General features: G+C 42.0%; 48 protein-coding genes and 1 tRNA gene (2 of these 49 only partly in view). 26 read left to right on the top strand and 23 right to left on the bottom strand.

Features of this window, described 5'->3' with window-relative positions; all coding sequences use genetic code 11:
- The 3 genes from proS to rpsT form a co-directional block, all read left to right on the top strand.
- Positions 1-1,102: the 3' portion of a proline--tRNA ligase gene (gene proS / locus POV26_RS07360; RefSeq protein ID WP_272855819.1), read on the top strand. The gene continues 374 nt to the left of window position 1, outside the view; 1,102 of the gene's 1,476 nt are visible here — the last part of the coding sequence; its start codon lies off the left edge, out of view; its stop codon occupies positions 1,100-1,102.
- Positions 1,103-1,183: 81 nt separating this feature from the next.
- Positions 1,184-1,255, top strand: a tRNA-Glu gene (locus POV26_RS07355).
- A gap of 27 nt (positions 1,256-1,282) precedes the next feature.
- The gene (gene rpsT, locus POV26_RS07350) at positions 1,283-1,534 is read left to right on the top strand and encodes a 30S ribosomal protein S20 (RefSeq protein ID WP_272855818.1); all 252 of its coding nucleotides are present in this window, start codon (positions 1,283-1,285) and stop codon (positions 1,532-1,534) included.
- Positions 1,535-1,586: 52 nt separating this feature from the next.
- Here the strand turns inward: rpsT and POV26_RS07345 are convergent, their stop codons facing one another.
- The 4 genes from POV26_RS07345 to surE all read right to left on the bottom strand — a co-directional run bounded on the left by POV26_RS07345 (position 1,587) and on the right by surE (position 4,445).
- Entirely contained in the window at positions 1,587-2,681 is a 1,095-nt protein-coding gene (locus POV26_RS07345) for a hypothetical protein (RefSeq protein ID WP_272855817.1), read from the bottom strand.
- A 71-nt stretch (positions 2,682-2,752) separates the two neighbouring features.
- Positions 2,753-3,190 (bottom strand): pantetheine-phosphate adenylyltransferase, encoded by a 438-nt coding sequence (coaD, locus tag POV26_RS07340; RefSeq protein WP_272855816.1) that lies wholly within the window; start codon positions 3,188-3,190, stop codon positions 2,753-2,755.
- Positions 3,191-3,246: 56 nt separating this feature from the next.
- Entirely contained in the window at positions 3,247-3,534 is a 288-nt protein-coding gene (locus POV26_RS07335) for a hypothetical protein (RefSeq protein WP_272855815.1), read from the bottom strand.
- A gap of 134 nt (positions 3,535-3,668) precedes the next feature.
- Positions 3,669-4,445, bottom strand: coding sequence for a 5'/3'-nucleotidase SurE (gene surE, locus POV26_RS07330; protein ID WP_272855814.1), 777 nt, complete (start codon positions 4,443-4,445; stop codon positions 3,669-3,671).
- 179 nt (positions 4,446-4,624) lie between these two features.
- On the opposite strand from surE, the gene POV26_RS07325 reads away from it, so the two are divergent.
- From POV26_RS07325 to POV26_RS07315, 3 genes are all read left to right on the top strand, one after another.
- Positions 4,625-6,835 (top strand): carboxy terminal-processing peptidase, encoded by a 2,211-nt coding sequence (locus POV26_RS07325; protein WP_272855813.1) that lies wholly within the window; start codon positions 4,625-4,627, stop codon positions 6,833-6,835.
- 62 nt (positions 6,836-6,897) lie between these two features.
- Positions 6,898-8,004, top strand: coding sequence for an ABC transporter permease (locus POV26_RS07320; protein ID WP_272855812.1), 1,107 nt, complete (start codon positions 6,898-6,900; stop codon positions 8,002-8,004).
- Positions 8,005-8,014: 10 nt separating this feature from the next.
- Positions 8,015-8,830 carry a DNA/RNA non-specific endonuclease gene (locus POV26_RS07315; protein ID WP_272855811.1) on the top strand — a complete coding sequence of 272 codons (816 nt, stop codon included), beginning with the start codon at positions 8,015-8,017 and terminating at the stop codon, positions 8,828-8,830.
- Between the two features lie 94 nt (positions 8,831-8,924).
- Here the strand turns inward: POV26_RS07315 and rodA are convergent, their stop codons facing one another.
- The 6 genes from rodA to purH form a co-directional block, all read right to left on the bottom strand.
- A complete protein-coding gene (rodA, locus tag POV26_RS07310) occupies positions 8,925-10,181 on the bottom strand; it encodes a rod shape-determining protein RodA (RefSeq protein ID WP_272855810.1) in 1,257 nt (418 codons plus the stop codon).
- Entirely contained in the window at positions 10,181-12,043 is a 1,863-nt protein-coding gene (gene mrdA / locus POV26_RS07305; RefSeq protein WP_272855809.1) for a penicillin-binding protein 2, read from the bottom strand. Before mrdA ends, rodA begins: the two co-directional genes overlap by 1 nt.
- The gene (locus tag POV26_RS07300; protein WP_062622406.1) at positions 12,043-12,549 is read right to left on the bottom strand and encodes a hypothetical protein; all 507 of its coding nucleotides are present in this window, start codon (positions 12,547-12,549) and stop codon (positions 12,043-12,045) included. Before POV26_RS07300 ends, mrdA begins: the two co-directional genes overlap by 1 nt.
- Positions 12,536-13,366, bottom strand: a complete 831-nt coding sequence (gene mreC, locus POV26_RS07295) for a rod shape-determining protein MreC (protein WP_272855808.1) — start codon at positions 13,364-13,366, stop codon at positions 12,536-12,538. Before mreC ends, POV26_RS07300 begins: the two co-directional genes overlap by 14 nt.
- A 100-nt stretch (positions 13,367-13,466) precedes the next feature.
- Positions 13,467-14,495 (bottom strand): rod shape-determining protein, encoded by a 1,029-nt coding sequence (locus POV26_RS07290; RefSeq protein ID WP_045080783.1) that lies wholly within the window; start codon positions 14,493-14,495, stop codon positions 13,467-13,469.
- A 64-nt stretch (positions 14,496-14,559) separates the two neighbouring features.
- Positions 14,560-16,092 carry a bifunctional phosphoribosylaminoimidazolecarboxamide formyltransferase/IMP cyclohydrolase gene (gene purH, locus POV26_RS07285; RefSeq protein ID WP_045080782.1) on the bottom strand — a complete coding sequence of 511 codons (1,533 nt, stop codon included), beginning with the start codon at positions 16,090-16,092 and terminating at the stop codon, positions 14,560-14,562.
- A gap of 171 nt (positions 16,093-16,263) precedes the next feature.
- Here purH and POV26_RS07280 point away from each other — a divergent pair, with 171 nt between their 5' ends.
- Positions 16,264-17,520 carry an ABC transporter permease gene (locus tag POV26_RS07280; protein ID WP_272855807.1) on the top strand — a complete coding sequence of 419 codons (1,257 nt, stop codon included), beginning with the start codon at positions 16,264-16,266 and terminating at the stop codon, positions 17,518-17,520.
- A 131-nt stretch (positions 17,521-17,651) separates the two neighbouring features.
- On the opposite strand, the gene POV26_RS07275 is transcribed toward POV26_RS07280, so the two are convergent.
- Entirely contained in the window at positions 17,652-18,113 is a 462-nt protein-coding gene (locus tag POV26_RS07275; RefSeq protein WP_272855806.1) for a GAF domain-containing protein, read from the bottom strand.
- Between the two features lie 169 nt (positions 18,114-18,282).
- On the opposite strand from POV26_RS07275, the gene xrtF reads away from it, so the two are divergent.
- From xrtF to POV26_RS07195, 16 genes are all read left to right on the top strand, one after another.
- Complete coding sequence (gene xrtF, locus POV26_RS07270) at positions 18,283-18,831, top strand: exosortase family protein XrtF (protein ID WP_272855805.1); 549 nt, start codon at positions 18,283-18,285, stop codon at positions 18,829-18,831.
- Positions 18,824-19,258 (top strand): exosortase F system-associated membrane protein, encoded by a 435-nt coding sequence (locus POV26_RS07265; RefSeq protein ID WP_272855804.1) that lies wholly within the window; start codon positions 18,824-18,826, stop codon positions 19,256-19,258. The genes xrtF and POV26_RS07265 overlap by 8 nt, the downstream gene beginning before the upstream one ends.
- Before the next feature lie 38 nt (positions 19,259-19,296).
- A complete protein-coding gene (locus tag POV26_RS07260; protein ID WP_272855803.1) occupies positions 19,297-19,845 on the top strand; it encodes a DUF3347 domain-containing protein in 549 nt (182 codons plus the stop codon).
- A gap of 157 nt (positions 19,846-20,002) precedes the next feature.
- Complete coding sequence (locus tag POV26_RS07255; RefSeq protein ID WP_272855802.1) at positions 20,003-20,422, top strand: HYC_CC_PP family protein; 420 nt, start codon at positions 20,003-20,005, stop codon at positions 20,420-20,422.
- Positions 20,423-20,602: 180 nt separating this feature from the next.
- A complete protein-coding gene (locus POV26_RS07250; RefSeq protein ID WP_272855801.1) occupies positions 20,603-22,345 on the top strand; it encodes an efflux RND transporter periplasmic adaptor subunit in 1,743 nt (580 codons plus the stop codon).
- A 6-nt stretch (positions 22,346-22,351) separates the two neighbouring features.
- Complete coding sequence (locus POV26_RS07245; protein ID WP_272855800.1) at positions 22,352-26,173, top strand: efflux RND transporter permease subunit; 3,822 nt, start codon at positions 22,352-22,354, stop codon at positions 26,171-26,173.
- Between the two features lie 2 nt (positions 26,174-26,175).
- Complete coding sequence (locus tag POV26_RS07240) at positions 26,176-27,405, top strand: TolC family protein (RefSeq protein WP_272855799.1); 1,230 nt, start codon at positions 26,176-26,178, stop codon at positions 27,403-27,405.
- A 31-nt stretch (positions 27,406-27,436) separates the two neighbouring features.
- Positions 27,437-28,057: a DUF3347 domain-containing protein gene (locus POV26_RS07235; RefSeq protein WP_272855798.1), complete on the top strand. Its 621-nt coding sequence runs from the start codon at positions 27,437-27,439 to the stop codon at positions 28,055-28,057.
- Positions 28,058-28,124: 67 nt separating this feature from the next.
- A complete protein-coding gene (locus tag POV26_RS07230) occupies positions 28,125-28,583 on the top strand; it encodes a heme-binding domain-containing protein (RefSeq protein WP_272855797.1) in 459 nt (152 codons plus the stop codon).
- A gap of 60 nt (positions 28,584-28,643) precedes the next feature.
- Entirely contained in the window at positions 28,644-29,867 is a 1,224-nt protein-coding gene (locus POV26_RS07225) for a permease (RefSeq protein ID WP_272855796.1), read from the top strand.
- 132 nt (positions 29,868-29,999) lie between these two features.
- Positions 30,000-32,789 carry a heavy metal translocating P-type ATPase gene (locus tag POV26_RS07220; protein WP_272855795.1) on the top strand — a complete coding sequence of 930 codons (2,790 nt, stop codon included), beginning with the start codon at positions 30,000-30,002 and terminating at the stop codon, positions 32,787-32,789.
- A gap of 130 nt (positions 32,790-32,919) precedes the next feature.
- Positions 32,920-35,154 carry a TonB-dependent receptor gene (locus POV26_RS07215; protein WP_272855794.1) on the top strand — a complete coding sequence of 745 codons (2,235 nt, stop codon included), beginning with the start codon at positions 32,920-32,922 and terminating at the stop codon, positions 35,152-35,154.
- Between the two features lie 157 nt (positions 35,155-35,311).
- Entirely contained in the window at positions 35,312-35,671 is a 360-nt protein-coding gene (locus POV26_RS07210) for a heavy-metal-associated domain-containing protein (RefSeq protein WP_272855793.1), read from the top strand.
- 427 nt (positions 35,672-36,098) lie between these two features.
- Positions 36,099-36,632 (top strand): hypothetical protein, encoded by a 534-nt coding sequence (locus tag POV26_RS07205; protein WP_272855792.1) that lies wholly within the window; start codon positions 36,099-36,101, stop codon positions 36,630-36,632.
- A 408-nt stretch (positions 36,633-37,040) separates the two neighbouring features.
- Complete coding sequence (locus POV26_RS07200) at positions 37,041-40,253, top strand: SusC/RagA family TonB-linked outer membrane protein (protein WP_272855791.1); 3,213 nt, start codon at positions 37,041-37,043, stop codon at positions 40,251-40,253.
- 11 nt (positions 40,254-40,264) lie between these two features.
- Positions 40,265-41,989: a SusD/RagB family nutrient-binding outer membrane lipoprotein gene (locus POV26_RS07195; protein WP_272855790.1), complete on the top strand. Its 1,725-nt coding sequence runs from the start codon at positions 40,265-40,267 to the stop codon at positions 41,987-41,989.
- 550 nt (positions 41,990-42,539) lie between these two features.
- On the opposite strand, the gene POV26_RS07190 is transcribed toward POV26_RS07195, so the two are convergent.
- Positions 42,540-43,277 (bottom strand): hypothetical protein, encoded by a 738-nt coding sequence (locus tag POV26_RS07190; protein ID WP_272855789.1) that lies wholly within the window; start codon positions 43,275-43,277, stop codon positions 42,540-42,542.
- A gap of 261 nt (positions 43,278-43,538) precedes the next feature.
- Between POV26_RS07190 and POV26_RS07185 the strand changes: the two genes are divergently transcribed.
- Positions 43,539-44,375, top strand: coding sequence for a zinc-dependent peptidase (locus POV26_RS07185; RefSeq protein ID WP_272855788.1), 837 nt, complete (start codon positions 43,539-43,541; stop codon positions 44,373-44,375).
- Here POV26_RS07185 and POV26_RS07180 read toward each other — a convergent pair.
- The 9 genes from POV26_RS07180 to rpsO all read right to left on the bottom strand — a co-directional run bounded on the left by POV26_RS07180 (position 44,356) and on the right by rpsO (position 54,599).
- Positions 44,356-45,354 carry a YpdA family putative bacillithiol disulfide reductase gene (locus POV26_RS07180; protein WP_272855787.1) on the bottom strand — a complete coding sequence of 333 codons (999 nt, stop codon included), beginning with the start codon at positions 45,352-45,354 and terminating at the stop codon, positions 44,356-44,358. The genes POV26_RS07185 and POV26_RS07180 overlap by 20 nt on opposite strands.
- A gap of 9 nt (positions 45,355-45,363) precedes the next feature.
- On the bottom strand, positions 45,364-46,023 hold the full coding sequence (gene rpe / locus POV26_RS07175) for a ribulose-phosphate 3-epimerase (RefSeq protein WP_272855786.1): 660 nt from the start codon (positions 46,021-46,023) through the stop codon (positions 45,364-45,366).
- A 278-nt stretch (positions 46,024-46,301) separates the two neighbouring features.
- Complete coding sequence (locus POV26_RS07170) at positions 46,302-47,165, bottom strand: sigma-70 family RNA polymerase sigma factor (RefSeq protein WP_068761200.1); 864 nt, start codon at positions 47,163-47,165, stop codon at positions 46,302-46,304.
- A 128-nt stretch (positions 47,166-47,293) separates the two neighbouring features.
- A complete protein-coding gene (locus POV26_RS07165; RefSeq protein WP_272855785.1) occupies positions 47,294-47,965 on the bottom strand; it encodes a hypothetical protein in 672 nt (223 codons plus the stop codon).
- A 2-nt stretch (positions 47,966-47,967) separates the two neighbouring features.
- A complete protein-coding gene (locus POV26_RS07160) occupies positions 47,968-48,513 on the bottom strand; it encodes an RNA polymerase sigma factor (RefSeq protein WP_272855784.1) in 546 nt (181 codons plus the stop codon).
- A gap of 16 nt (positions 48,514-48,529) precedes the next feature.
- A complete protein-coding gene (locus POV26_RS07155) occupies positions 48,530-49,567 on the bottom strand; it encodes a hypothetical protein (protein WP_272855783.1) in 1,038 nt (345 codons plus the stop codon).
- Positions 49,568-49,781: 214 nt separating this feature from the next.
- A complete protein-coding gene (locus POV26_RS07150) occupies positions 49,782-51,620 on the bottom strand; it encodes an adenylate/guanylate cyclase domain-containing protein (RefSeq protein WP_272855782.1) in 1,839 nt (612 codons plus the stop codon).
- 259 nt (positions 51,621-51,879) lie between these two features.
- The gene (locus POV26_RS07145; RefSeq protein ID WP_272855781.1) at positions 51,880-54,114 is read right to left on the bottom strand and encodes a polyribonucleotide nucleotidyltransferase; all 2,235 of its coding nucleotides are present in this window, start codon (positions 54,112-54,114) and stop codon (positions 51,880-51,882) included.
- 215 nt (positions 54,115-54,329) lie between these two features.
- The gene (rpsO, locus tag POV26_RS07140; RefSeq protein WP_272855780.1) at positions 54,330-54,599 is read right to left on the bottom strand and encodes a 30S ribosomal protein S15; all 270 of its coding nucleotides are present in this window, start codon (positions 54,597-54,599) and stop codon (positions 54,330-54,332) included.
- A 172-nt stretch (positions 54,600-54,771) separates the two neighbouring features.
- Here rpsO and POV26_RS07135 point away from each other — a divergent pair, with 172 nt between their 5' ends.
- On the top strand, positions 54,772-55,605 hold the full coding sequence (locus POV26_RS07135) for a hypothetical protein (RefSeq protein ID WP_272855779.1): 834 nt from the start codon (positions 54,772-54,774) through the stop codon (positions 55,603-55,605).
- A 113-nt stretch (positions 55,606-55,718) separates the two neighbouring features.
- On the top strand, positions 55,719-56,549 hold the full coding sequence (locus POV26_RS07130; RefSeq protein ID WP_272855778.1) for a hypothetical protein: 831 nt from the start codon (positions 55,719-55,721) through the stop codon (positions 56,547-56,549).
- Between the two features lie 45 nt (positions 56,550-56,594).
- On the opposite strand, the gene accD is transcribed toward POV26_RS07130, so the two are convergent.
- Entirely contained in the window at positions 56,595-57,461 is an 867-nt protein-coding gene (gene accD / locus POV26_RS07125; RefSeq protein WP_272855777.1) for an acetyl-CoA carboxylase, carboxyltransferase subunit beta, read from the bottom strand.
- 137 nt (positions 57,462-57,598) lie between these two features.
- Positions 57,599-57,671, bottom strand: the 3' portion of a protein-coding gene (gene fbaA / locus POV26_RS07120; protein ID WP_272855776.1) for a class II fructose-bisphosphate aldolase. 1,001 nt of this gene lie beyond the right edge of the window; 73 of the gene's 1,074 nt are visible here — the last part of the coding sequence; its start codon lies beyond the right edge, outside the window; the stop codon is at positions 57,599-57,601.

Genomic DNA, 57,671 nt, shown 5'->3' with positions numbered 1-57,671 from the left:
AACCATTATTTGGGATACTTATAGAAAATGGATCCAATCTTATCGCGATCTGCCGCTGTTGATAAACCAATGGGCAAATGTGGTGCGCTGGGAAATGCGCACGCGCTTGTTTTTGCGCACTGCGGAATTTTTATGGCAAGAAGGCCACACGGCCCACGCCACGAAAGACGAAGCAATAGCCGAGGCGGAACAAATGATGAACGTGTATGCGGATTTTGCTGAAAATTATATGGCCATTCCGGTAATTAAGGGAACAAAAACTGCCAGCGAACGTTTTGCCGGTGCTTTGGAAACCTATTGTATCGAGGCTTTAATGCAGGATGGAAAGGCGCTTCAAGCAGGAACATCGCATTTTTTGGGGCAGAATTTTGCAAAGGCGTTTGATGTTAAATTTACTTCAAAAGAAGGGGTGCTCGATTACGTTTGGGCAACTTCTTGGGGGGTTTCCACACGTTTGATGGGCGCCTTGGTAATGACGCACAGCGATGACAACGGCTTGGTTCTCCCGCCCAATTTGGCGCCAGATCAAGTGGTGATTGTTCCCATTTATAGAAAAGAGGAAGAGTTTGAAGCCGTAAATAAAGTTGCCTTGGATTTAATGAAGAGGCTTCGTTCCAAAGGAATCCGAGTGAAGTATGACAACCGCGATACCCAAAAGCCAGGCTGGAAGTTCAATGAATATGAATTGAAAGGCGTCCCGGTGCGTATAGCTATCGGCCCCAAAGATGTTGAAAAAGGGACCGTGGAATTGGCACGGAGGGATACGCTTCAAAAAGAATTCATTGGCAATGAAAATGTAGTTGAAAAAGTAGTTTCGTTGATGGACGAAATTCAGGAGAACCTTTATAGGAAAGCAGTTTCGCACCGAACTGAAAATACTACGGAAGTTGCTTCATATGAGGAATTTAAGAAAGTTTTGGATGATAAAGGCGGCTTTATTTTGGCCCATTGGGACGGAACGGCGGCAACCGAGGAAAAAATTAAAAATGAAACAAAAGCTACCATAAGATGTATTCCTTTAGATGGAAATAACGAGGCGGGAATCTGTATGGTTACTGGAAATCCTTCGGCCGGAAAAGTGCTATTTGCAAGGGCGTATTAATTTTTTTTGAAAAAAGTAATTTAGGATTTGCGCCATTCAAAAATAGTTGTATTTTTGCATCCGCATTTAAAAACAAAAAATGGTCCGTTCGTCTAGGGGTTAGGACGCCAGGTTTTCATCCTGGTAACAGGGGTTCGATTCCCCTACGGACTACAAAAACAAGCATTTAATAAAAACAAAATGGCAAATCACAAGTCAGCATTAAAGAGAATAAGAAGCAACGAGGCAAAGCGCTTGCGTAACCGTTACCAGCACAAAACTGCCCGTAACGCCATGAAGAAGTTCCAAGAACTTACTGACAAGAAAGAGGCTGAAACTATGTTTCCGACTGTTGTTTCTATGATAGACAAATTAGCGAAGAAAAACATTATTCACTCGAATAAGGCTTCCAATTTAAAATCGAACATGGCCAAGCACGTAGCCGCGCTATAATTCCTTTTAAGAAAAGTATTTAAAACCCTTTCAGGCAACTGAGAGGGTTTCTTTATTTAAGGATCTTGAAAGACTCAAATGATTTTTTAAGACTGTCCCAGGCAAAATGCGCACCTTCAATTTGTGGAGACCATTGTGCGGAGCAGAAGTAGATGTAATCATCGTTTTTCAAAAGCCTGTAAAGCCTGTAAATACTAAAATTTTTGCAGGGTTGCCCATCAACCATCACATTTTTCAATTTATTGGTAGTAGTCCATAAAATGGAATTTTCTTCGGTATTGAGGGAATCTATGGGTTCTTTGTTGAACATTCCAAAATTTAAGAACAAGTTTGGCAGGCTATTGTTCATGAGCGGAATATCCATATCGTTTTTATCCATTACGATTATTTTGAAATCTACGGCAAAGCCAATTTTTGATATACTATCGGTTTGGTTCAGTTTTATACGTGCCTCCTTTATCTCTTCTTCCTTTACTTCCGTACCTTCTTTTTTGAACTTTTCAACCATATTTTCCAAATAATCCTCTATGGCCTCTGTAGAAGTGTTTTCGTCCATTTCTATAATTTCTGTCTCACCGAACACGACATTGACTATTTTGGCATTGAAAAAAAGCTTCCCGTACGGTGAGTTTGCCGTAATCAATTCTTCTAATTTATCATCTGACAACATTGAAAAATAGGTGCTACGGACAAAGTCGGCATATTTTATAAACTTTGGGTCTTGCCATCCATCACCTACTGGTTTTTTAAAGGAAAACTGCAGCATATTGTCAGTAAATGTATTTGCGCCTTTTTCCAGTTCTCTGGTTTTACTTTTTTCGGGATCAACGGATATTTCCATGGTATCTACCTTAACTGTTTGCTGCACTTTTTGAAGTTCTGTGGTAGCCTTTATTTTTTCGATATCAGATTTTCGGTGCTGCAACCTATCCACGAATAGTGCGGCCAAAACTGCCAATGCCAAAAGGAGCATCAAAATAGGATAGAGTGTAAAAATGGGTTCCGAAGCGGGAGTGAGGGTCATAGCGAGCAATAAGATGGCTTCCATAACCAATACTATTAACGCTACGAGTTTAATCCAATTGCTAACGGAGTCTAAGATGGTCGATCTTTTTTCCTTTTCCTGAGTAGTGTTTTCCTGCCCCATAACTTGAAAACTTTATTTGGTTAAAATTAGTTCTCATAAAGATATGAATTATTCGCAGGAAATTTATCTTTTTAAGGTATTAACTCCTGATAATCACCGCCATGCCTTGCAATATCGCGAACAATTGATGAGGAAATATGCGAATATTCCGGACTGCTGATAAGGAACACGCTATCTACGCCGTTTACCTTTGCATTGGCTTGGGCAATGGGTTGTTCATAAGCAAAGTCGATGCTGTTGCGAAGGCCGCGAACGATAAATTGTGCATTTTCCCCTTTACAGAAATTGGCCGTAAGCCCCGAGTAGCTCTTAACTGTTATTCCCGGTTCGTTTTCAAAAGCTTTCTCAATAAATTGGATTCTTTCCTCTAATGAAAACATCGTCTTTTTGTCGGCGTTTATTCCAATGCCAATAATTATTTCATCAAAAAGCGGCAGCGCACGTTTTACAATATCTACGTGCCCAAGGGTTATGGGGTCAAAAGTTCCGGGAAAAACTGCGCGTCTCATTATTTTAATTTATTGGGTTACTAAGTTAATGAGTTCTTGTTAGAACTTTCTTTTTTTCAGAAAAATTTCGAGATCAAAATTGCCAGGGCAGCGATTACAGTGGCCAAAACCACCCCCCGGGCGCGGTAAAATTGGTTCTTTTTTAAAAGAATAAAAAATACGATCAGGTTTAAAATGGCGCCCAAGGCAATCAAACTTCCCAGAAAATCATTTTCCAGCGCTGCCTGTAATGTTGATTCCAAGCTAAGTTTTGAAAAAAAGAATATATACAAATAGGTGCCGGCCATATTTGCTGCCAGACCTATCAACAAACCAATCAATATTTCCTTTACGTGCGGTTTCATCCGTTATCTGTTTCAGTTTATTTTTTTATTTGGTATCTGTTACCCTTTATCCAGCACCCAGCACCCAGCACCCAGCACCCAGCACCCAGCACCCAGCATCCGTCACCGGTCATCCAGCATCCGTCATCCCGCATCTAAAAATCCCAAGTATTTAGTTCCTTCATTGCGTGATGCGCGGTTAAGTCGAACTGCACCGGCACCACAGATACAAAGCCGTTGTGTAGTGCCCACTCATCGGTATCCTCGCCTTTGTCTTCATTTACGAATTCGCCGGTAAGCCAGTAATAATCACGCCCCAGCGGATTGGTTCTTTTGTCAAATTTTTCTTCCCAATGCGCATTGGCCTGTCGGCAAACCTTAATGCCTTTTATTTCGGAAGCGCCCAATTTGGGAATATTCACATTTAGTACAACACCTTTTGGAAGTCCGTTTTTAAGAACCTGCTCGGTGATGGATTTTACAAACTTTTTTGAAGGCTTAAAATCGGCTTCCAACGAATAGTCCAAAAGTGAAAACCCGATTGAAGGCACGCCGAGCGTTCCGGCTTCCACCGCCGCACTCATCGTTCCGCTGTAGATTACATTGATGGACGAGTTGCTGCCGTGGTTTATGCCGCTCACGCAAAGATCGGGCTTGCGTTTCAAAATCTCGTTCACCGCTATTTTTACACAATCCACGGGCGTACCACTGCAGCTGTATTCTTTGTGGGGGTCTCCGTTTATCACCTTTATACTATTGCAGTACAAAGCATCGTTAATGGTTATGGCGTGGCCCATTCCACTTTGCGGAGAGTCTGGGGCAACTACGCAAACATCGCCCAGGGTGTTCATTACTTCAATTAAGGTCCGAATGCCAGGAGCGTTGATGCCATCGTCATTGGTTACTAAAATGAGGGGTCGTTTTTTAGACATGGGTTACATAAAATATTAAGGAGACAAAAATACATTTATTAATTCTGTCCCGACAGCCATCAGGACCAGAATTCAGAACTGAAAAACTGTTTAACAAAAAATTAGTACCCAAATCCTTTAATGGCACAGTTTTTTATATAATTTAGGCACTCTTAAAATATATTACCACTATGCGCATAATGAAGAAGAATTTTAAAGTTTTATTTCTTGCTGTTTTTGTTGCTGTAGCTTCCTGCAGTTTTACGACCAAGGAATTTAACGATCCCGATAAAGACAAACTACTTTTAGACCTTATAACCTACGTACTCCAAAAAGGGCACTATGACCCGAAGGACATTAACGATGCGTTTTCGGCCGATGTCTATGAGAATTTCATTAAAGGGTTAGACCCTTTAAAAAGATATTTCCTGGCTTCTGATATTGCCGAATTCAGCAAATACAAAACCGAAATTGACGACCAGATAAAGAACAAGGACCTCTCGTTTTTTGATTTGGTTTACGGTCGTTTTCAGGAACGTATGGAAGATGTGAAAAAAATCTATCCCGAAGTTTTGAGCAAACCTTTTGACTTTAATGAAAAGGAAATCATCAATGTAGATTATGATAAGCTGGCCTATGCCGAATCCAAAAAAGAGCTGAAGGCACGTTGGAAACAACAATTAAAGTTTACCACCCTTTCGGGCTATTATGATTTGGTAGAAGATCAAAAAAACAAAGAGAAGGGCATTACTTCATCTGAAGAAACTACCGATAAAGAGGACGATATAGATTTATCTGAAGCTGGCAAAAAAGCCAAGACCAATGCCGATGAACCATTTGAGCCAAAATCTTTGGCAGAACTTGAACAAAAAGCCCGTGAAACCACAAAAACCTCCTTGGATGAATATTTTGATTTCACCAAAGATTTGGAGCGTAAAGACTATTTCGCAATCTACTTAAACACTATAGTTGAAGAGTACGACCCGCACAGCAACTATTTTGCGCCACCCGACAAAGACCGTTTCGATCTGCAGATGTCCGGGAAACTGGAAGGAATAGGAGCGAGGCTTCAAAAGAAAAATGATTATATCACCGTTATTGAAATAATAAGTGGCGGCCCAGCTTGGCGAAGTGAAAAAATTGAAGTGGGCGATGCCATTCTAAAAGTAAAACAAGAAGACGAAAAGGACCCCGTGAGTATCGTGGGAATGCGCATTGATGATGCCGTAAAACTCATAAAGGGCCCAAAAGGCACTAAAGTTACCTTGACCATTAAAAATGTGGACGGAACAATCTCAGACAAGACCATCACGCGCGATGTGGTTGAGCTGGAAGAAACCTACGCCAAGTCCTCACTTATTGAAAAAGGAGACCGCAAATTTGGATTGATAAACCTTCCGCAGTTCTATTTTGATATGGAAAATTACAAAGAAAGAAATGCGGCCACAGATGTTAAAAAGGAAATCATCCGTCTTAAAGAAGAGGGTATGGAAGGGCTTGTTCTGGACCTTCGCGATAACGGCGGCGGTTCATTGCGCACTGCGGTTGATATAGCGGGACTTTTTATCAAAAAAGGACCTGTGGTGCAAGTGGCTTCCACTGGCAACAAAGAAGTGCTTGAGGACAAGGACAGCGAGATTGTATGGGATGGTCCCTTGGTAATTTTGGTAAACGAGCTTTCTGCTTCCGCTTCCGAAATTCTTGCGGCCGCCATGCAGGATTACAAACGTGCCATTATCTTGGGAAGCAAGCAGACCTACGGAAAGGGCACGGTCCAAAATGTGATTGACCTTAACCAGTGGCTCCGCAAAAATGACATGGGCGACTTAGGCGCTTTAAAGATAACATCCCAAAAATTCTATCGCGTAAATGGTGGTTCAACGCAGTTGGAAGGCGTAAAAAGCGATGTGGTGATGCCAGATCGTTACAGTTATATTGATGTAGGTGAAAGAGATTACCCAAATCCGCTGCCCTATGATAAAATTGATGCGGCAAAATATACCGTTTGGGACGGTTATATAGATTATGACGAAACCATAGAGAAAAGCAAAGCGCGAATGGCCCAAAATGATCAGTTGAAGCTGATAGACGACAATGCGCGCTGGATTAAGGAGCGTCGGGACGAAAAGGAAGTGAATTTGAATTTTGATAAATACAGCGCTGAAATAGAGCAGCGCAAAAAGGAAACCGAGCGTTTCGATGCCATCAATGAATACGACAATCACCTTACTTTTGAATCCTTGCCGTATGAAACCGCGCTAATGAAGCAGGACACCACCCTTTCAGAAAAGCGCAAAAGATGGCATAAAAATCTAAGCAAGGATATGTATGTAGAAGAAGCGGTCCACGTATTGGAAGACTTAAAACTCAATAATATCAAGGCCAAAAAAGTTGCCGATATTAAAAACTAATTATAGCAAAACCGAATACGGGTTTCTGAATGAAACACGCTAAATTTTACTAAATTTGAAGTGTGAAAAACTCCACTTCATTAACCCAGATAGCGCTCCAAAAGTTCAAAAAAAACTTTTGGGGCGTTTTCAGTTTGGGCTTTTTAACGCTCTGTGTTTTGGTCGCAATATTTGCGTACGCCCTTGCGCCAGACAATTCGCAGAACGCCAATCAAATGCATCTTTCCATACATTCCAAAAACCCGGGATTTTCGGTGCAAATGCTCACGATTCCCACAGCCGTTGAAAAGCAAAACCCTTTGTCCGTTTTTTTCTTTGGAAAAAAGAATGCCGATACCGAGATTCCTGTTTCAAAATACGTTTTAAAGAAAAATACCATTGAAATAACCGAATACACGCCGGACGGAACCGAAGGTTTGCAAAAGGAATACGCACTTTCACTTTTCCCAGATGCTTCTTCCGTAGAAGAAATTCCGCAGAAATACATTTCCGAAAAAAAGTTCCTCCTTGGTACTGATAAATACGGCCGCGATTTGTTGAGCCGAATGCTCATCGGGATTCGCATTTCATTGGCAATTGGCTTTGTTGCGGTCTTCATTTCCTTGGTCATCGGCATCGCCATGGGTGCCATTGCGGGTTATTTTGGCGGCAAGGTAGATGCGGCCATTATGTGGCTCATCAATGTTACCTGGTCCATTCCAACCCTGCTTTTGGTAATTGCTATTACCTTAGCCCTGGGGAAGGGTTTTTGGCAGGTTTTTATCGCCGTCGGGCTTACGATGTGGGTAGAAGTGGCGCGTGTGGTCCGCGGGCAGGTAATGGGCGTAAAACAGATGCAATATGTTACCGCTGCCCGAGCTTTGGGGTTTAACGATTTCAGAATAATCGTAAAGCATATTTTGCCCAATAGTATGGCGCCTGTGATAATTATTTCGGCGGCCAATTTTGCGGGTGCAATTCTCATTGAAAGCGGCCTGTCGTTCTTGGGTATCGGCGCCCAACCACCCATGCCCAGTTGGGGCGGCATCATAAAAGACCATTATGCCTATATTATTTTGGGAAAACCCTACCTTGCCCTTATTCCCGGACTGGCCATTATGAGCCTTGTAACAGCTTTTATGCTAATAGGAAATGCCCTGCGCGATGCGATGGATGTGCGGAACGCTTAAAAAAATTTTAATGAACCGAAAATACATATACCCCATAGTCATTATAATCGTAACAGTTGTACTTTATTATGCTGACGAGTTATTCGAAAAGGATGATACTTCAGTTGCTGACACTTCTGTGGTAAAGCAGGATAATTCAAATGAATTTGACGACACTTTCCTTCCCGCCTCAACTACCGGAGCCATCGTAAAACACAACTATTTTACCCTATCCTATTCCGAAGAAAATGAACAGGCGGAGTGGGTGGCTTATGAATTGAAGCAAAGTGATTTGTCCAAAAATGAATTTGAGCGCCCCTATTTTATTGAAGACAAAAAGGTGGAAACAAAATCTGCGGATTGGCGCAATTATAAGAATTCGGGGTATGATCGCGGCCATTTGGTTCCCGCTGGCGACAGAAGGATGTCTTTTGATGCCTATAACGAAACGTTTTTGACCAGTAACATAAGTCCGCAAGACCATGATTTTAATGCTGGCATCTGGAACCGTCTGGAACAAAAAGTTCGCTATTGGGCCGAAATATATGACGGCGTGTATGTAGTAACCGGGGGTGTTTTAACAGGAAACATGAAATCCATCGGCGAGGAAAACGTTTCGGTTCCCAACGAATTTTATAAAATAGTCGTTGATTTTTCCAATGGTAAATATAAGGCCGTTGCCTTTTTAATTCCGAATAAGCCTTCCAGCGAATCTTTTTATGAATACGTCGTTTCCATAGACGAAGTGGAAGCCAAAACAGGAATTGATTTTTTCCCACAACTGCCGGATTCCATAGAGAATAATTTGGAGTCGATGATAGACCTGACAGCTTGGGGGCGGAGATAGTTTTTTAGTCGCAGTCTCAGTTTCAGTCTCAGTCTCAGTCGCAGTTTGCTGTAGTGATACAGTTTGGATTTCTGCTTTCGATTTCGTTTTCGATTTAAGAATAGTGATAATTCGCCCCGTCCAACTTCACAAAAATAAACAGCAAAATAGTAAAGCCCCAAAGTGCGGAGCCGCCGTAACTAAAGAACGGCAGCGGAATCCCCACGGTTGGGAAAATACCTAACACCATTCCCACATTCACGAAAAAGTGAAAAAATAAAATAGCGGCAACACTGTAGCCATATACCCTTCCGAACTGCGATTTCTGTTTTTCTGCCCTAAAGATGATACGCAGAATGAGCCCGACAAAAAGCAGGATTACCACCATACTTCCCACAAAACCCCATTCTTCGCCCACGGTACTGAAAATATAATCGGTGTGCTGTTCGGGAACGAAATTCCCTTTTGTCTGCGTTCCCTGCGTCCAGCCCTTGCCAAGCCACCCACCATTGCTGATGGCGATTTCACTTTGGTGCGTATTGTAACCGATGCCCCGGGAATCAACTTCCTTTCCCAAAACAATATTAAAACGGTCGCGGTGGTGCTGCTTAAAAACATTATTAAAAATGTAGCTTACGGAAAAAGCGAAGGCAATGCAGCCCAAAACAACGAAAATATACTTTATGATATTTGGGCGTTTTTTTCTATTTCTATAAAAGAGAATTCCCGCCAATATTACCACGCCAATCGCCACCCAAATTGCACCAAAGGCGAGCGTAGAAACAAAAAGCATCACGGCAAACAGGCCCAAGAGTAGATAAACCCCGTGCAGCCCTTCCCGATAGAGCGGAAAAACAAAGGCGGCATAAATGAGCGCGCTCCCGGGGTCGGGCTGGAGGATAATCAGCACAGCCGGCAGGGCGAGAATCATCAAGGCACCTATTTGATTTTTAAGGTCCTTCATATTCGTTTGGATATCGCTCACATATTTTGCGAGTGCCAATGCGGTAGCAGCCTTAACAAATTCACTGGGCTGAATGCTTACCCCTCCGAAATCGTACCAAGAGGTGGAGCCGGAAATCGTTTTTCCGAGCACAAAAAGCCCTACAAGTGATAAAAGGGACGCAATATAAATAAGCGTGGCAAAACGTTCATAAAACTTAGATTCTATGGCGAGCACAAAGATGATGAGAATAATACTCAGGCCTATCCAGATAATCTGCTTGCCATAAATTTGGTCAAAATCCCAAAACCCTTTTGCAGTGTCGCTTAAAGAGGCAGAGTAAATGTTTATCCACCCCATAATTACGAGGGCGATGTACATAAAAATCATCAGCCAATCAAAGCGTACGTACGTTCTGCTTCCCGCCATTATCGATTTATTGAGAAAGGTTGGCCACTGTAAGGTTTGGCGTATTCTGCTTCCAGACTGCCTTCCAATACATATTTTTCCATGTCGGTTCGGGTTATTTCGCCCTTTAGGTATTTTTCAATCATAAGGCCTGCAATGCGTCCCGCCCATCGCGAACCCCAATATCCGTTTTCCACAAATACGGCAATCGCGATTTTTGGGTTGTCCTTGGGGGCAAAGGCCACAAAGATGGAATGGTCCGTAAGTTGGACGCGTTTGCCGTCAATTCTGGTGAAATTTTCAGCGGTTCCGGTTTTCCCGCACACCTCGATGCCCGGTACTCTTATGGATGAGGCCGTACCGCGTTCATACACTTGAAACATCCCCTCGACCACTGGTTCGAAATATTCGGGTTCAACCGTAGTGTAATGCTTTTCCTTAAATTTTTGGGGAATGGTATCGGGTCCAATAATATTCTTAATAACGTGGGGTGTGTAATAATAGCCCCTGTTCGCAATGGCCGCCGTAAAGTTTGCCATTTGCATGGGCGTAAGCAAAACCTCGCCCTGCCCAATAGCATTCGAGATAGTTGCCAAGGAAGACCAATTGTGGGTTGGGAAATCGTGGATTTTATTATAATATGCCGAAGTTGGAATATTGCCTCTTTTGCCACTGGGAAGGTCATAGCCCAAAAAGTCGCCAAGGCCGAAACTCATCAAATCCTTTCGCCAAGCATCTATCCCTTCTTGGGGCGTGGGGTAGGTATCCATGATTTTTTTGTAAACGGTACAGAAGTAGGTATTACAGGAATTTGCAATCCCCGAAACCAATGCTACCGGCCCTCTGTGGTGACAGCGAAGCACCCTTCGCCCAAAATGGTAACCGCCTGTGCAGTTTACCACATCATCTACACCTATGGCGTTTTCGTGCAACCCAACAAGGGCGGTAAGTGTTTTAAAAGGCGAACCGGGCGGATATTCCCCCATCAAGACCCTGTCGTATAACGGTTTGGCAAGGGTGTCATACCACAATCTGGTGAAATTTTTTGAACGGTCGCGACCCACCAATAGTGAAGGATCATAACTCGGTGCGGTAACCAAGGCAAGGATTTCTCCACTTTCGGGTTCAATGGCCACAATTCCGCCGCGCTTATGGACCATCAGTTCCTGCCCGTATTTTTGAAGCGTCGCATCAATGGTCAACTGAATATCGTTTCCACGTTCTGGCAAGGTGTCAAAAATTCCATCTTTGTAGGGGCCTATATCCCTGTTAAAGCGGTCCTTTTGAATATATTTTACGCCTTTTACGCCCCGCAGCACTTCTTCATATTCCTTTTCAACGCCAGCCGTACCAATAAGTTCGCCCATTTGGTAGTACGGATTTTTCTCTATGATAGCGTTGTTAACTTCGGCTATGTAGCCCATCACGTTGGCCGAATGGTCCACTTGGTATTCGCGAAGGGAACGACGCTGGATGTAAAACCCTTCATATTTATACATTTTTTCTGAAAGGGAAGCATAATCGGCCTTGTTCAACTGTGGAATTACTACCGAAGGCAATCTGGGCGAATACACCCGCGCCTTGTGCATAATTTCCTTAAAATCTTCCTTCGTAATTTTCAGCAGACTACAAAATTCCAGCGTATCCAGCGGTTTCACATCGCGCGGTATCACCATTACGTCATACGAAGGCTGGTTGGACACCAAAAGTTTCATATTTCTGTCAAACATATACCCACGCTGCGGATAATCGTACATCACCTTGATAGCGCTGTTCTGCGAAAGCGAATCTGAAGAGGCATCATACACTTGCAAATAGAAAAGCCGCGCGGCGAAAAGCACCCCGCTCAACAAAACCAATCCTATTAAAACAATTTTCCTCATTACGATTTTTTATTAAAAAGAATCATAGTGCACACAACCACGATAATGGTAAAAATTCCGGAAAACAACGTAGATTTCAACAGTAACAGTATATGTTTAAAACTAAAAATTTCCAAGGAAAACATCACAAAATGATGCATTAAAACCAAGGACGCAATATAGGTAAGCCGTTCCATGGGGTCGGCTTTTCTAATTTTGACGCTATTGTATTCATAACTTACACCGAAAGAATATTTTAAAACCACAGGCCGTATGTACGCTATAAAGGCACAGGCCGCGGCGTGAACCCCGCCCGAATCCTCAAAAATATCTATGGAAAGGCCCAAAAGAAAACTGAGAAATATCAAAAGTCCCTTATTGCCGTCAAGCGGATAGAGTATTATGAATAAAATATAGAGGTACGGGTTGATATATCCTGCCAGATTCACATTATTGAGCAGCAGCACCTGAAGGAAAACCAACACCACAAAACGGACAATATTTATAAGGATATCACTGTTCGACATCTTCCACTCCTTTTTCCAGATTCAATATTTCCGCTGCTTCGTTATTTTCAATTAGATACACGTGCTCCAAGCTCGTCATATCATTGAAAAGGTCAATATTCACATAATAGTAATTGTCATCGTTATCCAAATGAAAATCCTTTACCGTGCCTATCAGGATTCCTTCGGGAAAAATGGTGGAACGCCCACCGGTGATGATGGTGTCGCCCTTTTCCAATTGTGCAAGACGCGGAATATCTACCAATTGGACCACATTCGGATTTTTTGTATTCCAAATAAGCGACCCGAAATGGCTCGATTTTTTCAGCTTGGCGTTAATACGGCTTTTGGTGTTCAGAATGGATTGGACGGTGGCGTAATTTTCAGAAACATCGCTCACAATGCCCACGATTCCTTTGGAAGAAATAACGCCCAAGTCAATTTTGATGCTGTCCTTTCGGCCTTTGTCGATGGTAAGCTGGTTTTTGGTTTTTGAATAGTTGTTGTTTATTACCCGCGCCGTGAAATAGCTGAATTTGTTGGGAAGCACCGTGCTATCCAATTTTTCAACGGCTATCACTTCCTTGAATTGGTCCAGCTTTTTCCGAAGCATTAAATTCTCCTGAAGCAGCTGTTCGTTTTCCTTTCCGAGATTGAAATAATCCGTAATGTTGTTTCTGAAGGTATAAATACCGCCCGTGATAAAATTGGCAGAGCTTATATATTTGTCGTTGTGGTAATTGTGCGTCTGGATGGTAAGCGCTACGGAAATTGTAAAAAGCACGGCAAACAACAGGAAATTTTTATTCCGAATAAAGAAATATATAATCTGCTGCATTGCTTTGTGGGGTTAATAAATTCTGCTTTCTATTGCGAGCAACGCCATAAATGGGCAACTATTTTTTAAGTTTTTCAGGGAAAATGTCTCTTCCGAAAAATTATTTAATCAGCACGCTTTTGTACTTGTTCAGGTTTTTTAAGCAAATTCCTGTACCGCGAACTACGGCGCGCAACGGATCTTCGGCAATGTAAACCGGAAGATCGGTTTTTTGCGAAAGCCTTTTGTCGAGCCCGCGAAGCATCGATCCACCGCCGGCAAGATAGATTCCGGTGTTGTAAATATCGGCCGCAAGTTCCGGCGGGGTTTGCGAAAGGGTTTCCATAACCGCATCCTCAATTCTAAGAATGGATTTGTCCAGCGCTTTTGCAATTTCCCTGTAAGAAGTTTGAACCTGTTTCGGTTTTCCCGTAAGCAAATCGCGCCCCTGCACGTCCATTTCGTCTGGCGGCAGCTCAAGATCTTCGGTCGCGGCACCAATCTGGATTTTTATTTTTTCCGCAGTACGCTCGCCCACATAAAGGTTGTGTTGGGTGCGCATATAATACACGATGTCGTTGGTAAAAACGTCACCCGCAATTTTTATGGATTTGTCGCAAACAATTCCGCCAAGGGCGATTACGGCAATTTCAGTAGTTCCGCCTCCTATGTCCACGACCATATTTCCCTTGGGCTGCATAATGTCAACCCCAATACCGATGGCTGCTGCCATGGGTTCGTGGATCAAATACACTTCCTTTCCGTTAACGCGTTCGGCACTTTCCTTTACCGCTCTCATTTCCACTTCGGTAATTCCGCTAGGAATACAGACCACCATCCGCAAAGAAGGTTTTAGCCATTTCTTCTTCAATGCGGGAATGTCGCTGATGAACATATTTATCATCTTTTCACTCGCGTCAAAATCTGCAATCACCCCGTCTTTCAAAGGGCGGATTGTTTTAATGTTTTCGTGGGTTTTTCCCTGCATCATTGCGGCTTCACGGCCCACGGCAATTATTTTCCCCGTAGTTCGGTCACGTGCGACAATCGAGGGTGCGTCCACAACAACTTTATCGTTATGGATTATCAGGGTATTTGCGGTACCAAGGTCAATGGCTATTTCTTCAGTTAGGAAGTCAAAAAATCCCATAGTGTAAGTCGGTGGTGTTGAAAGTTAACGTGTTAAGTTTGGTTTTTAACAAATGTAATAAAATTTAATGCTTAAAATGGCGCGTTCCGGTAAATACCATTGCCATTTCATTTTCGTTGCAATAATCTATGCTCAATTGGTCCTTGATTGACCCTCCGGGCTGGATTACCGCTGTTATTCCCGCCTTGTCCGCAATTTCCACACAATCGGGAAACGGAAAAAAAGCATCGCTCGCCATCACGGCTCCCTCAAGGTTAAAATTAAAGGATTGTGCTTTTTCTATGGCTTGCCGTAACGCATCAACGCGGCTGGTTTGGCCGGTTCCGCTGGCGCAAAGTTGTTTTCCCTTTGCCAAAACGATGGTGTTTGACTTTGTGTGCTTGCAAATTTTTGAAGCGAACAACAAGTCTTCTAACTCCTGTGGATTGGGTTTATTGTTTGTGGCGTGCGTTAAAATTTCGGCACTGTCTGTAATATTGTCTTTATCCTGGACCAAAACGCCGTTCAAACAAGTTCTAACGGTTGTTGAAGGTAGTTCAATTTCTTTTTGTACCAACAAAATCCGGTTCTTTTTTCCTTCCAAAATTTCCTGCGCTTTTGCTGAAAAGGAAGGAGCGATGACCACTTCGCAGAAAAGGTCGTGGATTTCATTGGCGGTAGCTTCGTCAATTTCTACATTGCTGATCAAAATTCCGCCGAAGGCAGAAACCGGATCGCCCGCCAAAGCAGCCATATAGGCCTGTTGCACGGTCTCGCGTTGTGCGATTCCACAGGCATTGTTGTGTTTTAAAATTGCAAAGGTTGGGGCTTCGCCCTTGAATTCGTTCATCAAATTTACCGCGGCATCAACGTCCAAAAGGTTGTTGTAGCTCAATTCCTTGCCGTGGAGCTTGGTGAACATTTCATCAAAATTTCCAAAGAAAAAACCTTTTTGGTGCGGGTTTTCGCCGTAGCGAAGTTCCTGCCCATTGGTTTCACTTAATTTAAAAGCAGGTAATTTTTCTTCTTTGTTGAAATAATTAAAAATCGCGGTATCGTAATTTGAGGAAACGTTAAAGGATTTTGCGGCAAAACGCTTCCGGTCCTTCAAGGAAATTTCGCCATTGTTTGCTGAAATCAATTCCAAAAATTCAGCGTAATCGTCAACCGAGGAAACGCAAATCGTGTCCTTAAAATTTTTCGCTGCTGCGCGAATCAAGGAAATGCCGCCTATGTCAATCTTTTCAATAATATCCGCTTCCGAAGCGCCCGAAGCGACCGTTTTTTCAAAAGGGTACAAATCCACAATCACGGCATCAATCTGCGGAATGTTGTATTGCTCCATTTCGGCAACATCGCCTTCGTGGTCCTGACGGTTCAAGATTCCGCCAAAAACCTTTGGGTGAAGTGTTTTTACGCGACCGCCTAAAATGGAAGGGTAATCAGTTATATCTTCCACCGCAATCACCTCGATACCAAGATCGTTGATGAATTTTTCGGTGCCTCCCGTAGAGTATATTTTTACGTTTTGTTCGTGAAGTTTTTTAACAATTGGGGCTAGCCCGTCCTTGCTGAAAACAGAAATTAAAGCCGACTTAATTTTTTTGGAATTGTTCATTATTGAAAATTAAGGCCTACCTTTTTTGGCAGGCAGGTGCAAAAGTACATAATTGCATAGTAAATTTGTAACATAAGCAGCGAGAAAACGTCTTACTTTTCATAAATTTATTAACCCTTTTTTAAAGAATTCAAAATTCAAAATTCGTCAATCGTAAATCTAAAATCGTAAATGCTGATATATCTTCGCGTTTTAAAGGAAAGTTTCAATTTTGCGCTCAATGCGCTTCGGAACAATAAATTGCGGACCTTCCTGTCTTTGGTGGGCGTAACCATTGGAATCTTTTCCATTATCGCGGTTTTGGCGGCCGTGGATTCCCTGAAACGTGAAATAGAGGGCAGCATCAGCGGGCTCGATAACAGCACGATTATCATCATGCGTTTCAATTTTGGCCCGACCGATATTCCACGTTGGAAATGGCAACAATTCCCCGATGTAACTTTTGATGAATACCAATATCTTGAAAGAAATACTCCAAACATTGAAGCGGCAACTTTTACGCTAAACGTACCAAATGAAAGCGTAAAGCACGAAGATAGGCAGGTAGATAATGTGCCAATTGGCGCGGTAACCGATAGCTATTATTACATAGAATCGCTGCAACTTTCCGAAGGCCGTTTTTTTAACGGCTCAGAGTCAAATAGTGGTTCCATGGTTGTGGTTTTGGGTGATGAGATTGCCAAGCAGCTTTTTGGCGACGCCGCAACCGCAATTGGCAAAGAAGTGCGAGTTTACGGAAGGAAATTCAAGGTTATTGGTGTATTGGAAAAGGAAGGAGCCGGTTTATTTGGAAATTCCAAAGACACTTCCATTTGGATGCCAGTAAATGTGGTTCGAAGAATTTATGGCGATAACAACAAAAATACGTTTCCGCAGATAGTAATAAAGCCCGAAAAAGACGTGGACATTGCCGAATTCAAGGCGATGCTCAATCAACAACTGCGGACAAAACGGGGATTGAAACCTGACCAGACAAGCAATTTTTTCATCAACCAGCTACAAGGCTTCGCCGATTTTATTGATGAGATTACGGGAACTATGAACGTAATCGGGCTCGTTATCAGTGGGTTTTCACTGCTAGTGGGTGGCTTTGGGATTGCCAATATTATGTTTGTTAGTGTAAAAGAAAGGACTAATTTAATTGGAATCCAAAAATCCTTGGGGGCTAAAAACAAATTCATTCTTTTCCAATTTTTATTTGAAGCGGTTATTCTTTCCGTAATTGGAGGATTGATAGGGTTGTTTTTGGTATTTATCGTTTCAATAATAGCCTCCAGTTTTACGGGCGATTTTGAATTTGTACTATCCCCGTGGAATATGTTCATCGGCACGGCAATTTCTGCGGCCATCGGGTTAATCTCGGGAATACTGCCGGCAATCTCAGCCTCAAAACTGGATCCGGTAGAGGCGATCCGGACGGGAATGTAAGCCCTCTAACCCCCGAAGGGGGAATTCTCACGATTGTGGAAAAACCAAAAGCTCCTATCGGAGCTTTTTTTACTGAGTTTGAGTAAGAGTTCCCCCTTTGGGGGCGGAGGCGACTTATCCCCCTTCGGGGGTTAGGGGGCTAATATCTTCGCAACTTCTTCGTTTACCCATTCCAAAAACCGCTCGTCTTCCGCAGAAAAAGGATCCTCCACGTGGGAATCTATGTCAATCTGGCCTATGTTTTTTCCATCTTTAAAAAGTGGAATCACGATTTCAGATTTCACGGTTATGCTGCACGCGATGTAGTTGTCCTGCGCCTTTACGTCCGGCACTACAAAGTTTTGGTTGCTAACGGCCACTTGCCCACAAATCCCCTTTCCGAAAGGAATAACGGTGTGGTCTGTCGGTTCGCCTGCGAAAGCTTTTAAATGAAGCGTTTTTTCAGCTTCATTGGCGAAATAGAACCCGACCCAATCGTAGTAACCCACCGAGGACTGCAGCAATTCGCAAACCTCTTTTAAGCGTTGCGCCGTGGGCTCGTTTTCATTCGAGAGAATAGTCTTTACTTTGGGCTTTAAATTTGAAAAAGGCATAGGTTTTTAAGTATCTTGATTACTTTGGCAAAAGTATTTCAAAACCATAACAAACGCCAAAAACAATTCCTGTATTTTTGTTAAATCGGGAAATTTTTAAATCGACATTTTCACATTAAAAAATTTGTTGGTATAACATTGAAAAGTCTGAAAAACAGAAAATCTTTTTTTGAAAGAACTCTTTAAGAAATATAAGGCCGTTGTCCGTTTTGTGGTGCTGTTTTTGGGCACCTATCTGCTGCTTAGCGCCGGTTATGGACTATATTTGAAAACTTCCGTAAACGGCAATTACTTTCCGGATTTTATAACAAACCTGGTTGCAAGGCAAAGTGCCGCGGTGCTTGACACCTTTGGCTACAGCGCAACCTTGACGCCAGATACTGTGGTGCAGGGAATGCTTTTGACCATAGATGGAAACTACACCGTAAATATTGTGGAAGGCTGCAATTCCATAAGCGTAATTATTCTGTTTGTTGCCTTCATCATCGCCTTTGCGGAAAATTTCAAAAAAACGGTATTGTTTCTATTTGCGGGCGCTGTCCTGATTTATATTGTGAATATACTGCGCATCGCCATACTAACCGTTGCCCTGTACAAATATCCCCAGCACGAAAATATTTTGCATTCCGTCGTTTTTCCCGGCATAATCTATAGTATGGTCTTCGTTTTATGGATGGTCTGGGTGCGGATGCTAAAACCAAATTTGCCCAATGAATAAAGTTCTGAAAGTACTGGGAATTCTTGCACTGGCTGCCTTGTTGGTGCTGATCCGCGCTTTTGAGGATACCTTGTTTTACGATCCGCTGCTGCATTTTTTTGAAATGGATTACAAGTCCATGCCCTTGCCCGAAATGGATACTTTTGCACTGCAAACGGGAATTGCGCTGCGTTTTTTGCTCAATACAATCATTTCCCTGGCTATTCTTTGGCTGGTCTTTCAGGATCGGGGCATTATCAAGCTATCCTTAATACTTTACAGCTTTCTTTTTGCAATTCTTTTTATGGCTTTCAGTTTCATCATTTTCACTTCGGAAGAATCCAGCGGGCATTTCGTATTGTTTTACGTAAGAAGATTTTTGATACAACCGCTGTTTTTGCTGATACTCCTTCCGGCTTTTTATTTTCAGAAATACAAATCACGCTGAATTTTTGATACATTTGCAATTCTAAAATTTAACTGAATATGAAAAAATTATCGCTTATTCTCATCGCTATCGTTGCAATTACCATTTCGTCCTGTAAAGACAATGCCAAACAAACCGAACCGGAAGTTGTAACGGTCGATACCACCGAAGCCGAAACCAAAACCTATGAAATAGCCCAGACAGAGGCAGAATTCAACGACCCAAAGGTAGAGGCAATCTTTGAGCAATACCTGCAAGTGGAAGCCGCCTTGGTAAATACCGATGCCGCCAAAACTCAAGCCGAAGCGGCAAAACTGGAGTTGCTTTTAAAGGAAATGAACGCCGAAGAAACCACGCAAAACGCCGTAGCGGCAATGGCAGCTTCTGAAGACATCAAAGTGCAGCGCGAAAATTTTGAACCCTTGGGCATGGGAATGGAAAAAATGCTTCAGGGAACTTTAAAGTCAGGTATGCTTTACAAGCAATATTGCCCAATGGCCTTTAACAATAAAGGCGCCTATTGGATAAGCAGCAGCAGAGATATTCTAAACCCATATTTTGGTGATAAAATGCTGAAATGCGGAAGGGTGGATGCTGAGATTAAGTAAGCAATATTTAAAAACAGTAGCGGAAGTAAGTTCTAAACTTCAAAACCTGCCCCAGCCCTAAAGGGAGCAATATATTTTCTCCTTTTGGGGCGGGATAAACACCTAAACTCATAAACTCATAAACTTTCTTAAATAATATTCGTATTTTTGCGAAAGCATGAAAAAAACCATTTCCATATTCCTGTCCATACTGATGCTCGCCAGCAGTTCCGGGATAGCCTATGCACAGCACTTCTGCAGTGGGATGGAGATGGTGGCCAAAATAACTTTGGGCGAAAAACAGCTTTCCTGCGGAATGGAAACCGATGCTCCAGCTTCGGATTGCGGTAGTGAAACTGCTGTTCCTGAAAAACATGATTGCTGCAAAAACCATATTACCAAAATAAATACAGACGATAATTATGCAAAAGCCTCGTTCGATCTAAAACTGAACAAAACCTTTGTAGCTACCTTCGTTTCTGTATTTGTGCTGCAGGAAGTAGAAATAGCTTCCACTGAAAAAATATTCTTCGCGGATTACAATCCGCCACCCCTTGAACAGGATTTGAACATTCTGTACGAGACTTTCCTGATTTGATTTTTCGATTTTAAAACCGGCCCACTTCCGGCAAGTGGAAATCCGTGGTACCCGAAACTTTCGGAATACCCGGTGTAAAACTTTAAAATCATTTTATCAACCCATCCTTTTCCTTCAAAAAATCACGAAAACGATTTCTTGAAAACCTTCCGGGGAGTTGATTTCTAAATCAGATACGGAATGAAAAAATATATAATATACTTTGTGATACTGGCAGTTGGCCTGCTCTTGGGCTATCTTTTCTTCGGAAGCAATTCCGAAGAGGCAAAAATTGGCCAGGATGCTGCCGTGGAATCCCACGACCACAACGGCGAGGAGGCCGTACAAATGTGGACCTGCTCTATGCACCCCCAGATTATGCAGCCCGAACCCGGCGATTGCCCTATCTGCGGAATGGAGCTAATACCCGCCGAGACTGGTGCCGATGGCCTTGTGTCCGACCAGTTCAAACTTTCTGAAAACGCCCTGGCCCTGGCCAACGTACAGACTTCTGTTGTAGGTGCCGGCCAGATTAGCGAAGGGGTGATGACCCTTTCGGGCAAAATCAGCGAAAACCAAGAGAACAACGCCGTACAAAGCTCGTATTTCTCCGGAAGGATAGAGAAACTGAACATCAACTTTACCGGCGAGGAGGTACGGCGCGGCGAGTTGCTCGCCACCATCTATGCCCCCGAATTGGTGGCCGCACAACAGGAGCTTATTACGGCGGCATCGCTAAAGGAATCGCAGCCCAAACTCTATCAGGCAGTGCGCAACAAGCTCAAGCTGTGGAAGCTTTCGGAAAGCCAGATAGACGCCATTGAGGCCTCGGGCAAGGTCCGCGAATATTTTCCGGTTTATGCCACGGTCTCCGGCACGGTCTCCGAAAAACTGGTCAATGAGGGCGACTATGTAAAACAGGGTCAGCCGCTCCTTAAAATAGCCAACCTCAACACGGTCTGGGCGGTATTTGACGCCTATGAGGGCCAAATTGCCCATTTGCGGGTGGGCCAAAAGATACAGGTTACCACCAACGCTTACCCCCACCGCGAATTCGACTCAAAGATTTCATTTATAGAACCCACCCTTGCCACGGCCACCCGTACGGTAAACGTGCGTGCCGAACTCGACAACAGGGAGGGCCTGCTAAAACCGGGAATGTTTGTGCAGGGAAGGATTGAAGGCACGGCCCCCAAAAAGGAAACGACCTTGACGGTACCCAAATCGGCGGTGCTGTGGACGGGCGTCCGCTCGGTGGTGTATGTAAAGCCCAATCCGAAGGAACCCATTTTTGAAATGCGCGAGGTTTCCCTGGGGGCCTCCACTGAATACAGTTACGAAATTATCAGCGGCCTGCGTCCGGGAGAGGAGATCGTTACCAACGGAACCTTTACCGTAGATGCCGCTGCGCAGCTTCAGGGGAAGGCGTCCATGATGAACCAGGAGGGCCCGCTGGAGAAGGAAAAGATACTCGGTACCACCGATGCCGTACAGATGCAAATGCACCTGCCCGAATCCTTTCAGAAAGAATTCTTGCCGGTCATAGATTCCTATATCGTCCTAAAGGATGCCTTTGTAACCTCCCAGCCCGAGGCGGTAAAGGAAAGGGCGAAGGAAATGCTCCAGCGGCTGAAAAAAGTGAAGACCGGGGATCTGCAAAAAATGGAAAAGGGGCACCTCTTCAAGATAAAGGATATGCTCACCGCGATGGGCGAGGTGGCAACCATTGAGAACCAAAGGGACCATTTTATTGTTCTTTCGGAAAATATGGTGGCCATTGCCCACAATATAGAGCAATTGCCCCAGGCACTTTACGTGGCCGAATGTCCAATGGCAAATAGCAACCGGGGTGCGGTGTGGCTGAGCCATTCGTCCGAAATCCACAACCCCTATTACGGCGAGGAAATGCTCAGTTGCGGAAGTGTAATCGATACCTTAAAATAAAGTGGGATGCTGAACAGAAGTATAAAATTTTTGATTGAAAACAAATTGGTGGCGGTACTCCTATTGCTCCTTTTTGTGGGCTGGGGAATCGTAAATGCACCCTTTAACTGGGATACGGGCTTTCTGCCTTCAAACCCGGTGGCCGTTGATGCCATTCCCGATATAGGCGAAAACCAACAAATAGTATATACCCAGTGGGAAGGCCGTTCGCCACAGGATATAGAGGACCAGATAAGCTATCCGCTCACCACAACCTTATTGGGGATTCCCGGGGTGAAGACCATCCGCAGTTCTTCCATGTTCGGATTTTCGAGCATCTATATCATTTTTGACGAGGATGTGGAGTTCTACTGGAGCCGTAGCCGCATTTTGGAAAAACTGAACTCCCTGCCCGCAGGCTTGCTGCCCGAAGGCGTTAACCCTTCCCTGGGCCCGGATGCCACCGGATTGGGACAGGTTTACTGGTACACTCTTGAAGGCCGCGACAAGGAGGGCAACGTAACCGGAGGTTGGGATTTGCACGAATTGCGTAGCATTCAGGATTATTATGTGAAATATGCCCTTTCCTCGGCAAGCGGCGTTTCCGAAGTGGCCTCCATCGGCGGCTACGTACAGGAGTACCAAATAGACGTAAAACCCGAGCTGATGCGGCAATACAATGTCACTTTGGCGCAAATCGTCAAGGCGGTAAAGGAAAGCAACAAGGATATTGGGGCGCAGACTATGGAGATAAACCGTGCCGAATACCTGGTCCGTGGTCTGGGATACATCGAGTCGGTTGCCGATATTGAGGATGCCGTGGTCACTTCGGAAAATTACACCGCCATCCGCATAAAGGATATAGCCAACGTGAGCCTGGGGCCAGCGCCCCGAAGGGGAATTCTCGACAAGGAAGGTGCCGAAGTGGTAGGCGGGGTGGTTACGGCGCGGTACGGGGCCAACCCAATGGAGGTCATCAACAATGTAAAGGAAAAGATAGCCGAGCTCAGCTCCGGCCTGCCTTCCAAGAAACTGTCGGACGGCACTACCTCCCAGCTCACCATAGTGCCCTTTTACGACCGGTCTATCTTGATACAGGAAACCTTGCACACCCTGGACGAGGCCCTGAGTATGGAAATCCTCATCACCATTTTCGTGATTATCGTAATGGTCTTCAACCTAAGGGCCTCCCTGCTTATCTCGGGCCTTTTGCCCGTAGCGGTGCTGATGGTGTTCATTGCGATGAAGTTATTCAACGTCGATGCCAACATCGTGGCCCTGTCGGGTATTGCCATTGCCATTGGGACTATGGTGGACATTGGGGTCATACTTTCCGAAAATATACTCCGGCACCTCGACGAGGAAGCGGAGCGTGTGGAGGAAACCGGCGTACGACAGCCAATCAACACGGTTGTTTATAAGGCGAGTGCCGAAGTCTCGGGTGCCATTCTCACCGCGGTGCTTACCACCATTATCAGCTTCATTCCGGTGTTTACGATGATCGGGGCCGAAGGGAAATTATTCCGCCCCCTGGCCTTTACCAAAACTATGGCCATAGCGGCCTCTCTCATAGTCGCCCTGTTTCTCATTCCGCCTTTTGCCGCCTATTTGTTCCGAAGTGCTGCCCGCCGAAAGACAGGAAGGTCTATAGGAAAAACACTGGGCGCGCTCATCAATCCGCTTCTGATAATATTAGGGTTGGCCGCCGTGGTTTTTGGCTATTGGTTAGGTTTGATCCTCATCGGCTTCGGAATTACGGGATTGTTAAAGGACCGCAAATTTGCTTCCCGTTTATCGGAAAGATGGATCCTATCCGATGCGCGCGCGAACACCGTCAATATATTTATCGCCGCCCTGGCCGTGGTATTTTTATTGGCCGAGTTCTGGCGACCCCTCGGAGTGGACCGCAGTATATTTTGGAACCTGCTGTTTGTGGGCCTGATCTGCTTTGGGTTGCTGGCCGTCTTTTGGGTGTTCCAGTACTATTATACCCGCATTTTGAGGTGGGCTCTTCGCAATAAGATTTTGTTTCTTTCCATTCCCACACTTATCCTCGTATTGGGTGTCCTGATATGGCAGAACACGGGCAAGGAGTTTATGCCCTCGCTGAACGAAGGCTCCTTTCTGTTGATGCCCACCTCGATGCCCCATGCGGGGGTGGAGGAGAACAAGCGTATTTTGCAGCAGCTCGATATGGCTGTGGCCAGCATACCCGAGATTGAGACGGTGGTGGGAAAAGCCGGCCGTACTGAATCGGCATTGGACCCCGCACCGCTGTCTATGTATGAAAACATCATTGAGTACAAACCCGAATACGCCTTGAACGCAAACGGAAAACGCCAAAGATTCAAGGTGAATGAAGATGGTCTGTTTGTACTAAGGGATGGAAATTTGGTACTGAATCCAAATAAGGAACTGGAATCGGGAGATGATTACAAAGCATCTGAAATAGAGAATCCGTTTTTTGTAAAGGTGGAGGACCTCATTCCCGATGACGACGGCGAATTCTACAGAAACTGGAGGCCCGAGATACAATCGCCAGACGATATTTGGGATGAAATTGTGCGCGTTACCCGGTTTCCGGGCATAACTTCTGCTCCCAAATTGCAGCCCATCGAAACCCGCTTGGTGATGCTGCAAACCGGAATGCGCGCCCCGATGGGAGTTAAGGTGAAAGGCCAGAACCTTCGGCAGATAGAGGCTTTTGGACTGGAATTGGAAGAAATCCTTAAACACGCGGAAGGAGTGAAAAAAGAAGCCGTCTTTGCCGACCGCATTGTGGGGAAACCCTATCTGTTGATAGACATCAAAAGAGACCGCCTTGCCCGTTACGGAATTACCATTGAGGACGTGCAGCGCATCCTCCAGGTGGCCGTGGGAGGGATGCCCCTAACCCAAACGGTGGAAGGCAGGGAACGCTATGGGGTACGGGTGCGGTATCCCCGGGAGCTGCGTGCCGACCCCGAAGACCTCAAAAGAATTTACGTGCCAGTGGAAAAGGGCAATCCCGTCCCCTTGGGCGAACTCGTGGAGATAAAATACGAGCAAGGCCCTCAGGCGATAAAAAGTGAGGATACCTTTTTGGTGGGCTACGTGCTCTTCGACAAGATGGAGGGCTACGCCGAGGTGGAGGTGGTAGAAAACGCCCAAGCCCTGATAGCTGAAAAGATTGACAACGGCGAACTTATCGTGCCCCAGGCCATAAGCTACCAGTTTACCGGCACCTATGAAAACCAGATTCGGGCCGAGAAAACCCTTTCAGTCATTGTGCCTTTGGCCCTGGCAATTATCTTTTTGATTCTCTATTTCCAGTTCCGTTCCGTTTTCACCTCCTTAATGGTGTTTACGGGAATTGCCGTTGCTTTTGCGGGAGGTTTCCTAATGATTTGGTTTTATGGGCAGGATTGGTTTTTGAATTTCGACTTTTTTGGGGAGAACCTTCGCGACTTGTTCCAGATGCACACCATCAACCTGAGCGTTGCCGTGTGGGTAGGCTTTATCGCCCTCTTCGGAATTGCTACTGATGATGGGGTGGTGATGGCAACCTATCTCACCCAAACCTTTGAGCGGAACGACCCCGAGGATGTAAACGAAATCCGATCCTCGGTGGTAGAGGCTGGAATGAAGCGCATCCGCCCGTGCCTGATGACCACGGCAACCACGCTCTTGGCGCTCTTGCCCATTCTCACTTCCACCGGAAGGGGTAGCGATATTATGATACCTATGGCCATCCCGAGCTTTGGCGGAATGGCAATCGCCCTGATAACCCTCTTTGTGGTTCCCGTACTCTTCAGTTGGAGAAAGGAAGCGCAATGGAAGAAGAATAACTTGACCCTTAATGAGAAGTGATTATGAAAGCAGTAAAACACAATATTTTTAAAACCGATATAAGGAGAACTTTTATCGCCCGTGCGATGGTAGCACTAATGGTATTGCTTGTAGGTTCGCTCCAAGGGCAAACGTTGGATGCCTATATTGGGGAGGCCTTACGGGAAAACCCGGGGATTAAATCGGCAGAAGCGAAATACATGGTTTCTTCTGAAAAAATTTCCGAAGCGACAACCTGGTCCAATACTGAATTTGGAGCCGGATATTCCGTGGGACAGATGGAAATGGGAATGATGCCAAAAGCTGAGTTCTCTGCCATGCAAATGGTGCCATGGTTCGGGCTACTCGGGGCACGGAAAAATTATGCCACTGCTGTTGCTGATGCCGATTATGTGGGAATGGAAATTGCTCAAAAAAACCTGATCCTTTCGGTAAAGCAATCGTATTATCGGCTCTATGGGATAAAGGCCAAACAAAAAGTCTTTGATTTGAATATAAGGTTGCTGAAAACCTATGAACGTATGGCACTTACCTCGGTTGAGGTTGGAAAAACCTCTGCGGTGTCGGTATTGCGACTTCAAATGAGGCAGAACGATCTGGTTGAGAAAAAGTTGATCCTCCAACAGGAGTTTGAGGCCGAAAAACAGGTTTTTGAAAAACTATTGAACCGAGAGACAAGCCAGCCGCTGGCAATTCCCGATACACTTACAATCTCCCCGCATCAGGAAATTGAGCGCGATATCGACCTACATCCCGAATTGGTAAAATTTGAAAAACTCAATCGAGCAATAGCGCTATCGGAAAAGGTCAACCGGAAAGAAAGCGTACCGCAACTCGGGGTGGGTGCCGAGTATATGCTCTTTGCTGAAAACCCCGATATGGTCATGCCCATGGTTTCGTTGTCGATTCCTATTTTCAACAAAAAGCACAAATCGGTTTCAAGGCAAAACGAACTGCGCCAGCAGGAGATCCAATACCAGAAAAAAGAGCGCAGGAACGATTTAAAATCCAATTTGGCCAAGGCTATCTCACAACGCGAGCAAGCGCAAATTAAATTTGAAACTCAGATAAAAAACCTTCAGCAGGCAAAAAATGCTGAAAAGATCCTTATAAAAAATTACGAAACAGGCACTATTGATTTCAACGATGTACTGGACATTCAGGAACTGCAATTGAAATTTCAGATAGACTATATAGAATCCGTCAAAAACTATTATATACAATCTGCAATCATCAATTATTTAACCAATTAACAAATCAATATTAATCTAAATATAACACAAAATGAAAAACGTAAAAATGACATTGGGAATACTGGTAATCACATTGGTAACCCTAACTGTAACTTCTTGTAATAATGGCAAAAAAGACCACTATGGAGAAAATTACCATTCAGAAATGACGAATCACGGCGACCATGGCGATAATTCGGGAATGGTGAACGAATCCAAGGATGATAATATGATGATAAAAGGCGAAAAAAATCAAGAGCACTCAAAGGTAATGGCGTCCTATTTAGAACTAAAAAATGCCTTGGTCGCAGATGATAATGAAAAGGCGCAAAATGCGGGCAAAACCTTGATGAAGGATTTGCAAAGTTTTGATACTAGTAAATATTCAGCAGAACAACAAAAAGAATTGAAGGATATTCTTATGGACGCCACGGAAAATGCAGAACACATTTCGAAGAGCCCCATAAAGCACCAACGCGAACATTTTAAAGTCTTGAGCAAGGATATGATTGATATGGTGGCAATTACAGGTACATCTACAACACTTTACCAACAGTTCTGCCCAATGTACGATGAGGGAAGTTCTTGGTTAAGTGCCAACAAAGAAGTAAAAAATCCATACTACGGCAGTAAAATGCTAAAATGTGGAAGAGTTGAAAAAGAAATAAATTAATATTAAAAATCTGCAAGGTATTTCCCGCCCTTCAGCGAGGTTCCTTGTAGGTTTTATCAACGGTGTAATGAAAAAGATTCTGAAAATAATAGTCTTGGTTTTGATAGTTGCCTTCGTCGCAATCCAATTTATCCCCACCGAGCGCAACCAAAGCGATATGGTGCCAAAGACCGATTTTGTGGTGGCAAACAATCCGCCGGCCGAAATCAGTGCCCTATTAAAAGAATCCTGTTACGATTGCCACAGCAACCACACGGACTATCCGTGGTACAATAAAATCCAACCGGTAGCCTGGTTTTTGGAACACCATATAAAGGAAGCAAAGGCCGAATTGAATTTCAGTGAGTGGAATGATCTTTCCGTGCGAAGAAAGAACAGCAAGTTAAGGTCAATTATAAATCAAATTAAGGACGATGAAATGCCGCTGTGGTCATATACCTTAATGCATCGCCACGCGGTTTTATCGGAAGCTGAAAAGGAATCAATTATCGCATATATAACCGAGGTAAAGGATAGGTTGCCCTAAAGCTGCGGCACAAGGGCACCAGATCGTCAAGCTTAGGTCTTAAATTTAAAATCGGATACGATGGACAACTTTCTAAAACAATGGGGCGAAGCCGCCTATACCACCGCCGGATTTTTCTGGATGGCACTGTGGGCGTTCGTTTTGGGCTATATCATCAGCAGTATGATACAGGTTTTTGTAACCGAAAAACGGATGCAAAAAACCATGGGCGAAAAGGAAAACAAAAGTGTATTGCTGGGAACTTTTTTCGGTTTTATAAGCAGCTCGTGCAGCTTCGCCGCTTTGGCCAGTGCCAAATCCCTCTTTAAAAAAGGAGCGAGTTTTGTTTCTTCCATTGCATTTTTATTGGCTTCCACAAATCTTGTTATCGAGTTGGGAATCATAATTTCCATCTTTCTTGGCTGGCAGTTTGTGGTTGGCGAATACGTGGGCGGAATTATTTTAATACTTATAAGCTGGTTGCTGATTCGTTTAATAAACCCAAAAAAGCTCATCGAAAACGCCCGAAAAAACTTGAAAGAGAACGAAGGGGAAGATGAAAAGCAAAGCACCGATTGGAAAAAGAAAATAGCCTCGGAAAAAGGTTGGGCAAAAGTGGCCAAACAATACAAAATGGAATGGGCGATGGTTTGGAAAGACGTAACCGTGGGCTTTACCATTGCCGGAATCGTGGCGGTTTTTGTGCCAGATTCCTTTTTTCAGACCCTGTTTATAAACAGTGGCAACGGAAATACGGATTTTACTTTTCTTGAAATTTTGGAACACGTAGTCGTGGGCCCAGTCGCAGCTTTTCTAACCTTTATTGGCTCTATGGGAAACATTCCGCTGGCTGCGCTTCTCTTCGGAAAAGGCGTCAGTTTTGCCGGAGTCATGGCCTTTATTTTTAGTGATTTGGTGGTTTTTCCAATTCTGCGGATCAATGCGAAATATTACGGGTGGAAAATGAGCCTTTTTATCCTTTTTCTGCTTTTTACTTCCCTGATTGGAGCCTCGTTGGCGCTACATTACGCCTTTGATATTTTTGGTGCGCTGCCCGACCCTTCCCAAGTAAAAATCACTGATACCGAATATTTCAAATTCAATTATACCTTTTATCTCAACCTGGCTTTTTTGATTATTTCCGCAGGGTTGATATACCTCGGGTTTTTCAAAAAGAAAGATGTGGAGTACAAAATGGCTGAAATGGCGCCGAAAAGCAAACTGCTTGAGAATATTTTAAAATACGCAGCATTTTTCTGCTACCTATGGCTTGCGGGAGGGCTGATTATTAAATTTTTAATATAGAAAGAGGAAACAGGAAACAGGAAACAGGAAACAGGAAACAGGAAACAGGAAATAGGAAATAGGAAACAGGAAACAAGAAACAAGAAACAAGACGATCTAATATCTCACGTCTCATGTCTAACAACTAAAAAAATGAAACATACATATAAAATACACGGAATGACCTGCAACGGCTGCCGAAGCCATGTAGAAGAAACTTTGAATAAAGTTGAAGGCGTTTCAAAAGCATCGGTAAATCTTGAAAAAGCCGAAGCGGTAATTGAAATGGAAAAACATATTCCCTTGGAAGTTTTTCAAAAAGCCTTAAAGGATGATGGAGGGCGCTATACCATAGCTACCACAAAGCACGAAACAGTTTCCGAAGAAAGAGAAATTGTTTCCTCTGAAGACAACAAAACCACTTCCGAAGGAGTAAAAAAAGAAACGTATTCCATCCACGGAATGACCTGCAACGGCTGCCGAAGCCATGTGGAACAAACTTTAAGTGAAATTGAAGGCGTTTCAAAGGCATCGGTAAACCTTGAAAAAGCAGAAGCGGTAATTGAAATGGAAAAACATATTCCATTGAAAGTTTTTGAAAAAGCATTGGAAGACGACGGCGGACGATACACCATCCACGAACCGGGAAGTCCCCTCCCGACCTCCCCAAAGGGGAGGAGTGAAAAAAGCCCCCTTCGGGGGTTGGGGGCTTCGGGTACTTTCTATTGCCCGATGCATTGCGAAGGCGAAAAAACCTACGACAAACCCGGCGATTGCCCCGTTTGCGGAATGGATTTAGTGCCCGAAGCTCTCCCCCTTCGGGGGTTGGGGGGCTACACCTGCCCAATGCATCCCGAAGTAATTCGCGACGAACCGGGTTCTTGCCCCATCTGTGGAATGGATTTGGTGCCAAAAGAGGCCGACGAATCTGCCGAAAACAAATCGTATAAAAAGTTGCTGAAAAAGTTTTGGATTGCGATAATTTTCACAATTCCAATCTTTATAATAGCAATGTCCGAAATGATTCCAAACAATCCGTTGTACGATTGGATGCCAATGAGCACTTGGAATTGGATACAACTCGGCCTTTCAATTCCCGTGGTTTTTTACGCCACTTGGATGTTTTTTGAACGGGCCTATCGCTCCATTAAAACCTGGAATCTCAATATGTTTACCCTTATCGGGATTGGTGCTGGGGTGGCTTGGCTTTTCAGTGTTTTCGGGATGCTATTTCCAGATTTTTTCCCAGACCAATTTAAAACCGAATCGGGCACCGTACACGTTTATATTGAAGCGGCAACGGTAATTCTCACCTTGGTTTTAATGGGACAGGTTTTGGAAGCGCGCGCACACAACCGTACCAATTCCGCAGTAAAGGAATTGCTAAAACTGGCGCCAAACAAAGCCGTGCGAATCGTTGACGGAAAAGAGGAAACCATCGCAATCGATAAAATTGAGGTTGGCGACAAACTCCGCGTAAAACCGGGCGAAAAAATTCCAGTGGACGGAAGTATTTTAGAAGGCGAAAGCTCCGTTGACGAGTCGATGATTACCGGCGAACCCGTGCCCGTTTCAAAAGCCGAGGGGGATAAAGTAAGTTCGGGCACCATCAATGGGCAACAAACTTTTGTAATGAAAGCCGAAAAAGTGGGAAGCGATACTCTGCTTTCCCAAATCATTGAAATGGTTAACAAAGCAAGCCGAAGCCGCGCTCCGATCCAAAAACTGGCCGATAAAATTTCGGGCTGGTTTGTACCGATTGTGGTTTTGGTTTCAATAATCACCTTTATCGTTTGGGCAGTCTTTGGGCCCGAGCCAAGATATGTATATGCCTTGGTAAACGCGATTGCGGTTTTAATAATTGCCTGTCCGTGTGCCTTGGGGCTCGCAACGCCAATGTCCGTTATGGTTGGAGTAGGGAAGGGCGCACAAAGCGGCGTACTGATCAAAAACGCCGAAGCGCTTGAAACGCTAAATAAAATTGACGTTTTAATAATTGATAAAACCGGAACGATTACCGAAGGAAAACCTTCTGTGGAAAAAGTGGGAGCTGCGGAAAATATTTCGGAAGAAGAAGTGCTTCAATATATCGTTTCGCTCAATCAAAACAGCGAACATCCACTGGCAGATGCTACGGTTAAATACGGAAAGGAAAAGAATTCCGAAGTAATCAAAACTATCGATTTCAATTCGGTTACTGGAAAAGGTGTTACGGGAACTATCAACGGCAAAAAGATTGCGCTCGGGAACGAAAAGATGATGCAGGAAGCTGGCGCGGATATTTCCGAGGCACTTCAAAAAGAAATTTCCGAAGAACAGAAAAAAGGCAAAACCGTGCCAATGCTTTCCGTTGATGGAAAAGTGGTTGGCTTCGTTGTGATTGCCGATAAAATAAAGGAAACCAGTAAAAAAGCCATCAACGAACTTCAGAAAAAGGGAATTGAGGTCATTATGCTTACGGGCGATAACCACGACACCGCAAAGGCTGTTGCTTCCGAATTAAATCTCGCCGATTTTAAAGCTGAAATGCTTCCGCAGGACAAATTGGAAGTTGTTGAAAAACTGCACGCCGAAGGTAAAAAAGTGGCTATGGCAGGCGACGGGATAAACGATGCGCCGGCTTTGGCAAAAAGCGATGTGGGCATTGCGATGGGAACGGGAACAGATGTGGCTATAGAAAGTGCCGGAATAACCTTGGTAAAAGGCGATTTGCACGGCATTGTAAAAGCGTTCCATTTAAGTGAAAAAGTGATGCGCAACATTAAGCAAAACCTCTTTTTCGCTTTAATTTATAATGCGCTCGGCGTGCCTATTGCCGCAGGGGTGCTCTTTCCGGTTTTCGGAATATTATTATCGCCGATGATCGCCGCGCTGGCTATGAGTTTCAGCTCGGTTTCAGTAATTACAAACGCATTGCGATTGCGCGGTGCCAAAATTGATTGAAAAATGACATAGGACTTTATGACATAAGACGTAAGATGAATAACAAATTTAAAAAATAGTCCTACGTCCTACGTCTTACCGTCTTAAGTCTTAAAAAAAAATAATGATGACATTACATATAATAATTAAAATGAAAAGCCTCCTATTTATTGCTCTTTTGCTTCCGCTTTGCGTTTTTTCACAGGAAAGAATAACGGGCCACATTACTGAAAATGTCGATAACAAAGAAGTTCCGCTTGGCGGAGCAAACGTGTATTGGCTAAACACCCAAGTGGGAACAGTGACCGATTTTGATGGTAATTTTGAAATTACCTATAAACCGGAATACAAAAAATTGGTCATCAGTTTTGTTGGTTATAAAACCGATACCATTTCGGTGAATTCTCCAAAGCGAATAACACATTCTTTAAAATCTAAGTCTAATTTGGATGAAGTCAATGTAACTGCCCGTCAAAAAGCGAGTTCGCGTTCGTTTCTGCAATCGCAAAATGTAATAAACGTGAGCAGTGGCGAATTGCTGAAAGCCGCCTGTTGTAACTTGGCGGAAAGCTTTGAAACAAACCCTTCCATCGATGTGAATTTTGCCGATGCTATTTCAGGAACCAAACAAATTAAAATGCTTGGATTAACGAGTCCGTATATTTTGATAACTACCGAAAACGTGCCGAGCATTCGCGGGGCTTCGCAGGCGTATGGATTGAGTTTTATTCCGGGAACTTGGGTGGAAAGCATCCAAATAACCAAAGGTGCGGGCAGCGTTACTAACGGCTACGAAAGTATTGCGGGACAAATTAATGCCGAATTGCAAAAACCTACCACGGACGATAAACTTTTCGTAAACGCTTACGGAGCCGGAAATGGCCGATTTGAGTTGAATACACATCTCAACACAAAAGTCACCGAGCGATGGAGCACCGGTTTATATATCCACGGAAACTTGCGCGAAACGGAATTTGACAAAAATGACGATTCCTTCCTGGATGCGCCATTGATGCAGCAAGTGAATGTGATGAATCGCTGGCAATACACAGACACCGAAAATGGCTACGTTGGTTTTTTCAACGTTCGGTTTTTGAACGATGAAAAGCAGACCGGACAGATTGGTTTTGATGAAAAAAAGGATCGAGGCACCACAAATGCTTGGGGTAGCGAAATTAATACCCAACGTTTTGACCTTTCGGGGAAATTTGGTTTTGTGAATCCTGACATTCCTTGGCGTACCGGTGGGTTGCAGCTGGCGTACAGCCATCATGACCAGGAATCCTATTTTGGGTTGAACGATTACAACATTGTCCACAATAGTTTGTATGCCAATTTCACATACAATTCAATAATCAGCGACTCCCGCCACAAAATTAAAACGGGCGTCAGCGCAACTTATGATGGTTACGACGAATTGGTTTTGACGGAAAATTTCAACAGAATTGAAAATTCCGTTGGAGCTTTCTTTGAGTATAATTTTGACAATCTGGGCGATTTAAACTTTAGTGCGGGAATTCGCGCGGATGTTCACAACACATTGGGAACTTTCTTAACGCCGCGCTTCCATTTACGTTATACACCTTGGGACAAATCGGCTTTTCGTGTTTCTGCGGGAAGGGGAAAGCGAAGTGCCAATATTTTTGCTGAAAACCAAAGTCTGTTTGCCACTTCACGCAGCTTGAATATTTACGGGAACGGCGGAAAAATTTACGGACTCGACCCTGAAATTGCTTGGAATTATGGACTTTCGTATATGCAAGGTTTCAATCTCTTCAGCAGAAAGGCGGATGTAACTTTCGATTTTTACAGAACCGATTTTGTAAACCAAATTGTGGTGGACTGGGAAAATCCTTCGGAAATAAACTTTTATAATTTGGAAGGCGAAAGTTATTCCAATAACTATCAAATTGAGTTCAACTACAATCCATTTACCCATTTTGATGTGCGCTTGGCCTATAAATATTACGATGTGGAAACCACTTATATGAGTGGGAAGAAGGAAAATCCGTTAACGCCCAACCATCGTTTTTTTGCGAATGCGTCGTTTCAGACACACCAAACGGCGAAAGGCGGAAACTGGAAATTTGACGCCACCTTCAACTATTTGGGCGAGCAGCGCTTCGCTTCCACCGAAAGTTATTTGAACACCATTGGGCTTTCCCAATTTTCTCCATCGGTTTCTACGCTGAATGCACAGATTACTAAAGTTTTTTCAACTAATTTTGAAATTTACGTGGGTGGGGAAAATATTACGAACGTTACACAGTCCAGCCCAATCGTGGGAAGCGACAACCCATTTGGAACAACTTTTGACACAACTTACGTTTACGGCCCCATTTTTGGAAGCTCTTATTATGCAGGTTTACGATATAGGCTAAACTAAAACCTCCATGTTCTCCGCGCCTTTGCGGGGAAAAAATACCGCAGAGTCGCAGAGACCGCAAAGAATTATTAACAATAGAGAATAACAATAGAGAATAATAATAGAGAATAATAATAGAGAATAATAATAGAGAATAATAATAAAAAATAATTCAAATATGAAAAACGCAATTGTAATTTTAGGAATACTACTAATGGGCGCAACAGGTTTCGCCCAAAACAAAAATGCAAAGGCCACCATTGAGGTGGATGGCGTATGCGGTATGTGCAAAGAGCGCATTGAAAAGGCCTCCATTCAGGCCAAGGGCGTTAAATCGGCAATTTGGGATGTGGATACCCACGAGTTGAAACTCATTTATAACGAAAGGAAAACCGACCTCACGAAAATTCAGCAAAGTATTGCGGATAGTGGCCACGATACCCAGGATATAAAAGCAAAGGATGAGGTTTACGAAAATATAGACCCCTGCTGCAAATACCGAGACCAGCAAGTGATAGACGACCATAAGCACGATTGATTTTTTGCTGCGGAAAAGCTACTGTTAAACTTTAGCTAACGAGAGAATAATTTAACACTGGCTCCTTTTACCTTTATAGTGTTAATTCAAAAAAAGTAATTGTTATGCCACAACAACAGCAAAACAAAAAGCCGCAACCTGCAAAAGCCCAGGCAAAAAAGCAGGATAACAAAAAGGCTTCGCCAACTGCTCCTAAGAAGAAGTAGTCCGCGATTGGTTAATTGAACCAAAAAAACCATCCCGATTTTAAATTTGGATGGTTTTTTATTTCCTTCGGATAGATGGGATTCTTTTTTTATTTTTGAGAATCATACCCCGGCCCTAAAGGGAGTTGAATATCATCTTTAAATGGAATGAAATTTTTATGTCACCTAAATTCTCCCCTTTAGGGGTTGGGGGTAAACTTCAAACCAAAATCAAAATCACAATGAAACAAATATTAGGAATAGGCTCGCGAATAGACCATCCCAAATACGGAAAAGGAGTGGTTACCAATGTTACTGCAAAGATGTACTGGGTAACTTTTATTGAAAACGGTCTGGAAACCATCGCCACCGACGACGATTTCGAAATTATTGAAGCCGCGGAAGACGAGGTTGACACGGTAAGTTTTTACGAAGTAGAAAAGAGCCTGCGCGATATTTTAAAAAAGTGGAACGGCTTTAGCGAGATCGTACCGATAGCCGATAAGTGGAAGGGAGGCAGTATGGTCCTGAAACCGGCCGATCCAAATTTGGCCTCAAAGGAAATACCGATTGATACGTTTTTCCATAAAATCGTGATGTTGCGCGACCGACTTCGGGTAATGGAGCAAAAAATAAACGCCAGCAAAGAATTGGCAGAACAGGATAAAATAGACCTTCAACAATATATAACACGTTGTTACGGTAGCCTCACCACTTTTAATGTGCTTTTCAAAAACAATTCGCAGCAGTTTAAAGGAGAAGGCACCGCGAAATAATATTTTGGCTTATATTAGGAATGAGTATCTTAATTTTAGCATTTTTTTAATGGTTTCAGTTGCTTTTTTTTAAAAAACATTAAAAACTTTATAAGAAAATTCTTTCTTCTGTATAAACTTCAAAATGCCCAAAAACGGCATTATTTGTGAAGTTGGGGGAATTGTTCATAAAGTGTTTGAAATTTTTTCAAAGTTTTTTTCCAAACATATTTTACCAACTTCGGTATGACTCCCCTTCCGAAAACACAAGAAAACCAAGGCTTTGCAAAATTTTAAGCTAAAATTTCCTTGAAATGGGAGATTTTAAAATAACTTTTTGATAAAATTTTCATAATCTACTTTCATTAAAAGTTGGAATTGTAAGATTTTATTGGCACTTTTGGGGTGCTAATTCAAACAAACAAAAAAATGAAAACAAAGTTTAGTGGAATTTTAACACTTTTGTTAGTGTTGATTGTGCAGCTCGCTTTTGCACAGGAAAAAACGATTTCCGGAACGGTGGCCGATGACACAGGCCTACCACTTCCAGGAGTTAACATAATTATAAAGGGTACTAGTACCGGAACGCAGTCTGATTTTGATGGTAACTACACCATTGAGGCTGCCGTGGGACAGACACTCGTTTATAGTTATGTAGGTTTTGAGACCCAAGAGATTGCTGTTGGGGCCTCAAATAAAATTGATGTAACCATGAAAGCCGGTTCTACACTGGACGAGGTAGTGGTAACTGCACTTGGTATCTCCCGTGAGAAACAATCACTGGGGTATTCCACGCAGCAGGTGGAAGGAGAGGATATCTCTACCGTAAAGGGGAACAACTTTACAAATGCCCTTTCTGGTAAGGTTTCTGGTCTTCAAATTAGAAGAAACAACAACTTTGGTGGTTCTACCAACGTGGTTATTAGAGGTAACACCTCTTTAACTGGGGACAACCAAGCATTATTCGTTGTTGACGGTGTGCCAATTAGTAACAGAAATACTAATACTGCGGCCCAATCCCAAGCTTCGGGTAACTATTACGATTACGGTAATGCCGCTGCGGATATTAACCCAGACGATATTGAATCTGTAAACGTACTTAAGGGTGCTGCTGCATCTGCACTTTACGGTTCACGTGCGGCAAACGGGGTAATTATTATAACTACTAAAAAGGGTAAAAAAGCTAAAGGTCTTGGGGTTACTATTAACTCTAACGCTCAAGTAGGTTTTATTGATAAAAGCACATTTGCTGAATATCAAAACCAATACGGACCTGGATATGGTGATGATTATTTTACCTTTGAAGATATCGATGGTGATGGTATAGATGATCAAGTAGGAAATTATCAAGATGATGCTTCCTATGGTCCTGCTTTTGACCCAAATCTTTATATATACCAATGGGACTCATTTGATCCAGCTTCTCCAAATTACTTGAAGAAGACTCCATACGTTGCCGCTAAAAATGGTCCTTTGACCTTTTTTGAAACTCCAATAACGCTTACTAACTCTATCTCTGTATCTAATGGATTGGAAAATGGTTCGTACCGTTTGTCTTATACTAAATTAGATCAAAAAGGATTAATGCCGAATAGTAAATTGGACAGACATAACTTTATTCTTAGTGGAACGTATGATCTTTCTGAAAAAATGACTGTAAGTGGTTTTGCTAATTATATTAGAACAGATGCTTTGGGTCGTAACTCTACTGGTTATAATGATAACGTTGTAGGTAACATGAAACAATGGTGGTCAACAACTACAGATTTAAAAGAGCAAAGAGATCTTTATTTTGCAACAAAGCGAAATGTAACTTGGAACCCTGTTAACTCCTCAATTGGTGCACCCCCACTTTATTGGGATAACCCGTATTGGACACGTTATGAAAATTATCAAAATGATGACAGAAATCGTTTCATAGGTAATTTTGAATTAAACTATGAATTGGCTGACTGGGTAAGCGTAACCGGTAGGGTCTCAACAGATACTTACAGCGAATCTCAAGAAGAGCGCAGAGCTGTTGGTTCTGTGGCAGCAAGATTTGGTGTTACCCGTGGAAACGTTGATTCAGGTTATTTAAGAAGAGATATAACCGCTACTGAAACAAACTACGATTTAATGTTTAACTTTAACACTAATATTTCTGAAAAAATTAGTTTTGCCGGAATATTGGGAAGTAACATTAGAAGAAATGAGTTCAATTCATTATTATCTTCAACTGCTGGAGGTTTAATTGTACCTGGACTTTACTCCCTTCAAAATACAGTATCTGCAAACCCACGCCCAACCGAGCAAGCTCAGAAGATCGGAGTGGACGGCATTTATGCCAGTGCATCATTTGGTTTTGCAAATATCTTATTCTTGGATGGTACTTACCGTGTAGATACCTTCTCAACTTTGCCAGCATCAGATAATTCTGTTGGTTATCCTTCTGTTTCTACCAGTTTTGTATTCAGTAAATTGCTGAATGTAAATGCTATTTCATTTGGTAAATTAAGAGTGAACTATGCAGAAGTAGGGAATGGTGCACCATTTGATAGATTAATAGATACTTATGATATCAACAATGATATTGGAACATCTGTACCTAGCAGAAAAAACAACCCCAATCTAAAAGCGGAGTTAACTAAAAGTTATGAAGCTGGTATTGAAATGCGATTTGCGAACAATCGCTTAGGTTTCGATGTTGCATACTACAAATCCAACTCTATTGACCAAATTGTAGCAGCTCCAGTTTCTTCAGCTACAGGTTATACATCCAAACTTTTGAATGCTGGGGAAATTGAAAACAAAGGTATTGAAGTATCTTTGAACGCAATGCCCATTAAAAATGATAACTTTAGTTGGGGATTAAGTGCAAACTGGTCTCAAAACAAAAGTGAGGTGGTTGCGCTTCCCGAAGGAATTAAAACACTTCAGTTGGGTAGCTTCCAGGGTGGAGTTACCATTAACGCTGTTTTAGGAGAGCCTTACGGTGTTATTTATGGCCAGGATTTTACATATTTGAATGGTCAAAAAGTAGTTGACCCCGAAACTGGGCGATACATACCAACGGCTACCTCTAACAATATAATTGGAGATACAAACCCTGAATGGTTGGCTGGTATTACAAACACGCTAACTTATAAGAATTTATCATTTAGTTTCCTGATTGATATTCAAAAAGGAGGTAGTATCTTCTCATTAGACCAATATTATGGACAGTCAACAGGTGTTTATGCCAACACTGCCTTCCTTAACGATTTAGGAAACCCTGTGAGAAATACAATAGAAAATGGTGGTGGTTACATCAATCCAGGCGTTAATCCCGATGGTTCTGTAAATACTACAAGAACTGATGCGAATGGATTTAGTGGTTTTGGTTATGCAGCTCTTCCTAATTCAGAGTTTGTATATGATGCCAGTTACGTAAAATTGCGTCAAGTATCCCTTACTTATACACTTCCATCTAAATTCTTGGACAATACCTTTATGACTGGCCTTCAGTTCAGTGTTTCAGGTTCTAATCTTTGGATTATTGATAAAAATATGCCATATGCGGATCCAGAATCAGGTTTGAGCTCTGGTAATTTGCAAGGATATAGTACTGGTGCATTGCCAACTACCCAGGATTATGGGTTTAACATTAAAGCACAATTTTAATACATAGAAAAATGAAGAAACTGATTTTAATTTTCACAGCGGCAATTTTGGCCGTGTCTTGTTCAGATAGTCTTGAAGATCTGAATGAAAACATAAAAGACCCTGCAAATGTGAGTGGCGAAAGTTTATTTGCTTCTGCCCAAAAGCAACTTGCTGACCAAGTGGTTACTCCTAACGTGAACTTAAATAACTTAAGGTTATGGACACAACAATTACAGGAGACTACTTATACTGACGAAAGTCGATATAACCAAGTAACTCGTTCTATTCCGGATAATCATTGGAGAGTAATATATCGCGATGTTTTAAAGGATTTGGACCAAGCTTCCATCAATATTGAAGCTACAACTTATCTTACCGATGAGTTAAACGGTAGAAAACCAAACAAACAAGCAATTATTGAAGTTTTAAAGGTTTACGCTTATAGTAATTTGGTGGAAACTTTTGGCAACATACCATATACAGAAGCATTGGATATAAACAATCTTTTGCCGAAGTATGATGATGCTCAAACGGTATATAAAGATTTATTGGTGCGTTTAACCGCTGCAATAAATTCTATGGATACAAGCTTGAACAGCTTTGAAAGTGGTGAGGATCTTATTTATAGAGGAGATGTTTCAAAATGGAAAAAATTTGCGAATTCATTGAAACTGCGTATGGGTCTTACAATTGCTGATTTTAATGCTGGGTTGGCACAATCAACCGTAGAATCTGCATTTCTTAGCGGTGTATTTACAAGCAATGCTGACAATGCCAGCTATGCATATAGAAACGCAGCTCCAAACAACAACCCTATGAACAATAACTTAGTTTTGAGCGGTCGTAATGATTATGTTGCTGGTGCAACACTCGTTAATATGCTGAACAACGTTAATGACCCACGAAGTGCTGCTTATTTTAATGGAAAAGTGGAGTTCAATTATCCTTGGGATCCTACGGATCCTACTAAAGGGAATCCTGTAGCGAGCGTTTCCACATCTGGAAATGTTACAACAATTACTATGACGAAAGAATTGGATAATCTTCCTGCTATAGGAGATGAAATTTATCTTCAAGTTGAGGATGCTGAAAGTATTTTGTTAGGAACTGCATCTAATGTAACTTCTACAACTCTTGAAATAAACAACATTAATACCTCGGTGAACGCTGGTGATGGTATTGGTATATTCTCTTATGTTGGTGGTGTTATTGGAAGCAGATCATCCTACGGTGTCTATACACATGTTTCAGATCGTATTGTTAATGCATCTGAACCTGGAGTTATTATGTCTTATGATGAAGTAGAATTTTTATTGGCGGAAGCTGCTGAAAGAGGATTTAATGTTGGAGGCAATGCTGAAAGTCACTATGTAGCTGGAATTACCGCATCATTCAATTATTGGGGTGTTAGTGATGTTGCTTCATATTTGGCAAACCCTAAAGTTAATTATACTTCTGCTTTAGCTGCAAGTACTTCAAATCCAAAATGGAAAATGGTAATTGGTGAACAAGCATATTTTGGTCTTTACAATCGCACTTTTGCACCATATCTTTCTGTTCGCAGACTTGATTATCCAATTCTGGTAAATCCGGTAAGAGCTCAATCTGGTTTTCCAGTGAGATATACTTATCCTGTTGGTGAACAGACTTTAAATGGAGCAAATTACAATGATGCATCAGATGCATTAGGACCATTAGGTGATGTTCCTGAACAACAGTTGTTCTGGGATAAATTCTATACTTTCGATTTTTAAGAAAATGTATAATTTTTATCAAAATCCCCGGCAGAAATGCTGGGGATTTTTATATCCAATAGTTTACATAATCGCCTATCGTTAAATTTAGGGAGGATTTTTTCAAAAAAAGTCGTCAATTGTAGTCAAATCTTGCAACTCGAAGAATAATTAGAAAGTATTCTTAAATAAATTTATGAAAGTTACTAGTCGCGTAGGAATAATAAATGGAAACGCTAAAAAGTTGTCAACTCTTGAATTATTATACAGTAAGAATAGATGTATTTCTATCATTTAATAAAAACTACATAGAGATTGTTTAGAAAACTAGTAAAAAATAGAAGAGCTTTCATATCGTAGAAAATGGAAGTATAGATAGTTTCGAAAGTGGTTAATAATTATCTATCATCGCTTCCAACTTTAGTTTAATTGATGGAAATTGAAATGAAAAGAAAGGCCTTACAAATATTTCGAAATCCAAAATTGCTTTTTGGATAATAAAACCCATCTAAATTTGTAAATTTAGATGGGCATGGAAAAAGGATTTGAAAAACTTTATGTTTTAAATAAATCAAAAGGTGTCTACATCTTCTTCTAGTGTTTGAGTTGGACAACCATTATTATAATAGACAGTAGCTGTAACATGGATGGGTACGCCACATTGGCCATCAATATTTCCAGGAGATGCTGGTCCATATGTTGTTCCTGAGCTATAACCTGTCAATGGCCCGGATATAAATTTAGCCCCACTTAGTTGCCAATGAATTCGATCTACAACAGAGCTGTCACATCCAGTGAAATCTATATATACGGCACCATGTCCATATGGCCATCCGCCGCAAATCCAGTAACTATCTAATTCAGGAATACAACAACTACTACCACACCCTCCTACTATAATATTCTCTATATCTGAACAATTAAGAATCCCATCAACTCCATTTGCGGAAATTGTTGCTCCATTAAACGTATTGGAAAAGGCCAGAGTAATCGTTGCAGTATTTTGACCAGAAACTATGCTAATTCCCGAATTGGATGGTATACTCCAATAAACTGAGGGATTTGGAATATTGGATTGATAGGTAAACTTGGCATTACTATTTTTGTAAACACCAGAGGTGTTGGTATTAATTGATGCAGGACTTACAATGTCGCAGTTAGTCTGAAATGCAGTTTTTCCTTCAGTTTCAGTGGTATTCTGAACTACTTCTTGGTCTTTATTAACATTAAAATTTTCCGGATCTCTTTCACAAGAAAAACTTAAACAAATAACAAAAACAATTCCAAAATAAAAAATTAATTTTTTCATAATCTAAAATATTTAGTTGTACCTACTCTATTTACGATTTTCGGTTTCTTCGTTGAAAGACATAATAATCAGATTAAATGTAATAAAATTATTATAATATTTTAAATATTTCATAAATTTTAATAAACCTAAAGGTCTAAACAATAGTTATTAAATCCCCGGCAGCGATGTGGGGGATTTTTCTTTTTGAATTTTTTCCCAAGAAATAATTAGCCGTGAAAATCGTTATATTTACTTTACCTCAACACCCAGTATTAGCCTATGAGCCATATTCTCCAGACCGAAGCCTATGCCCCTTGGCTAGCGCCCTATGCCTACGGAATTGTTCTTCTCGGTTTTGCTTTTTTCCTTTTCAGGGTTTTTGAGAATTGGTACGCAGCTAAATTTGATAGGCCGCTCTTTAGGCATTATCTTGTCTATAAGAAACTCCCGGATACCCAATTGACCATCCTTCAAAAGGAATTCAGGTTTTATGACACGCTCTCCGAAAAACATAAAAAACAATTTCAACACAGGGTAGCCCAATTTATCTCGGATAAAAAATTTGTGGGAAGAGGCGAGTTGAGCATAGATGACCGAATGATGGTATTGGTCGCGGCCATCGGCTGCATGTTAAGTTTTGGAAGAAAAAACTATGCCTATTCGCTAATCGATTTTGTGCTTATCTATCCGGGGGAATTTTTCAGCAAGGTCAACAATAATTACCATAAGGGTGAATTCAACCCTCGCGAAAAAGCGTTGGTCTTTTCCTGGAAAGATTTTGAAGAGGGATTTCAAATAGACAATGATAACCGCAACGTGGGAATCCACGAATTTATGCACGCCATGCAGTTGGAGGCAATTAGCGGCAGAGACTTGGATTCCATTCGTTTCACAAAACATTTTCAAAATATTTTGAAGCTTTTGACAAAACAGGAATTAAAGGATAAATTGGACAAAACCAACTTTTTTAGGGCATACGCCTTTACCAATCAATATGAATTTTTGGCAGTGCTCACAGAATACTTTTTGGAGTCCCCCGAAGATTTTAAGGCAATTTTCCCTAAACTCTACGAACACACCAAAAAGCTGTTAAATTTTAATTTTGCAGGGTATTGATTTTTTGTGAAATATGCCGGGCAATTATTTTTGAATGTATCCGGGAATTCTCAATAAACCACTTGTGGGTTTCCATTCCGCCGCAAATAACCCCGGCCAGGTAAAGTCCCTGAATATTTGTTTCCATCGTGTCCGGATTGTATTGTGGAAAATGGTTTTCATCTTCTGAAAGATGAATCCCCAATTTTCTTAAAAAGTCAAAATCTGGTTTATAGCCTGTCAACGCGACCACAAAATCATTCTGAAGTGTTCGGTTGCCTGTCGGAGTTTTGATCGTTACTTCAGTTTCCGTTATCTCGATCACTTCTGAATTAAAATATGCCTTGATACTTCCCTCTTTTATTCGGTTTTCAATATCGGGCTTTACCCAGTATTTTACGCGCGTACCAATTTCAGGCCCGCGAACAACCATAGTTACTTCACCGCCTTTGCGCCATATTTCCAAAGCTGCATCCACTGCCGAATTACTGGCGCCAACCACAATGGCCTTTTGCATCACAAAGGGATGGGCTTCCTTATAATAGTGCGTCACTTTTGGCAAGTCTTCCCCGGGAACGTTCAGCATTTTTGGAATGTCGTAAAATCCTGTACTTACAATTAAATTTGTAGCGCTATAGCTTTTTTTATTAGAAGTGATCTCGAAATGATCACCGACTTTTTCTACTGAAATAATCTTTTCATACAAATGAATATTAAGCTTATTTGAAGTGGCCACACGACGATAATATTCCAGTGCCTCGTTGCGTGAAGGCTTTGGATTATTGCTGATAAAGGGAATGCCGTCAATCTCCAGTTTTTCTGAAGTGGAAAAAAAGCTCATATTCAGCGGATAGTTGTAGAGCGAATTGGTGAGCGTTCCTTTTTCAACCACGATGTAATTAAGATCGTTTTTTTTGCATTCCAAGGCACAGGCAATGCCTATGGGCCCAGCGCCAATTATTAAAACGTCAAATAAATTTTCAGAAGAAACAGTGGGCATTTTGCAGTACTATAGTACAATATTTTTTAAATCTTGAATTGTTTGGGTTGGGTTGCTCGCGCCAAAAACATAACTTCCGGCAACCAAAACATCGGCTCCGGCATCAACGAGCTGTTTGGCGTTTTTATTGGTAACACCGCCGTCAATTTCAATTTTGGTTTTAGCGTTGTTCGCTTCAATTATTTTACGAAGCTGCTTAACTTTTTTGTAGGTATTCTCAATGAAACTTTGTCCGCCAAAACCGGGGTTAACGCTCATCATGCAAACCAAGTCAATATCATTTATGGTGTCTTCTAAAAGTGAAACGTTGGTATGTGGATTAATGGCAACACCTGCTTGCATTCCTTCCGCCTTTATACCTTGCAGGGTACGGTGAAGATGCGTACAGGCTTCGTAATGGACCGTAAGTATGTTTGTTCCCAAATCTGCAAAAGTCTTTAGGTAACGATCGGGATCGATAATCATTAAATGTACGTCCAATGGTTTTTTGGCATGTATGGCTATGCTCTTAATTACAGGCATACCGAAAGAAATATTCGGAACAAAAACGCCGTCCATAACGTCGAGATGAAACCAATCTGCTTCACTGTTGTTTATCATTTCAATATCGCGCTGCAGGTTTGCAAAATCCGCTGCCAGGATGGATGGGGCTATAATTGTGTGGCTCATTTTTTTGAAATTTTATGCAAAGGTAGCTATAAGTTTGGAGTTTATGGGTTTATAAGTTTATGTGTTGAAGCGTTTATAAGTTTATAAGTTTATGGGTTTATAAGTTTATGGGTAAAAGTTTAGGGGTTGATTGCTTATTTGGTATTTGGTGCTTTCTGTTTGGGATTTTAACAAAAAAACCTCCGGTAATCAGCCGGAGGTCATTCATCAATCAAAAAACGAACAGTATTTTTTCAGACTGGCTGAAAAACTGATACTGTAAGTTATCGTTATGGGCCTTATCCCAAATAGGTCATCAATATTTTGCTTCTTGAAGTGTGTTTCAATCTTCTGATTGCCTTTTCTTTAATTTGGCGCACGCGCTCACGGGTAAGATCAAAGGTTTCGCCTATTTCTTCCAACGTCATTGGGTGCTGGTCGCCAAGGCCGAAGTACAAACGGATAACGTCTGCCTCACGGGGTGTAAGGGTTTCCAAGGCACGCTCAATTTCGGTACGGAGCGATTCGTGCAACAAGGCACGGTCTGGGTTTGGGCTTTCGCCACTTCGCAGAACGTCGTATAAGTTGCTGTCCTCTCCTTCCACAAGTGGTGCGTCCATCGATACGTGGCGGCCGGAGTTTTTCATAGACTCTTTTACGTCGTTGATGGTCATGTCCAATTCTTTGGCAATTTCCTCCGCAGAAGGTGGGCGCTCATTGGCTTGCTCCAAATAAGCGTACATTTTGTTGATCTTGTTGATGCTTCCAATTTTATTTAAAGGAAGTCGCACAATACGAGATTGCTCAGCCAAAGCTTGAAGGATAGACTGGCGGATCCACCAAACGGCGTAGGAAATAAATTTGAAACCTCGGGTTTCGTCAAAACGCTGTGCGGCTTTAATAAGGCCAAGGTTTCCTTCGTTGATAAGATCGGGAAGGGTAAGCCCTTGGTTTTGGTATTGCTTTGCCACCGAAACAACGAAACGAAGGTTGGCCTTGGTCAATTTTTCCAAAGCGCGTTGGTCACCCGCTTTTATGCGTTGTGCCAATTCTACTTCTTCGTCTGCGGTGATTAAGTCAACTTTTCCAATTTCCTGAAGGTACTTGTCTAATGAAGCGGTTTCCCTGTTGGTTACCTGCTTTGTAATTTTAAGTTGTCTCATTTAAGAAATGTCCTGTAGATTAAGTTTTAAACTTTTGTAATCTGTTATACGTAACAAATACGGAAAAGGTTACAAAAGTTTTTAAATCTTTCCATATATGCAGTATTTCTAACTATGGAAATTTTCATCTATTGTTCAAGACTGTCTATTTTTTTTGTCGTTATTGAATCCAAGGATTGGTGCTTTCTAATAATAAGACTGTCTATTTCATTTTTGTCGGTTGTTATTATTCGCTTCCCATCTTCGTTGTTGTAGTAGTAATATTTTGTTGTAACGCTAAAAGTTTCATCAATGCTTTCTTTGTTTGATAGGTCTTTTTTGGCTTTGCTTCCAGAACTTATTTGTTTTGTGGATTGTTTCGTTTTTTTGGAATTTGCTAATTCATCTTTTTCTAGATTTTCTTTTGTTGACTCTATTTTTGATAGTGTTTCATCATTATTTTTTACAGTTAATGAGTCTTTTTTGGAAATTTCAGAAGACAGCCCACTGGTTTCTTTTTCAATGGCTGTTTTATTGTTTTTTTCTTCTGAATTGGAATTAGATTGATCATTTAGAAGAATGTTGTTTTGATCGGTATGAAGATTGGTTTGTGAAAAATTTCCATTGGAAAGCAATAGAAACAATCCCAACGAAACAAAGAGGCCTCCACCCACGAGCCAATACAAAAGAGTTCGCTTTCGCCTGCGCGTTTCTTCATCCAAAGAGAGGTTTATTTTTTCCCAAAGGCTTTGGTTGGGAGTTTTCTTTCCGCCGTTCAGTTTTGTTTCAAAAAACGTTCCTATGTCTTTCTTTTGTCCCATTTTTAATGCGTTTTTGGGTTGAGGGATTTGTTCAATGCTATAATTTTATCCCGTAAATTTAATTTTGCACGGTAGTAATTTGATTTTGAGGTGCCTTCGGAAATATTCAAAAGACTAGCGATTTCCTTATGTGAAAAACCATCCATTTGGTAAAGGTTAAAAACGAGCCGGTACTGGTCTGGCAGTTCTTGGATAAGTTTTAAGAGTTGGTCCAGCGAAATATGCGATTCTTCGTTCATTTCTACTGTTTCCCCAAGAATATCATCTTTTATTTCCACGTTTACAGGCTTATTGGCTTTGTATTTGTCAATGGCTTTATAGATGGTTATCCGCTTCATCCAACCTTCAATGGAACCTTTGTTTTTATAGGTTTTTATTTTTTGGAAAATAGCTATAAAGGCATCGTGCAGGTTGTCTTCGGCATCGGCTTCGTTTCTGCAATATTTTAAAGAGGTAAAATAGAGGGTGTCCTTGTATTTCCGGAACAATTCGTTTTGGGCTGTCCGGTTGTTTTGTATGCAGGCTTTTATGAGCTCGGTTTCTTTCAAATAGATTCTGGAAGTTTTAGGCACATGATATTGCTTTTAGAATTATTGGTAAGTTCGTAACAAATTCGCCAGTAATTATATCGTCAAATCTAACATAAATAATTTGGGGGTTTACGTTGTTTTCGTATGGTAAATTTACAATGGCATTAGTGCCCGCCTGCATATCTTCATAGGTTTCATAATAACTTGCCACCACGGTTGCCGGGTCATTTATACCGGTTAACGGAAAGAAACATTCAAAATAACTTTCCAAATCGAATATTGCTTTGCCGGAATTTGGTTCAGTTTCACATTCCTCAAAAAGAAATTTTCGGCAGGGTTCGTAACAATCTTTTATGAGACGATAGCTGTCTGTTCCATTTGTGATTTCCATTTGTGATTCGTCAAAACTTATTACTTTCCAATCAAAATTCCAATCAGTGCTAATGTTTTCATCGCCGCTTAAAAATATATTGAGATGCAATTCGTCTTCAATAAAATAGGTAATCCACGTGCCGCCGAAAGAGTGGTCTTGGAAATATAAACCTGCGTTTCCAAAATTGCTCACTTCAAAATAGGCACCCTCATATTCGCTGTTTGGGCCATCCAAATGATTTATCTTCCATATACAGGAAGTTTCCGTAAGAATATTGTTGCAGGTTGTGATGGTGTCTGCCTCCAGGCATTTGTCTATGGCTTCTTTCAGTTCGTCGTTATTGTTGATTTCATAGGGTTGGCCATTGTTTAAAATACTGGTTATTGGGTAACTTAGCCCAATGGATTTTCCTTCTTCCAGAGTTCCCAAAAACTCACTGAACTCAATATCGCTATTTATAACTTGGTAGCCGAAAATATCCATATTCTCGTCATAAATGACAAGGGTAAAAGGGTAGTTGAAATCGATGCAGGTTATTTCATTTTCAAAGTCGTTGCCGGCCGCTTTTTGGATAAGATGGTACAATTCTGAATTTACTTGAATAACTTTTGAGGGGTCTGCTTTGCTGATGGGTTCATTTTCGCAGGAATTAAAAATTGTGAATAGTAGAAAAAAGGGTAAAAGCCAAAGATTTTTCATAATCGTTTTTGTTACAGTGTTACCCTATAGTCTGAAATTTTTTAAAAGGTTGCGCGCTTACTGAAAAAGACCTTTGAATAATAGCATATTTAAGAGCTGAAGCAGTTTAAATTTAAGAAACCCAAAAGCGATTTGACCGTCCAATTTTTAAAAATAGGCGAGAATTTATATTTAATATGCTGCTGTGGGTAAATTGGTGTATTTACGCAACTAGTTAGCGTTTGGTGACAAAAAACATCTCGATTTCGCCTTTTCCTTTGGCTTCAATTCTCCCCCGGCTTGTAAAAATAAGATCGGGGTCATTTTTCAGCAATTCATAAGTGCCTTCAGAGATGTTCACTTTTCCTATTTCGCCACTACTTTCCATACGTGATGCTATGTTCACTGTATCCCCCCAAATGTCGTATTGAAATTTCTTTACCCCAACGATGCCTGCTACCACCGGCCCCGTGTGGATTCCTAATCGCATCTTAAATGACATTTCATTCAATTTATTTTTTTCTCCAATTCGATCTGAAATAAAAGCCTGCATTTCTAGACCCGCCAGAACCGTATTTTTAGTAGAATTATCTGAAGGGATTGGTAATCCACCAGCGGCCATATACGCATCACCTATTGTTTTTATTTTTTCAATCCCGTGTTTTTCACAGATGTGATCAAAAGCCTTAAAGCAAACATTGATCTCTTCAATGAGCTCCTTGGCGGTTAATTTCTCTGATGCTTGGGTAAACCCCTTGAAGTCCGTAAAAAGGATTGAAACCATATCAAAATCCCTGGCATCTGCACTTCCCTTAGCTTTGAGTTCCTCTGCTATTTCTGAGGGAAGAATATTGAGCAATAAATTTTCAGACCGATTCTTTTCTTTTTCTATAACTGCTTTCGATTTTTTTACATAATGCCACCTGCTGTAAAATCCGCCTGCAGCCAATAAAAAGAAGATGCCCACCCCTATGGCTATATTTCTGTTTTTATCTTTTTTGCGCACTTCGTTTTGATGTGCCATTTCAATTTTTAGATCTTTCTCTACTTGCGCCAAACTATCTGCCAATACTTGCTTGGCAAATTCCATCTGCTGTAGTTTTTTAGAGGTTTCTTCTGATTGTAAACTGTCGTTTAGGACCAACATTTGTTCGTGAAATTCCAAGGCTTTAGTGCCATTGCCTAACTTCTTGTAGGTTTCGTATAAACAGGCGCATGCTTCTTTTTGCTCATGGATGGCGCCTATCTCCAAAGCTAAATCAAGACTTTTTTGACAGGCTTCAATGGCCTTTTTATAATCGCCTTGATCTATTTGAATTATTGCCATAATAGAAAGAGAAATAGCTATTCCTGTTTTATATCCTATTTTTTCAAATGATTTAAGACTTGTTTCATAATAAGTCATTGCCTTAATGTAATTCCCTTGGAAACGATAAACATCTCCTATGTTTCCCGAGGTTATGGCAATTCCGTATAGGTCTCCAATTTCTTCATGAATATCCAAACCTCTTTGTAAAAAGTCTAATGCTTTTGAATAGTCCTCCAGCCTACTATAGACAATTCCAATATTGGTTAAACTGAAATTAACTCCATTTTTATATTTGTGTTGCTCCTGTATTTCTAAAGCTTTTTGATAGTATTCCAGGGCTTTGATAAAATTCTCTTGAATCAAATACAAGTTCCCAATATGATTTAAAGAAACAGCTATCCCACGTGCATCATTTATTTTTTTTCGTATTTTTAAACCGCTTTGATAATAATCTAATGCTTTAGCAGACATCCCATGATTGTCATAGAAAGCACCTTTCAAATCCGTTGCTCCAGCTATTCCTATTAAGTTTTCTTTTTTATTTGAAAATTGATATAGCTTTTCTATTAATATAAGAGCGGTATCTGGCTGAGAGAAAAGATAGCCTTCCCAAATATAATCCTTTAGAGCTTTTATTCGACTAGAATCTGCCTGGGTCTTATCCTGCCAGACTCCATATAGCGAATCAAGATTTTTTTGGGCGTTCAGGCAAAGACTGAAAATAGAAAAAAGAAGTAAAATGGTTTTTTTCTGTGATTCTTTCATGATGCTTGCCAAGATTCTTTAACGTGCCATTTGTTGCCCCGATCTCCTAAATAGATTGGGATAAGTCAATCTTTTTGTTGCCGTTATTCCGTAAAGATAAATTTTTTAGATCATTATCCAAGGAGCTGACTATTTCTTGCAAGGCTTTTCAAAATCCTTTTTCCAATAAAAAACGCCCTCTCCCGAAGTTTCGGGACTGAAGGCGTTTTTGAAAATTCAAAATTTATAATTCTGAATTCAGGATTCTGAATTAAAAAAATTAATCCCTCTTTCGGTCTCTATCGCGATTGTCGCGGCCACGGTTGTCGCGTCCCCGATTATCGCGTCCGCCGCTACGGTTATCGTCGCGTGGTGGGCGTTCTTTGTAACCTTCCGGTTTTGGAAGGATCGCTTTGCGGGATACTCTTTCTTTCTTGGTGCGTGGGTCAATGCCCATATATTTCACATCAAAAACGTCGCCCATGTTTACCACGTCGCTAACGTTTTCGGTGCGTTCCCAGGCAAGTTCTGAAACGTGCAGCAAAATCTCGTTTCCGGGTGCCTCGGTATATTCCACTACTGCGCCAAAATCGAGCATCTTTATAACTTTTACTTCATAAATGCTTCCTACCTCAGGCTTGAAGGTAAGCGAATCTATCTTCGCCAATACCTTGTCAATCCCTTCCTGGCTGGTTCCGAGAATTTCCACGATACCTTCTTCGGTAACGGGATCTTCGTTGATAACAATGGTAGTTTTGGTAGCTTTCTGAAGCTCTTGGATAACTTTTCCGCCAGGTCCGATCAATGCACCGATATATTCGTTTGGAATGGTAACGGTAACCATTTTTGGAGCGTGTGGCTTCACGTCTGGGTTTGGTTTTGCAATGGTCTCGATCAATTTATCAAGTATGTGCAAACGTCCTGCGGAAGCTTGTTTCAAAGCATTCACCAAAATTTCATAGGAAAGACCTTTCACTTTAATATCCATCTGGCACGCGGTTATTCCGTCTGCGGTTCCGGTTACTTTAAAGTCCATATCGCCCAAATGATCCTCATCGCCCAGAATATCGGAAAGCACAGCGTATTTTCCAGTTTCGCCATCGGAAATCAATCCCATCGCAATACCGGAAACCGGCTTCTTCAATTGAACCCCTGCATCCATCAGCGCCATGGTTCCACTACAAACGGTTGCCATAGAAGAAGAACCGTTAGATTCCAATACTTCTGCAACTACACGAACGGTGTAGGGGCAATCTGTGGGAATCATTCCTTTTAACGCACGTTGCGCCAAGTTTCCGTGGCCGATCTCCCTACGCGAAGTACCGCGGATTGGGCGGGCCTCACCTGTTGAGAAAGGAGGGAAGTTGTAGTGAAGGTAGAAAGTCTCTTCGCCTTCATAAGATGGCATATCAATTTGATTTGCCTCACGGGAAGTTCCCAACGTTACGGTGGCCAATGCTTGCGTTTCCCCGCGTGTGAAAATTGCAGACCCGTGGGTAGAAGGCAAATAATCAATCTCGCACCAAATGGGGCGTATTTCATCTGTTTTTCTTCCGTCCAAACGCATACCTTCATTCAGCGTAAGGTCGCGAACGGCAGCTTTTTCAGCCTTGCGGTAATATCGTGAAATTAAATCGCCAAAGTCTTCCAGCTCCTCTTCAGAAAAAGTTGCTTTTATTTCTTCCTTGATTTTATCAAAAGCATTTGATCTTTCGTGTTTTGATGATCCAGCTTTGGCTACGGCATATACTTCGTCATAGGCCATATCATATACTTTCTTTTCCAGGGTCTCGTCTTCACGTTCGCCGTCGTACTCGCGTACTTCCTTTCTGCCTACTGCTTCCGCCAATCTAAGTTGTGCTTCGCACTGTTTTTTAATATGCTCGTGGGCAAATTTAATGGCCTCGACCATTTCTTCTTCTGAAATTTCCTTCATCTCGCCTTCAACCATCATTACGGAATCGGCAGAGGCTCCAATTATCATATCGATGTCTGACTCGGCTAATTGTGTTCGTGAAGGATTGATGACGAATTGACCATTGACTCTTCCAACGCGTGCTTCGGAAATGGCACACTCAAAAGGGATGTCAGACAATTGTATGGCAGCCGAAGCAGCCAAACCAGCCATGGCATCGGGCATAACGTCGTCATCATGGCTCATCAATTGGATCATTACCTGTGTTTCTGCGTGGTAATCCTTTGGGAACAAGGGTCGCAATACGCGGTCTGCCAATCGCATAGTAAGCACTTCACCATCGCTGGGGCGTGCTTCCCTTTTAAAGAAACCACCGGGATAACGGCCGGAGGCAGCAAATTTTTCGCGATAATCTACCGTTAAAGGCATAAAATCAACATCGCTTTGCTGGTAGTTGGAAACTACGGTACAAAGCAGCATACATTTTCCGGATTGCACAACAACAGAGCCATGGGCCTGTTTTGCCAATTTTCCGGTTTCGATGGAAATTTCACGTCCATCACCAAGGTCTATGACCTCTTTAAATACTTTAGGTATCATTTGTTTTTCATTTTGTACGCCCAACGGCGCACGGTTAAAAATGGTCAACGACTGTTTATCAGTCGCGTGTTGTTGTGTTGTTGTGGTTTGACCAATGAAAAACTTAAGGGTAGCTTTTCTATGCGTTCTGAAAACAATAACGATTTCAGAAAAAAACTAAAATGTTCCTGCCTGCGCAGAAATTGAAAAAGGGCCCGTAAGAGCCCTTAAAAATATTACTTACGTAATCCTAGTTCCTTAACGATAGCACGGTAACGAAGAATATCCTTTTTCATAAGATAATCCAACAATGCCCTGCGCTTTCCTACCAACATTACCAAAGAACGCTCTGTGTTATAGTCCTTGTGGTTTGCTTTAAGGTGTTTTGTTAAATGCTCGATACGGTGCGTAAACAAAGCGATCTGTCCTTCTGCAGAACCGGTATCGGTCTTTGATTTCCCGTGTTTTTCAAAAATTTTTTCTTTTACTTCTTGTGATAAATACATGCCAATATTGTTAAAATGATTTTTATGTACTGACTACCATTTTGGTAATCAAGGCTGCAAAAGTACAAAACAGAATTTGAATTTGATATGTTTCGAATAAAAATTAATCCAAAATATATTGAATTCGCATTTTTCAGCGTTATACTTGTCTAAACCCCTAAACCTCATATTTATGAAAATCATCCCTTTTAGATTAATCGTTGCATTTTTTGCCATGGGCATCTTCCTGTTTGCAAGTTGTGCTAAAGATGAAGATACTTCTGCCGAAGAAGTTAATTTTTCTTCAGACAATTCCATGAGAGCTGCCAAAACGGACAATGTTGCCGAAGCTACATTCAATATTATAGAACAGGCTTTCGTGGAAAACGAAACCGAGGGTCGCGGCATTACCCAGCAGTCACTTTTTCCATCTTGTACTGAAATAACTGTTGGAACCCAAGGAAATGTGTTTACCATTTTATTGGACTTTGGCGATTCGTGTACCTTAAACAATGGCGATGTGGTTTCCGGAAGCATTCTTTTGGAATATGGACCTCTGGTTTCTGGAACTTATACGGTCAATTACACTTTTCAGAATTTTGTTATCAACGGCAATGGCGTAAGCGGTGGCGGCAGTATTTTATATGAAATTGCCAATCAAAACGATAATCCACAATCTACCGTAAACGAAAGCATCACGGTAAGTTTTCCGAACACTACGGTTACAGGAACCAGAAATGGAACCCGTATATCCGAATGGGTGGAAGGCGTTGGTTCCGGTACTTGGCTTGATAACGTGTATCATGTAACGGGAAATTGGCAGACCGAATTTACCAATGGATTTGAACGCAGTGGCGAAGTGACCGAGACACTTGTCTATAAAACCGCCTGCCCTTTTGTGGTTGATGGCCGTCTTGAAGTAACCCAGGATGGGTTAACTGCGGCTATTGATTTTGGCGACGGCGAATGTGATAACAGGGCTGTATTTATCTATAATGGCCAAGAGTATCCTTTTATAATGAATTGATTGAAATTTTTCTGAATTAAAATGAACGGCCTGCTTGGGCCGTTTTTTTATTGGATTAAACTATTGAAATACAACGAAGTCATAACAATATGAATCCCTTAAAAAACAGAATTATGAAAACCAACGTATTTTACACAGGAATTGTGGGCATGGTGCTGGCACTTTTCACATTTACAGCCTGCAACAAAGAAGAAACCGCAAACGAACCAACGGTTTCACAGAGCGAAATGGTAAACGCATCCAAAGACGCCACCGAGGCGGACAATGCAACTGACGGAGCGTTTTCCTTGATTGAAACAGCCTATTCCGAAATTGAGGAGAATGAAGGCAGGAACGCAAGTCTGTTTCCAGACTGTACTACCATTACCATTACCTCCGAAAATGGAGTCACGTTCGTTACCCTCGATTTTGGTTTGGGCTGCGAGCTTCCCAACGGCAATATTGTTTCGGGCAAAATACACCTTACCTACGGTCCCAAACAAAATGGCACCCGCACCATTACCTATCAGTTTGAAAATTTTGTGTTTAACGATAAAGGCATTGCGGGCGGCGGAACCATTTTTAGGGAACGCAACAATGCCAATGGCAATCCGCAGGCCACAATCCACCTAAATCTTCATGTGCTATTCCCCAGTGGCGCCCTTGCTGACGTAAGCGGAACCAAAGTGCGCGAATGGATCGAGGGCATGGGAAGCGGCACTTGGATGGACAATGTGTTTTTGGTAACGGGCAATAGGACCATCAACTTCAGTACTGGTTTTGAAAGCTATGCCATTGTTACGGAAGCCTTGCGCCGCGAAGCCACCTGCCGTTATTTTGTGAGCGGGGTGCTGGATATTACCCGAAACGGCCATAACGGCACGTTGGATTTTGGTGACGGCACTTGCGACAATCTTGCAATCCTAACCATTGATGGGGTGGAGTATGAAATAATATTGCATTGAATGTCCTTTCCCATAAAAAATGCTGCCCGTTTGGGGCAGCATTTTTTATGCGGTTTTCTCGCGAAGTGGCCTGTTTAAAACCAAATCCAAATAGAGGTTTATTTTGCGTTTTAAATCGCGACGATGGGTAATGAAATCGAGGAAACCGTGTTCCAAAACAAATTCTGCTGTTTGGAAACCTTCGGGCAGTTCTTTTCCCGTGGTATCACGAACCACGCGGGGTCCTGCAAAACCGATCAGGGCACCGGGCTCACTTATGTTTATATCGCCAAGCATTGCGAACGAGGCGGTTGTTCCGCCCGTTGTTGGGTCTGTACACAAAGAAATATAAGGTATTCCGGCATCGCTCAACTGGGCGAGTTTCACACTTGTCTTTGCGAGCTGCATCAACGAGAGTGCGGCTTCCATCATTCGGGCGCCGCCACTTTTTGAAATAATCAATAAAGGAATTTTCTTTTTAAGGGAATAATCTGCAGCACGTGCAATTTTTTCGCCCACAACACTTCCCATGGAACCGCCAATAAAGCTGAAGTCCATACAGGCCACAACCAAATCTGCACCCATGGATTTTCCTACGGCACAACGAATTGCGTCTTTAAGGCCGGTTTTGTCCTGGGCCTCCTTTAACCTGTCTGTGTATTTCTTTTTATCCTCAAATTTTAAAGTATCTTGAGAGGAAAGATTTTTATCGAGCTCTTTAAATTTATTATCGTCAAAAAGAATTTCAAAATATTCCTTGCTTCCTATGCGCACGTGGTAGCCATCTTCGGGGCTTACGTAAAAATTCTTTTCCAGCTCTTCACTGTCAACTATCTTTCCGGTAGGCGATTTGTACCACAGCCCTCTCGGGACGTCCTTTTTTTCTTCGGTTGGGGTTTGTATTCCCTTTTTTGTTCTTTTAAACCAAGGCATAAGCTTATAGTTTGGTGTTTATGGTTTGTTGTTTTATGCTTTTGATGCTATAATTCTGTTGTGGCTATTGTGCCAGAATCTTTTTGTCTTTTTATAATTATCAATTTATCCCCCTTTAGGGGCAGGGGGTCAATGGGTCAATGCGCTAACGTATTTACATTGTTCAAATCTGCAAAAGCCTGTTCAAGTCTTTTCTTGAAAGTGATCTCG

It is taken from the genome of Aequorivita todarodis, from assembly GCF_028561335.1.
Taxonomy (GTDB): domain Bacteria; phylum Bacteroidota; class Bacteroidia; order Flavobacteriales; family Flavobacteriaceae; genus Aequorivita; species Aequorivita todarodis.
Note: the sequence above shows the minus strand (reverse complement) of the source record. Positions and strands in the feature narration are given on the sequence as shown.

What these genes read in the sequence shown, in the direction of transcription:
- POV26_RS07185 (WP_272855788.1), top strand. Translation starts at nt 43,539, where the DNA reads ATGAGCCATATTCTCCAGACCGAAGCCTATGCCCCTTGGCTAGCGCCC.
- rpsO (WP_272855780.1), bottom strand. Translation starts at nt 54,599, where the DNA reads ATGTATTTATCACAAGAAGTAAAAGAAAAAATTTTTGAAAAACACGGG.
- mreC (WP_272855808.1), bottom strand. Translation starts at nt 13,366, where the DNA reads ATGCAGCAGATTATATATTTCTTTATTCGGAATAAAAATTTCCTGTTG.
- POV26_RS07275 (WP_272855806.1), bottom strand. Translation starts at nt 18,113, where the DNA reads ATGCCTTTTTCAAATTTAAAGCCCAAAGTAAAGACTATTCTCTCGAAT.
- POV26_RS07260 (WP_272855803.1), top strand. Translation starts at nt 19,297, where the DNA reads ATGAAAAAATTATCGCTTATTCTCATCGCTATCGTTGCAATTACCATT.
- POV26_RS07205 (WP_272855792.1), top strand. Translation starts at nt 36,099, where the DNA reads ATGAAACAAATATTAGGAATAGGCTCGCGAATAGACCATCCCAAATAC.
- POV26_RS07145 (WP_272855781.1), bottom strand. Translation starts at nt 54,114, where the DNA reads ATGATACCTAAAGTATTTAAAGAGGTCATAGACCTTGGTGATGGACGT.
- POV26_RS07200 (WP_272855791.1), top strand. Translation starts at nt 37,041, where the DNA reads ATGAAAACAAAGTTTAGTGGAATTTTAACACTTTTGTTAGTGTTGATT.
- POV26_RS07195 (WP_272855790.1), top strand. Translation starts at nt 40,265, where the DNA reads ATGAAGAAACTGATTTTAATTTTCACAGCGGCAATTTTGGCCGTGTCT.
- POV26_RS07255 (WP_272855802.1), top strand. Translation starts at nt 20,003, where the DNA reads ATGAAAAAAACCATTTCCATATTCCTGTCCATACTGATGCTCGCCAGC.
- POV26_RS07315 (WP_272855811.1), top strand. Translation starts at nt 8,015, where the DNA reads ATGAACCGAAAATACATATACCCCATAGTCATTATAATCGTAACAGTT.
- POV26_RS07265 (WP_272855804.1), top strand. Translation starts at nt 18,824, where the DNA reads ATGAATAAAGTTCTGAAAGTACTGGGAATTCTTGCACTGGCTGCCTTG.
- POV26_RS07225 (WP_272855796.1), top strand. Translation starts at nt 28,644, where the DNA reads ATGGACAACTTTCTAAAACAATGGGGCGAAGCCGCCTATACCACCGCC.
- coaD (WP_272855816.1), bottom strand. Translation starts at nt 3,190, where the DNA reads ATGAGACGCGCAGTTTTTCCCGGAACTTTTGACCCCATAACCCTTGGG.
- POV26_RS07135 (WP_272855779.1), top strand. Translation starts at nt 54,772, where the DNA reads ATGAAAATCATCCCTTTTAGATTAATCGTTGCATTTTTTGCCATGGGC.
- POV26_RS07210 (WP_272855793.1), top strand. Translation starts at nt 35,312, where the DNA reads ATGAAAAACGCAATTGTAATTTTAGGAATACTACTAATGGGCGCAACA.
- POV26_RS07250 (WP_272855801.1), top strand. Translation starts at nt 20,603, where the DNA reads ATGAAAAAATATATAATATACTTTGTGATACTGGCAGTTGGCCTGCTC.
- POV26_RS07220 (WP_272855795.1), top strand. Translation starts at nt 30,000, where the DNA reads ATGAAACATACATATAAAATACACGGAATGACCTGCAACGGCTGCCGA.
- POV26_RS07300 (WP_062622406.1), bottom strand. Translation starts at nt 12,549, where the DNA reads ATGTCGAACAGTGATATCCTTATAAATATTGTCCGTTTTGTGGTGTTG.
- rodA (WP_272855810.1), bottom strand. Translation starts at nt 10,181, where the DNA reads ATGGCGGGAAGCAGAACGTACGTACGCTTTGATTGGCTGATGATTTTT.
- purH (WP_045080782.1), bottom strand. Translation starts at nt 16,092, where the DNA reads ATGAACAATTCCAAAAAAATTAAGTCGGCTTTAATTTCTGTTTTCAGC.
- surE (WP_272855814.1), bottom strand. Translation starts at nt 4,445, where the DNA reads ATGTCTAAAAAACGACCCCTCATTTTAGTAACCAATGACGATGGCATC.
- POV26_RS07190 (WP_272855789.1), bottom strand. Translation starts at nt 43,277, where the DNA reads ATGAAAAAATTAATTTTTTATTTTGGAATTGTTTTTGTTATTTGTTTA.
- POV26_RS07130 (WP_272855778.1), top strand. Translation starts at nt 55,719, where the DNA reads ATGAAAACCAACGTATTTTACACAGGAATTGTGGGCATGGTGCTGGCA.
- POV26_RS07235 (WP_272855798.1), top strand. Translation starts at nt 27,437, where the DNA reads ATGAAAAACGTAAAAATGACATTGGGAATACTGGTAATCACATTGGTA.
- POV26_RS07180 (WP_272855787.1), bottom strand. Translation starts at nt 45,354, where the DNA reads ATGCCCACTGTTTCTTCTGAAAATTTATTTGACGTTTTAATAATTGGC.
- POV26_RS07245 (WP_272855800.1), top strand. Translation starts at nt 22,352, where the DNA reads ATGCTGAACAGAAGTATAAAATTTTTGATTGAAAACAAATTGGTGGCG.
- POV26_RS07215 (WP_272855794.1), top strand. Translation starts at nt 32,920, where the DNA reads ATGAAAAGCCTCCTATTTATTGCTCTTTTGCTTCCGCTTTGCGTTTTT.
- POV26_RS07290 (WP_045080783.1), bottom strand. Translation starts at nt 14,495, where the DNA reads ATGGGATTTTTTGACTTCCTAACTGAAGAAATAGCCATTGACCTTGGT.
- POV26_RS07150 (WP_272855782.1), bottom strand. Translation starts at nt 51,620, where the DNA reads ATGAAAGAATCACAGAAAAAAACCATTTTACTTCTTTTTTCTATTTTC.
- POV26_RS07335 (WP_272855815.1), bottom strand. Translation starts at nt 3,534, where the DNA reads ATGAAACCGCACGTAAAGGAAATATTGATTGGTTTGTTGATAGGTCTG.
- POV26_RS07170 (WP_068761200.1), bottom strand. Translation starts at nt 47,165, where the DNA reads ATGAGACAACTTAAAATTACAAAGCAGGTAACCAACAGGGAAACCGCT.
- POV26_RS07230 (WP_272855797.1), top strand. Translation starts at nt 28,125, where the DNA reads ATGAAAAAGATTCTGAAAATAATAGTCTTGGTTTTGATAGTTGCCTTC.
- POV26_RS07240 (WP_272855799.1), top strand. Translation starts at nt 26,176, where the DNA reads ATGAAAGCAGTAAAACACAATATTTTTAAAACCGATATAAGGAGAACT.
- mrdA (WP_272855809.1), bottom strand. Translation starts at nt 12,043, where the DNA reads ATGAGGAAAATTGTTTTAATAGGATTGGTTTTGTTGAGCGGGGTGCTT.
- rpsT (WP_272855818.1), top strand. Translation starts at nt 1,283, where the DNA reads ATGGCAAATCACAAGTCAGCATTAAAGAGAATAAGAAGCAACGAGGCA.
- rpe (WP_272855786.1), bottom strand. Translation starts at nt 46,023, where the DNA reads ATGAGCCACACAATTATAGCCCCATCCATCCTGGCAGCGGATTTTGCA.
- POV26_RS07165 (WP_272855785.1), bottom strand. Translation starts at nt 47,965, where the DNA reads ATGGGACAAAAGAAAGACATAGGAACGTTTTTTGAAACAAAACTGAAC.
- POV26_RS07325 (WP_272855813.1), top strand. Translation starts at nt 4,625, where the DNA reads ATGAAGAAGAATTTTAAAGTTTTATTTCTTGCTGTTTTTGTTGCTGTA.
- POV26_RS07155 (WP_272855783.1), bottom strand. Translation starts at nt 49,567, where the DNA reads ATGAAAAATCTTTGGCTTTTACCCTTTTTTCTACTATTCACAATTTTT.
- accD (WP_272855777.1), bottom strand. Translation starts at nt 57,461, where the DNA reads ATGCCTTGGTTTAAAAGAACAAAAAAGGGAATACAAACCCCAACCGAA.
- POV26_RS07345 (WP_272855817.1), bottom strand. Translation starts at nt 2,681, where the DNA reads ATGGGGCAGGAAAACACTACTCAGGAAAAGGAAAAAAGATCGACCATC.
- POV26_RS07280 (WP_272855807.1), top strand. Translation starts at nt 16,264, where the DNA reads ATGCTGATATATCTTCGCGTTTTAAAGGAAAGTTTCAATTTTGCGCTC.